45 protein-coding genes and 2 pseudogenes are annotated in these 47,286 nt (G+C 63.7%); 21 read left to right on the top strand and 26 right to left on the bottom strand.

Annotation, left to right across the window (positions count from 1 at the left end; genetic code table 11):
• The 3 genes from V5F48_RS22105 to V5F48_RS22095 form a co-directional block, all read left to right on the top strand.
• A partial coding sequence (locus V5F48_RS22105) for a glycogen/starch/alpha-glucan phosphorylase (RefSeq protein ID WP_394260337.1) occupies positions 1-483 on the top strand: 483 nt, incomplete at its 5' end.
• 140 nt (positions 484-623) lie between these two features.
• A complete protein-coding gene (locus tag V5F48_RS22100; protein ID WP_394015560.1) occupies positions 624-1,298 on the top strand; it encodes a CBS domain-containing protein in 675 nt (224 codons plus the stop codon).
• A 6-nt stretch (positions 1,299-1,304) separates the two neighbouring features.
• On the top strand, positions 1,305-1,982 hold the full coding sequence (locus V5F48_RS22095; RefSeq protein WP_298314247.1) for a DUF6629 family protein: 678 nt from the start codon (positions 1,305-1,307) through the stop codon (positions 1,980-1,982).
• A gap of 221 nt (positions 1,983-2,203) precedes the next feature.
• Here the strand turns inward: V5F48_RS22095 and cueR are convergent, their stop codons facing one another.
• Both cueR and V5F48_RS22085 read right to left on the bottom strand, forming a co-directional pair.
• Entirely contained in the window at positions 2,204-2,695 is a 492-nt protein-coding gene (cueR, locus tag V5F48_RS22090) for a Cu(I)-responsive transcriptional regulator (protein ID WP_298314249.1), read from the bottom strand.
• A 33-nt stretch (positions 2,696-2,728) separates the two neighbouring features.
• A complete protein-coding gene (locus tag V5F48_RS22085) occupies positions 2,729-5,266 on the bottom strand; it encodes a heavy metal translocating P-type ATPase (RefSeq protein WP_298314252.1) in 2,538 nt (845 codons plus the stop codon).
• Between the two features lie 162 nt (positions 5,267-5,428).
• On the opposite strand from V5F48_RS22085, the gene V5F48_RS22080 reads away from it, so the two are divergent.
• Both V5F48_RS22080 and V5F48_RS22075 read left to right on the top strand, forming a co-directional pair.
• Positions 5,429-5,632 (top strand): heavy-metal-associated domain-containing protein, encoded by a 204-nt coding sequence (locus V5F48_RS22080; protein WP_213375400.1) that lies wholly within the window; start codon positions 5,429-5,431, stop codon positions 5,630-5,632.
• Between the two features lie 120 nt (positions 5,633-5,752).
• The gene (locus V5F48_RS22075; protein WP_298314254.1) at positions 5,753-5,959 is read left to right on the top strand and encodes a hypothetical protein; all 207 of its coding nucleotides are present in this window, start codon (positions 5,753-5,755) and stop codon (positions 5,957-5,959) included.
• Here the strand turns inward: V5F48_RS22075 and V5F48_RS22070 are convergent.
• The 6 genes from V5F48_RS22070 to V5F48_RS22045 all read right to left on the bottom strand — a co-directional run bounded on the left by V5F48_RS22070 (position 5,939) and on the right by V5F48_RS22045 (position 15,786).
• On the bottom strand, positions 5,939-7,225 hold the full coding sequence (locus tag V5F48_RS22070) for an MgtC/SapB family protein (protein ID WP_298314255.1): 1,287 nt from the start codon (positions 7,223-7,225) through the stop codon (positions 5,939-5,941). The two genes, V5F48_RS22075 and V5F48_RS22070, sit on opposite strands and share 21 nt — an antisense overlap.
• A gap of 140 nt (positions 7,226-7,365) precedes the next feature.
• Complete coding sequence (locus V5F48_RS22065; RefSeq protein WP_298314256.1) at positions 7,366-8,898, bottom strand: thymidine phosphorylase family protein; 1,533 nt, start codon at positions 8,896-8,898, stop codon at positions 7,366-7,368.
• Positions 8,895-10,253 carry an MBL fold metallo-hydrolase RNA specificity domain-containing protein gene (locus V5F48_RS22060; protein ID WP_394031372.1) on the bottom strand — a complete coding sequence of 453 codons (1,359 nt, stop codon included), beginning with the start codon at positions 10,251-10,253 and terminating at the stop codon, positions 8,895-8,897. The genes V5F48_RS22065 and V5F48_RS22060 overlap by 4 nt, the downstream gene beginning before the upstream one ends.
• 8 nt (positions 10,254-10,261) lie before the next feature.
• On the bottom strand, positions 10,262-12,631 hold the full coding sequence (locus V5F48_RS22055) for a phosphoketolase family protein (RefSeq protein WP_298314259.1): 2,370 nt from the start codon (positions 12,629-12,631) through the stop codon (positions 10,262-10,264).
• Positions 12,628-13,674: a ribose-phosphate pyrophosphokinase gene (locus V5F48_RS22050; RefSeq protein WP_298314261.1), complete on the bottom strand. Its 1,047-nt coding sequence runs from the start codon at positions 13,672-13,674 to the stop codon at positions 12,628-12,630. The genes V5F48_RS22055 and V5F48_RS22050 overlap by 4 nt, the downstream gene beginning before the upstream one ends.
• A 12-nt stretch (positions 13,675-13,686) precedes the next feature.
• Positions 13,687-15,786, bottom strand: coding sequence for a heavy metal translocating P-type ATPase (locus tag V5F48_RS22045; protein ID WP_298314263.1), 2,100 nt, complete (start codon positions 15,784-15,786; stop codon positions 13,687-13,689).
• Between the two features lie 625 nt (positions 15,787-16,411).
• Here V5F48_RS22045 and V5F48_RS22040 point away from each other — a divergent pair.
• On the top strand, positions 16,412-18,052 hold the full coding sequence (locus tag V5F48_RS22040; protein WP_298314265.1) for a Na+/H+ antiporter: 1,641 nt from the start codon (positions 16,412-16,414) through the stop codon (positions 18,050-18,052).
• 141 nt (positions 18,053-18,193) lie between these two features.
• Here the strand turns inward: V5F48_RS22040 and V5F48_RS22035 are convergent, their stop codons facing one another.
• Positions 18,194-18,439: a hypothetical protein gene (locus V5F48_RS22035; RefSeq protein ID WP_298314267.1), complete on the bottom strand. Its 246-nt coding sequence runs from the start codon at positions 18,437-18,439 to the stop codon at positions 18,194-18,196.
• Positions 18,440-19,551: 1,112 nt separating this feature from the next.
• Between V5F48_RS22035 and V5F48_RS22030 the strand changes: the two genes are divergently transcribed.
• Together V5F48_RS22030 and V5F48_RS22025 are read left to right on the top strand one after the other, a co-directional pair.
• The gene (locus V5F48_RS22030) at positions 19,552-20,229 is read left to right on the top strand and encodes a Crp/Fnr family transcriptional regulator (RefSeq protein ID WP_298314269.1); all 678 of its coding nucleotides are present in this window, start codon (positions 19,552-19,554) and stop codon (positions 20,227-20,229) included.
• Positions 20,230-20,352: 123 nt separating this feature from the next.
• Positions 20,353-21,110 (top strand): IS5 family transposase gene (locus tag V5F48_RS22025; protein WP_394031370.1). Its coding sequence is split into 2 segments (ribosomal slippage): positions 20,353-20,692 and positions 20,692-21,110, totalling 759 coding nucleotides; the frame shifts between segments, so codons are not numbered across the junction.
• Between the two features lie 27 nt (positions 21,111-21,137).
• On the opposite strand, the gene V5F48_RS22020 is transcribed toward V5F48_RS22025, so the two are convergent.
• The 10 genes from V5F48_RS22020 to V5F48_RS21975 form a co-directional block, all read right to left on the bottom strand.
• Positions 21,138-21,386, bottom strand: coding sequence for a hypothetical protein (locus V5F48_RS22020; protein WP_394015557.1), 249 nt, complete (start codon positions 21,384-21,386; stop codon positions 21,138-21,140).
• Between the two features lie 107 nt (positions 21,387-21,493).
• A complete protein-coding gene (locus V5F48_RS22015) occupies positions 21,494-21,991 on the bottom strand; it encodes a hypothetical protein (RefSeq protein WP_394031368.1) in 498 nt (165 codons plus the stop codon).
• A gap of 85 nt (positions 21,992-22,076) precedes the next feature.
• Positions 22,077-22,640, bottom strand: coding sequence for a cytochrome b (locus V5F48_RS22010; protein ID WP_394031366.1), 564 nt, complete (start codon positions 22,638-22,640; stop codon positions 22,077-22,079).
• Between the two features lie 10 nt (positions 22,641-22,650).
• Entirely contained in the window at positions 22,651-23,124 is a 474-nt protein-coding gene (locus tag V5F48_RS22005) for a DUF411 domain-containing protein (RefSeq protein ID WP_394015554.1), read from the bottom strand.
• 56 nt (positions 23,125-23,180) lie between these two features.
• Entirely contained in the window at positions 23,181-23,465 is a 285-nt protein-coding gene (locus V5F48_RS22000; RefSeq protein ID WP_213375418.1) for a copper-binding protein, read from the bottom strand.
• Positions 23,466-23,490: 25 nt separating this feature from the next.
• A complete protein-coding gene (locus V5F48_RS21995) occupies positions 23,491-23,988 on the bottom strand; it encodes a cupredoxin domain-containing protein (RefSeq protein ID WP_394015553.1) in 498 nt (165 codons plus the stop codon).
• Positions 23,975-25,372 carry a multicopper oxidase family protein gene (locus tag V5F48_RS21990; protein WP_394015552.1) on the bottom strand — a complete coding sequence of 466 codons (1,398 nt, stop codon included), beginning with the start codon at positions 25,370-25,372 and terminating at the stop codon, positions 23,975-23,977. Before V5F48_RS21990 ends, V5F48_RS21995 begins: the two co-directional genes overlap by 14 nt.
• Positions 25,373-25,391: 19 nt before the next feature.
• A complete protein-coding gene (locus V5F48_RS21985) occupies positions 25,392-26,858 on the bottom strand; it encodes a TolC family protein (protein WP_213375421.1) in 1,467 nt (488 codons plus the stop codon).
• Positions 26,858-27,061: a hypothetical protein gene (locus tag V5F48_RS21980; RefSeq protein WP_378235269.1), complete on the bottom strand. Its 204-nt coding sequence runs from the start codon at positions 27,059-27,061 to the stop codon at positions 26,858-26,860. Before V5F48_RS21980 ends, V5F48_RS21985 begins: the two co-directional genes overlap by 1 nt.
• A gap of 193 nt (positions 27,062-27,254) precedes the next feature.
• The gene (locus V5F48_RS21975) at positions 27,255-27,713 is read right to left on the bottom strand and encodes a hypothetical protein (RefSeq protein ID WP_394260336.1); all 459 of its coding nucleotides are present in this window, start codon (positions 27,711-27,713) and stop codon (positions 27,255-27,257) included.
• A gap of 237 nt (positions 27,714-27,950) precedes the next feature.
• Here V5F48_RS21975 and V5F48_RS21970 point away from each other — a divergent pair, with 237 nt between their 5' ends.
• The 9 genes and pseudogenes from V5F48_RS21970 (at position 27,951) to V5F48_RS21930 (ending at position 38,643) form a co-directional block, all read left to right on the top strand.
• Positions 27,951-28,346, top strand: a complete 396-nt coding sequence (locus tag V5F48_RS21970; protein ID WP_298317534.1) for a hypothetical protein — start codon at positions 27,951-27,953, stop codon at positions 28,344-28,346.
• 140 nt (positions 28,347-28,486) lie between these two features.
• A complete protein-coding gene (locus tag V5F48_RS21965; protein WP_298317531.1) occupies positions 28,487-28,891 on the top strand; it encodes a FixH family protein in 405 nt (134 codons plus the stop codon).
• Positions 28,888-30,300, top strand: a complete 1,413-nt coding sequence (locus V5F48_RS21960; protein WP_298317529.1) for an efflux RND transporter periplasmic adaptor subunit — start codon at positions 28,888-28,890, stop codon at positions 30,298-30,300. The genes V5F48_RS21965 and V5F48_RS21960 overlap by 4 nt, the downstream gene beginning before the upstream one ends.
• On the top strand, positions 30,297-33,470 hold the full coding sequence (locus tag V5F48_RS21955) for an efflux RND transporter permease subunit (RefSeq protein WP_394015550.1): 3,174 nt from the start codon (positions 30,297-30,299) through the stop codon (positions 33,468-33,470). Before V5F48_RS21960 ends, V5F48_RS21955 begins: the two co-directional genes overlap by 4 nt.
• Positions 33,471-34,103: 633 nt before the next feature.
• Complete coding sequence (locus V5F48_RS21950) at positions 34,104-35,597, top strand: multicopper oxidase family protein (RefSeq protein ID WP_394260335.1); 1,494 nt, start codon at positions 34,104-34,106, stop codon at positions 35,595-35,597.
• Positions 35,598-35,611: 14 nt separating this feature from the next.
• Positions 35,612-36,019 (top strand): hypothetical protein, encoded by a 408-nt coding sequence (locus tag V5F48_RS21945; protein ID WP_298310049.1) that lies wholly within the window; start codon positions 35,612-35,614, stop codon positions 36,017-36,019.
• A gap of 87 nt (positions 36,020-36,106) precedes the next feature.
• Entirely contained in the window at positions 36,107-36,577 is a 471-nt protein-coding gene (locus V5F48_RS21940; protein WP_298310047.1) for a hypothetical protein, read from the top strand.
• Between the two features lie 272 nt (positions 36,578-36,849).
• Positions 36,850-37,275 (top strand): annotated as a pseudogene (locus V5F48_RS21935) (acetone carboxylase subunit gamma); the annotation flags it as partial.
• 639 nt (positions 37,276-37,914) lie between these two features.
• Positions 37,915-38,643 carry a helix-turn-helix transcriptional regulator gene (locus V5F48_RS21930; protein WP_298310043.1) on the top strand — a complete coding sequence of 243 codons (729 nt, stop codon included), beginning with the start codon at positions 37,915-37,917 and terminating at the stop codon, positions 38,641-38,643.
• Between the two features lie 22 nt (positions 38,644-38,665).
• Here the strand turns inward: V5F48_RS21930 and V5F48_RS21925 are convergent, their stop codons facing one another.
• Together V5F48_RS21925 and V5F48_RS21920 are read right to left on the bottom strand one after the other, a co-directional pair.
• Complete coding sequence (locus tag V5F48_RS21925) at positions 38,666-41,002, bottom strand: relaxase/mobilization nuclease domain-containing protein (RefSeq protein WP_298310042.1); 2,337 nt, start codon at positions 41,000-41,002, stop codon at positions 38,666-38,668.
• Positions 40,999-41,505, bottom strand: coding sequence for a hypothetical protein (locus tag V5F48_RS21920; protein ID WP_298310040.1), 507 nt, complete (start codon positions 41,503-41,505; stop codon positions 40,999-41,001). The genes V5F48_RS21925 and V5F48_RS21920 overlap by 4 nt, the downstream gene beginning before the upstream one ends.
• A 496-nt stretch (positions 41,506-42,001) precedes the next feature.
• Here V5F48_RS21920 and V5F48_RS21915 point away from each other — a divergent pair, with 496 nt between their 5' ends.
• Positions 42,002-42,703: a ParA family protein gene (locus V5F48_RS21915; protein ID WP_126280900.1), complete on the top strand. Its 702-nt coding sequence runs from the start codon at positions 42,002-42,004 to the stop codon at positions 42,701-42,703.
• Entirely contained in the window at positions 42,700-43,134 is a 435-nt protein-coding gene (locus tag V5F48_RS21910; RefSeq protein WP_298310035.1) for a hypothetical protein, read from the top strand. Before V5F48_RS21915 ends, V5F48_RS21910 begins: the two co-directional genes overlap by 4 nt.
• A 105-nt stretch (positions 43,135-43,239) precedes the next feature.
• On the opposite strand, the gene V5F48_RS21905 is transcribed toward V5F48_RS21910, so the two are convergent.
• The 5 genes and pseudogenes from V5F48_RS21905 to repC form a co-directional block, all read right to left on the bottom strand.
• Entirely contained in the window at positions 43,240-43,398 is a 159-nt protein-coding gene (locus V5F48_RS21905; RefSeq protein ID WP_298310033.1) for a hypothetical protein, read from the bottom strand.
• Positions 43,399-43,665: 267 nt separating this feature from the next.
• The gene (locus V5F48_RS21900) at positions 43,666-43,959 is read right to left on the bottom strand and encodes a type II toxin-antitoxin system RelE/ParE family toxin (RefSeq protein ID WP_298310031.1); all 294 of its coding nucleotides are present in this window, start codon (positions 43,957-43,959) and stop codon (positions 43,666-43,668) included.
• Positions 43,959-44,264 (bottom strand): type II toxin-antitoxin system RelB/DinJ family antitoxin, encoded by a 306-nt coding sequence (locus V5F48_RS21895; protein WP_298310029.1) that lies wholly within the window; start codon positions 44,262-44,264, stop codon positions 43,959-43,961. The genes V5F48_RS21900 and V5F48_RS21895 overlap by 1 nt, the downstream gene beginning before the upstream one ends.
• A 59-nt stretch (positions 44,265-44,323) precedes the next feature.
• Positions 44,324-44,503: pseudogene (locus V5F48_RS21890) on the bottom strand (hypothetical protein); the annotation flags it as partial.
• A 430-nt stretch (positions 44,504-44,933) separates the two neighbouring features.
• Positions 44,934-46,133: a plasmid replication protein RepC gene (gene repC / locus V5F48_RS21885; RefSeq protein ID WP_394260338.1), complete on the bottom strand. Its 1,200-nt coding sequence runs from the start codon at positions 46,131-46,133 to the stop codon at positions 44,934-44,936.
• 327 nt (positions 46,134-46,460) lie between these two features.
• Here repC and V5F48_RS21880 point away from each other — a divergent pair, with 327 nt between their 5' ends.
• Positions 46,461-46,784: a helix-turn-helix domain-containing protein gene (locus V5F48_RS21880; RefSeq protein WP_394085313.1), complete on the top strand. Its 324-nt coding sequence runs from the start codon at positions 46,461-46,463 to the stop codon at positions 46,782-46,784.
• A 93-nt stretch (positions 46,785-46,877) separates the two neighbouring features.
• On the top strand, positions 46,878-47,249 hold the full coding sequence (locus V5F48_RS21875) for an XRE family transcriptional regulator (RefSeq protein WP_394085312.1): 372 nt from the start codon (positions 46,878-46,880) through the stop codon (positions 47,247-47,249).
• Positions 47,250-47,286: the final 37 nt, after the last annotated feature.

The following is a 47,286-nucleotide window of genomic DNA, read 5'->3' as shown; positions in this document are numbered from 1 at the left end:
GGTCTTGCTCACCCGCGCGATGAACCCGGGCACCGGTTGATCGAGAGCTTTCACCGGCACATCGAGCGGCTTGCCGGTGTCGTGCCCGTGGTATTCCTGCCCGGCTACGACATGAAACTTGGCGCTGCGATGGTTTCGGGCAGCGACATATGGCTGAATACGCCACTTCCACCTCTGGAGGCTTCTGGCACCAGCGGCATGAAGGCGGCGTTGAACGGCGTGTTGAACTTCAGCGTCCTTGACGGCTGGTGGATCGAGGGTTGGGTCGAGGGAGTTACCGGATGGGCGATCGAAGGACATCCGCCGGGAGCAGGAGACGCCTCGGCGCTTTTCGACAAGCTGCAGTCCGTCGTTCTTCCGCTCTATTACAATGACAGGGCGCGCTGGATCTGGATGATGAAGCAGTCGATCAGCAAGATCGGCGCGACCTTCAACAGCCAGCGCATGATGCGCCGCTATGCGACGGAAGCCTATATGCGCTGACCACAGCGGCCGACGCTGGTTCGACTCGAGCGGTGAAAAGGCCCCGATTGCTTGTACCGATTCCGGGTAGAGAACGCGGGGCCAGGTGCCGAGATCGATCAACGCAGGGTTCTGCAATGCAGAGGGACGTGGGCTGAACGATGAACGCAAAGGATCTGATGACAGAGGTGCCGACGACCGTGAGTCCAGAGCACAGTGTATGGCACGCGACTCAGATCATGCTGTCTGAACATGTGAGCGGGGTCCCCGTACTTGCCGATGATGGCCTGCTTGCCGGCATTGTGACCGAGGGCGACCTCCTGCGGCGCACGGAGCTCGGAACCGCAGAGGCGTTCCCCAATCCCTTGCAAGACGCCGATGCGGTTGCGAGGGCCTATGTGAAGAGTCGGAGCTGGAAGGTCGGCGATGTCATGACGAAGAATGTCATCACGATCGACGAGAACGCCGCTGTGCACGAGATCGCCAAGCTGATCGACCAGCATGACATCAAGCGCCTGCCGGTCATGCGCAAGGAGCGACTGGTTGGCATCGTCAGCCGGGCTGATCTCTTGAAGGTCATTGCGACCGGCAAGCCGGATGCCGAGATCCGAGGCGACGAGGCTGTGCGGCGCGCCATTGTCGCACGCCTCGCCGAAGCCGCTTCGGTTCTATCAGCCCAGCCGGTCGTCGCCGTCGAGGGCGGGATCGTGCATGTCGCAGGTGATATTCGGTCCCAAGACGAGCATGATGCGATTCGCATGATCGTTGAAGGTGTTGCCGGACCAGGGTTCAAGGATGATCTCAGTATCTCGAAAAAAGGTCCTGTAAGGCTATGATCTGAGATGTGCCTGTCCGCAGAAGCGAGCTTCACGGCCGCCGCGATTCTGATGCCTGCCGGAGTATTGAGCACCTATCGCGCCTGGCAGACCGATCGGCGATACCTCGCGATCGCTGCCCTGCCATTCCTGTTCGGTCTCCAGCAAGCGACGGAAGGGCTCGTATGGACTGCCGGACAGTGGGGCGATCAGGACCTCGTGACGCGCTATTCGCTGGCCTACATGTTCTTCACTTGGCTCGCCTGGCCGGTCGGCGCGCCGGTCTCGACCTACTTCATCGAGCACGGGCGGCGCCGGAGCCTCTATTTGTTCTTCGCTATCGCCGGGGGCATGCTAGGCGCACTGCAATATGTGCCGTATTTCGCGCATGAAGGCTGGCTGACGACAACGTTCCTCGAAAGGGCAGTCCGCTATCAGGATGTCAATCTTCTCGACTTCGTGGTGACGCGCGAAACAACCTATGGCATCTACGCTGCGCTCGTCACCGTTCCATTCCTGTTGTCGCGTGACCGTGCCGTAAAGGTCTTTGGCTTGCTGGTCCTGGGTGTTCTTGTGGTGACATACACATTCTTTGCCTATGCCTATATCTCCGTCTTCTGCTTCGGCGGAGCGCTCATGTCGCTTTATCTTGTCGCGATGACATTGCGTAAGCCGCGAACCGGTTCGGCTATGGGGACTGTCTGACAAGCCCCCAGACCGGCACTGCCAAGTCGCTTGCGGAGACCTAGCGCCATCGCTCGATTGGGAAGACTCCACGAGGCGCAGGGCGGCTGCGGAAATGCTGATGAAGCAGCGAGCTGGAAGGAGCTGGCGAAGAGACCGGCATCGCCCACAGGCGCAATTCGATCTATTTCCATCGATGATGACACTGCAGGACGGGAAGCTTGTTCTTCGCTTTTCCAAGGTCAGGCCTTACGAGTGGACGTCCGTCCGAGGTGGCCCCTTTCGAGGGGAGCGATGGGAGCTTTGCTCGGACGGCTCTCGGCCTGTGGCTCACGCAGTTCGACGTCCGCATCGGCGAGATTGGCGATGATCGGGCAGTCTGGTCGTCCGTCGCCATGGCAATGCTGAGCGAGGTTGCTGAGCGTCGCGATCATGTCCTCTATGGCCTGCCTTTTGTCCTGCAGGTCCCGCACGTGCTGGAGGGAGATTGCCTTCACATCGGCGCTGCTGCGATCCCGGTCGCGCCAAAGCGCGAGAAGATCGCCGATCTGTTTGACAGAGAAGCCGAGGTCCCGAGCCCGACGGATAAAGCGGAGCGCATGAACGTCATTGTCCGAATAGTCACGATACCCCGATTCCTGTCGGGTTGCCGTTTCCGTAAGTCCGATGGATTCATAGTATCGGATCATCTTGGAGTTGACGCCCGAACGCTTCGCTGCCTCACCGATGTTCATGTTCCAAACTCTCCTACTGCGGCTCGGCTGGGGTCACTCGGCCGGAACAAGCGCCGGCCGATGCGCCCGCCTCGCGGGAGTGGAGTCCACGGTCATCGGCGGTCGGAAGCGCTTCAGACGGAGCGCATTGCCGAGCACGAAGACGCTCGATGCCGCCATGGCGCCTGCCGCGAAGATCGGCGAGAGCAGCGTTCCGTTAAACGGATAGAGGATGCCGGCCGCCACCGGGATCAGGCTGGCGTTGTAGGCGAATGCCCAGAACAGGTTCTGCTTGATGTTGCGGATCGTCGCCTTGCTGAGCGCGATGGCGTTGACCACGCCGCGCAGATCGCCTGACATCAGCACAACATCGGCCGCTTCGATCGCCACATCCGTGCCGGTCCCGATCGCGACGCCCACATCGGCCTCGGCGAGCGCCGGAGCGTCGTTGATGCCGTCGCCGACAAAGGCCACGGTTCCGAAGCGCTGGCGCAGCGCCTTGATCGCCTTGACCTTGCCGTCCGGCAGAACCTCCGCCATCACCTCGTCGATACCGAGTTGCCTGGCGATGGCGGTGGCGGTTCTGGCGTTGTCGCCGGTGATCATCGCTACCTTGATCCCCAGCCGATGCAGCGCTGCGATGGAATCGCGTGTCGTCGGCTTGATCGGATCGGCGACGGCAATCGCTGCCGCGAGCCGGCCGTCGATCGCGGCATAGAGCGGGCTCTTGCCCTGGCTCGCCAGACTCTGGCCGACCGGCTCGACCTCCGCGAGGTCGTAACCGAGCTTCTTCATGTAGCGATCCGCGCCAATCTCGACTTGACGGCCATCGACGGTCGCAGCGACGCCGAAACCCGGAACCGCCTCGAAGTTCTGGACGGTCCCAAAGGTGAGAGCGCGCAGCTTCGCGGCGGCGACGATGGCCTCGGCAATCGGATGCTCGGAGCGTTCCTCGACGGCGGCGACGAGAGACAGGACGTCGGACTCCCCGAACCCGTTGATCAGCGAAAGGTCGGTCAGCTCCGGCCGCCCCTTCGTCAGCGTGCCCGTCTTGTCGAGCGCGATGGCCTTCGCGCTCCTCAGCGTCTGGAGCGCTTCGCCCTTGCGGAACAGGATGCCCATCCTCGCGGCGCGTCCCGTGCCAACCATGATCGACGTCGGCGTAGCGAGACCCATGGCGCAGGGGCAGGCGATGATCAGGACAGCGACGCCGTTGACCAGCGCGAAGGCGAGCGCCGGATCGGGACCGAACACCAGCCAGATTGCGAAGGTCAGTGCCGCGATTCCTATGACGATTGGCACGAAGACGCCGGTCACGCGGTCGACCAGCGCCTGGATAGGTAGCTTGGAGCCCTGCGCGGCTTCGACCATGCGGATGATCTGCGCCAGCACGGTGTCGCCGCCGACCTTGGTGGCGCGGAAGGTGATGCTGCCCGTCTTGTTGATCGTGCCGCCGACGACTGCCGCGCCCGCGCCCTTCTGAACCGGGATCGGCTCGCCCGTGATCATGGACTCGTCCACGAAGGAAGAACCATCGAGCACGTCGCCATCGACCGGCACCCGCTCGCCGGGACGCACCTGCACAATGTCGCCGGCAACGACCTCGGACAGGGCAACCTGTACCGCTTTCCCGTCGCGAAGGACCTGCGCCGTTTTTGCCTGCAGGTCCATCAGCTGTCTGATCGCTTCGCTCGTGCGCCCTTTTGCACGCGCCTCGAGCCAACGGCCGAGCAGGATCAGCGCGACGATCACAGCCGCCGCTTCGTAATAGACGTTGTGGGTGCCTTCCGGCAGCAGGTGAGGCGCGAAGGTCGCGACCACGGAATAGGCCCAGGCCGCTCCGGTGCCGAGGCTGACCAGCGTGTTCATGTCAGGGCGGCCGCGCAGCAGCGCCGGGACGCCCTTGATGAAGAAACGCAGACCGGGGACGAACAATACCAGCGTCGTCAGAGCGAACTGCAGATACCAGTTCCCCTGCTGCCCGATGGTCTCCATCACCCAAATATGGATTGCCGGAACCAAGTGGCTGCCCATTTCGAGAACCACGACCGGCACGGTAAGGACCGCCGCGAGCAGCAGCGCATTGCGCAGCGACCGCATGTCCCGCTCGCGCCGAGCGGCCTCCCGATCCTCGGCAACCGCCCCATTCGTCACCAGACGCGAGCCGTAGCCGGCGCTTACTACCGCAGCAATCATATCCGAGGCGGAAACAGAATTGTCGAGATACCGGATCCGCGCCTTCTCCGTGGCGAGGTTGACCGATGCATCAAGAACGCCGGGAAGCGCCTTCAAGACCTTCTCAACGCGTCCGACACAGGACGCACAGCTCATTCCTTCGACGACGAGTTCCGCCGTCTCGCTACCGACCTCGTAGCCGGCGGTCTCGACCGCGCCGACCACGGCAACCGGGTCGGGTTGTGCGGAAAAATCGACCTCGGCGCGCTCCGTCGCGAGATTGACCGACACGCGCGTCACCCCTGGCAGTGCCTTCAAGGCCTTCTCGACCCTCCCCACGCACGAAGCGCAGGTCATGCCTTCGATGCGTAGCCGCAACGTTGCGGATGGAGAGGCGAATGCGGTTGAGGTCGGCATGTCGTCAGCTCCTTGAATCACAGCTGACCGCGAACATGGTGCTTCCAACAATGGGAAGGTCAACGCCGACTTGTGCATTTTTTCGGCGGGCAGACCTATTGACCTTCCCATTGTTGGAAGCACCACCTTCACTCACGGAGTGCCAAATTGAGGAAAAAAGCCATGGTCTATCTGAAAATCCCCAACATGAACTGCGGCGGTTGTGCTGCGACCGTCACCAAAGCTCTCAAGAGCATCGACGTCGACGCCAGGATTGACGTCGACACGGCGCTGAAGACCGTAAAGCTGGAGAGCAAGGCAGACGTCGAACAAATCAGCGCGGTGCTCAAGTCGGCAGGCTATCCCGCAGAGGTTCAGCCCGGCTGACGCGCCTTTCTCTCGGGGCAAGGACAGGCGCTGGTCCGCTGGCCTGGAGCGGACCGGCGCTGTAGTGCGTTGTTCGGTGCGGAAACGCTGGGAGCCGTCCACCATTCCGGAGCCATCCCGATGCGCCGTGAAGCCGAGATCAACGACGCCGAGATCACCGAACTGTGCTCTCAGATCATGCCGTCCGAACAACATGAGATCGAGCAGACGGTGGGAGTTCTGACGCGACTTCAGGCACGGAGCTCCGTCCTCGGCAAATCTGCGGTCCGGGTGCGGGACGACGGTATATGCCCGCGCCTCGTCCATTCAAGAGCCTATCACGGCTGACGGTCCCGGCCACTCGAAATGCGGCAGCGTCGCAAAGGCAGCGTAGCCGAGCGCAATGGCCACCACCGTAGCGGCCGCCAGCGGGAGCCAGAAGCGAACCGGTCCCGCAACGGCGGCGACGGCCAGGCGGCCAATGGCATTCGTAGCGAGCGCCAGAAGCACGGCGTGTCCGACCGCCTCCATGGTTGCCGGCTGTCCGAGCAGCCGCAACGCGCTGAGCACTGCCACGTCGACATCGAATATTCCCGAGATGGCGGAGGTCGCCACCATCCCGCTGCTGCTTCCGACCGAAAGAGCGGCGCTCACGGTGGAGACGACCGCGAAGAGCGCCGCGAACAACATCAGCGGCCCCACCTCGAAGGGGTTGCGCGGCGGTTGCGTACCTTCGCCCGAAATGGTGTGGCGCGACAGCAGGAGGAGAATGCCGCAGGTCGCAAAGCCGCCGATTGCGGCCAGGATGGCCAGACCCGCGACGCCCAGCACCGACGGCGCGACGATGGCGACGATTGCCGTGACCCGTATCACGGATACGCCCGCCGCGAGGATCGCGGCACCTGCCAGCGGCCAGGGATTCGTTCCGGTCTTGGCGATCCGCGCCAGCGACAGAGTTACGGCGGTGGACGAGATGACGGCTCCGGCAAGACCGCTGACCAGAATACCCCGGGTCGTGCCGAGAGCCGGGACCGCGATGTAGCCGAGGAAGGAGATCGCCGCCGTCAGCACGGTGAAGAGCCACACCTGCCGGGGATTGAAGCCGCCCCAGGGATCGACGGCTCGATCGGGCAGCAGCGGCAGGATGATCGCCGTCATCACCGCGAGCACCAGAGCCGAACGAAGCTCGATCCAGGAAATTCGCCTGAGAAGCCCGTGCAGAAGCTCGCGACTGGCGAGAACCGCGGCGAGCGCGGCCCCACCGGCGGCGGCGGCGCGCTGATCCCCGACGACGGCAAGCGCCCCCAAGGCGAACACGCCCAGCGCGGCGATGATGCCGGTCACGCTGTAATCCTCATCGTGGAGGGACTCGCGTGCCTTGTACCAGGCGAAGACCGCGGTGAAGGCGAGGAAGCCGGCGATCAGAATGGAGGGAGCATCAAGGCTGGCGCTGAGAGCCGCCACCACGCCGCCGAGCAGTCCGGAGATGCCGTATGTTCGGATGCCCGCCGCGCGGCCGCCATCCGGCGTGTCGCGCTCGCGCCACCCACGCTCCAGGCCGACGAGCAAGCCAATGGCAAGTGCCAGACCGAGCTGCAGGATCAAGAAGTCCATGGCGTGGCCCGTGATGGATAAGTCACGTCATCAGCGCAGCTGATCATGACGGTCGCCTGTTCGTCTGAGCAGCACCTTGTCGCACCGATAGAATTGATCCCAAAGCGCTGCCACGACGCCGGCGAGAACCAATTGCCGCCTCATGCCTCGACCTTGACGATATCGCCGGACCGGGCGGCGTATTCCAGGGCATAGGCGAGTTCGGCACGCGTCTCGGCATGGACATGAAGCATTGGCTGGCCCTTGTCGATCTCGTTGCCCAGCCGCACGTCCATGCGAACGCCGGCGGCCTTGGCCTCGGGCGCTCCAGCGAGTTTTGCAAGCCGGGCGAGCTTTCGATTGTCGATATGGACGATGCGTCCTGCATGCGGGGCCACAAGCGGATGGACGTTGGACGCAGTCGGAGGTGTCCGCATCCCGCCCTGCGCCTCACAGATGGCTTCGAACTTCGCCCAGGCGCGCCCGTCGGAGAGCGTTTCGAGCGCCAGCCGAGTCCCTTCACCCGTTGCCACTTTTCCGCCGATTTCGAGCGCTGCACCCGCAAGCGTCGCGGCGCGCCTCCTGAGATCGTCCGGCGCATCGCCGGCATTTTGAAGGACAGCCAGGACATCGAGAGCCTCGAGCGCCGGCCCGATCCCCCGGCCGACCGGCTGTGAACCATCGGTCTGGAGACATATCGCGGTCAGGCCGAAACGCGCGGCGACCGCCCCCATGCGTTCGGCGAGGTGACCGGCGAGTTCCTCGCTGCGGACCTTGGCGGTCGGGCCGACAGGAATATCGATCACCACATGGGTCGAGCCCGCGGAAATTTTCTTCGACAGCACGGACGCGATGAGCTGGCCTTCGGTATCGACATCGAGCTCACGCTCGACGCGCACGAAGATGTCGTCGGCGGGACTGAGATGCACCGCGCCACCCCAGGCGATGCAGCCGCCTTCAGCCTCCACCACGCGCCGGAGCGTCGCAATGTCGAGGTCGACTGGAGCGAGCGTCTCCATCGTATCGGCCGTGCCTGCCGGCGAGGTTATCGCGCGTGAAGAGGTTTTGGGCATGATGAGGCCCTGCGCTGCGACGATCGCGACAATGATCGGCGTGGTGCGATTGCCCGGCAGGCCGCCGATGCAGTGCTTGTCGACGACGATCGGGGCATCCCAGCGCATACGCTCGCCAACCTCGACCATCGCGCCGGTCAGATCGGCGGTCTCCTGCTCGTCCAGAGGCAAGGCGGCGCCCGCCGTCAGGAATGCGGCAAGATGCACGTCGGTGTATCGTCCGGCGACAATGTCTTTGACAATCGCCGCGAAGGCGGATGCGTCGAGGCGGTTGCCGTAGATGCGCCGGCGCACGCTTGCCAACGATTCGATCGCCGGCGCATGTGTGACTTTAACGGCTTCGCCGTCCGCAATGCCGAGGATCGTCCAGGCGGTCTCAGAAAGAGCGACCTCGTCGAGCGCGATCAATTCGCCGCCCTCTATCTGAAAGAGCGTTGCCTGCACCTCCCGATTGCCTGTCGAAACAAGAACCTGCGAGCGTGCGGCAAGGCCCTCCGAACGGCAGACATGGCAGTCTGTGCGCATGATGACCACGGCCTGATGCTGGGTGTGCAGGCCAAGACGCTTGGCGCGGAGCATCGGCTGTGCAAGGGCGTCGGTCCGTTCGAGGGCTGCGGTCATAGATCGAACACCTGATCCTGACGGGGAACGCTCGCGCTCCATCCGAGATCCCTGTCGATGCGTACGCGCAGCGCCTCAGCGGCTTCGGGCTCGCCATGCACGATGAAGACACGCGAGGGGCTGTGACGGAAACCCGAGAGCCAGTGCATCAGGTCGTTGGCGTCGGCGTGAGCCGAGAGCATCGTCAGATCGTCGACCTCTGCGCGAACGGGAATCCATTGGCCGTGGATCTCGATCTCGCTTGCACCCTGCAACATGGCACGTCCGCGCGTTCCGGCGGCCTGGAAGCCGGAGAACAGGATGGTGTTCTTCTGTTCGGGCGCGAAAGCCTTCAGATGATGGAGCACGCGACCGCCGGTCGCGATGCCGCTCGCCGAGATCACCACCTTGGGATAGGGGCTCGCCGTGATCGCCTTGGACCCTTCGACATCTCTCGTATACGTCGCAATTCCGCAGATCGCGCCGCAGACCTCCGGTGTGAGGCGATGATCAGCACGGTGCGCATGAAGCAAATCGGTCGCGTCGATCGCCATAGGGCTGTCAAGATAGATCGGAATGTTCGACAGCCTGCTGGCGGTCTTCAGCTTCCACAGATGATAGAGCAGCGACTGTGCGCGGCCGACCGCGAAGGCCGGGATCACGACGGTGCCGCCGCGTTGGACTGTGCGCTCGATCACCGCGCCGAGAACCTCGGTGATGTCGCCCGGTTTATGAATGCGATCGCCGTAGGTGGATTCGATGACAATGAAGTCGGCTTCCGAGACTGGCTCGGGATCCGGCATGACCGGATCGCCGTAGCGTCCGAGATCGCCGGAGAAGGCAACGCGACGGCCGGCCCAGCCGATGTCCGCGGTTGCGGCGCCCAGGATGTGCCCCGCATGACGGAATGTCAGCGTCGCGTCGCCCGGAAGCTGAACGGTCTCACCGAAGGGGACGGGCGAGAAGAACTCAAGCGCACGTTCCGCATCGCGAATGCCGTAGAGCGGCAAGGCGGGCTTGTGCTTCGAGAATCCCTTGCGGTTGGCGTATTCGGCATCCTTCTCCTGCAGATAGCCGCTGTCTTTAAGGATCAGCTCGGCCACATCGCGCGTGGCCTCGGTTGCGAAGATGCGGCCGCGAAAGCCGTCGCGCACCAGCTTCGGCAGATAGCCGGAATGGTCGAGATGGGCATGGGTCAACACGACGGCGTCGATGCTGGAGGGCTCGACCGGCAAGGGCTCCCAATTCAGCTCGCGCAAGTTCTTGAGGCCCTGGAACAAGCCACAGTCGATCAGGATGCGCTTTCCATCATGAGTCAGGAGATGTTTCGAGCCAGTGACGGTGCCGGCACCGCCCAGCGAGGTCAGCGTAAGCATGGCGGCCTTCAGATCGCGGGTTGGAAAAGATCGGCGGGGTTACCCCTACTGTCGACGGCGGCGCGTTCGGCGGGCGTGAGCAAATCGTCGCGTGACCAACCGGCAAGCGGGGTCGCCGCATCGATCAGGTGAGCCCAGGAGCAGCGATTGGCGAACAGCATGCCGTCGACATCGAGCGTGCCGCCCCGGCTGATATAGCCGCGCGCGGCGGTTCTCAGCGGTCCCCCGTCCAGCCGCCTCAACAGACCAAGCATCGGCTCGGGCCGCGTATGAGTGACGATGACGCGGGGAAGCTGCGGGGGAAATAGTGCGGCGAGATCCTCGTCGCTCGCGGTGAAGGCGGCCTCGATCGGGTCGCGCGGCGCACGGAAGCGACCCGGTTCCGCCAATGCCGTCACGACGGCTTTGAGGCCACGGGCCGAGAGGCGTCGTGACGCCTTGAGCGCCTCCTCGAGCTGATAGGCCCCGATCGCCACCAGTTGCAGGTCGGCTTCGCCGGGATTGCCATCGATATGGGCCGCGCCCTCGGACACGAACCGGCCAGCCGCCTCGCCGTCGAGCCGGTGCGGCATGTCGCGCTTCGATACGATCAGGCAGGCTACCTGGCCGCGTCCGTCATAGACCGATCGCAGCGCGGCCATTGCGCTGTTCGCGTCGACTGGAAAGAGCACCCGGGCTGTGTCCGACATCTCGCCGAGCAGTGCCTCGCCAATCGTCGGGTCCTGGTGCGATTGCTCATTCTTGGAGTTCTCCCAGGTGTGGGAGGTGACGACGAGGGGCACCGAGATCCAGCCGGACTCCTGACCGACCTCGCGACGACGCCGGGCGAAGACGATCTCCTGACGGAGGCCGCCCAGCATCTTCATGGCGAAGGCCTCATAGCTGACGATCAGGTTGAGCCCGCCTTTGTTGGCGAGCGCCGCACCTGCAACTGCTTCCTCGTTGAGCGCGGTGATGACGGCGCCATCAACGGCTTCGGCTACCCCGGGCTCGGCGACGTTGACGCGATGCCGCAGACGATCGAGCGCGGCGCCCATATGGTTGGAGCGCAACTCGTCGGGATTGCCGAGCCGCGGCCGTAAATCCGGATTGGCATCGACGGCGCGCACGAACCAGCGGTCTAGCGCATGCATGGCGCAGTCCGGAGCATCGCCCACGCGGATCCATTCGGGTTCGGGGAGCTGGGGTGACGGCGGGCTTCGCAGTGCGAGGGGATGGCGGCTTTCGAGCGGCCGGTTCTGCGGGTCGTGGATGGCAAGCGCGCCGACCGCGCGGTCAATCTCTTGCAGCGGAACGAAGAGCGCTGCTGCAGCTTCGTTGAAGGCGTTTCGTGCCGCGTCATCGCGCGACGGGTTGCCGTCGATCGGAAGGTTGTGCGCCGCATTGGTGCCGGCGCCCGGAAAGCCGAACCCCTTGATCGTCTTGGCGATCACATAGGGGATGGGCGCGGGATAGACGTGATCGGCATCGGCGGCGAAACGTCCGAGCCGCTCCTCGGCCGTGAGGATCGCCCAGGCGAACGCGGCCGGGTCGCGGCCGTCGATCGCGAAGGGATCGAAGCCGTTATGGCGAAGATGGGCCGCGAGCCAGTCGGCCCCGCCCTGCTGGTCAATCTGAGCGCGCTCCTCGATGCGGCGTCCGTTGAGGATCATGATGGGGATCGCGAGGCCGGAATCCTCGGCGCGCCACCAGCGGGGTGTCCAGTCGGAGCCGCGCTGCTCCTCGAAGGCGCCGTCACTCAGGAAGGCGATGAGACTCTCTCCGGGAAGCGGCATGTGCACATATTGCACCTCCGCGAAACCAAGATAGCCTCCCTCCGAGATCGCCCCGGCGGTGTTGGGACCAGCATGGCTGCCCAGCGGGACCGCGGCGCGACCCTCCGCATCGATCGCATAGGAATAGAAGTCGGCCGCGAGCTGAGAGAGCCCCTTCTCGGTCCGGTCGTAGCGGCCTTTCTGCGTCGGCGAGACGTCGCCAGTCAGCGCATTGACGGCCTCGATCGCTGCGACGCAATGGCCTTGCCCCATCAGCCATGAGCGGGTCTTGGCGGTGATCGTGTTGGCGGTGAGATAGCCGACAAAAGCAGGAACCATGTTGAGCGAGCCACCGGTATGGCCTTCAGGCGTCGGCTTGAACGCATCGGCCGGCAGCGGCGCGCCGGAGAGATTGACCCGGCTGGCATAGGTCATGTGGACGACGGTCCACATCGCCGCGCAGGCCAGACGGTCGGCAGCGGCGAGCAGCCGGTAGAGCCTGTCGGGCGCCATGTGTCCCGAGGCTGCGAGTGCTGCAACACGCTCGACCGTCTCGGCGCTGTGCTCGATGGGCCCGTAGCCCTTATGCCAGATCGCGAATGCGTCCGATGTCATTTCACTCATGTTGCGCTATCACCTTTTCCTTGTCGTGGGACCGGCGTCCGCGTTCGACTGACGCCGCTTGTCCATGGCGGAGGATCGCTGGCCGGAAAGGAGTCGATGCCGGCGCGTTCGACTTCATCGAGCGGTTCGGCCGGCCGCCTGTGGCGGACAATATCCCGCGGGACATTCCGGGCGGCCGAGATGGCGGCGGCTATCAGGGGTGCGAGACGGATGGCGTTGCTCGCATGCAGGACAGAATCGCTCGAAACGATTCTGTCGGCGACGGCCAATAAGCGCTGGTAGGAATCCTCGGCGAAGAGGCCATGGATGACGGCGCAGACGGGCCGCGCGAACCCCTGGAGCGGAAGCTTGCATGCGGCTTCAAAGAGCGTGTCGCCGGACGACGCGATGTCGTCGACGAGGACCGGCCGGAGGCCGCTCCATTGCGAGAGGTCGGGGAGCTCGACGTCGACGCTGCGGTCGCCGTGCCTGGTTTTGCTTAGAACGGCATGGGGTGCGCCGATGCGCGCGGCAATGGCCGAGACCCACTGCTCGCTTTCCTCGTCCGGCCCGATGATGAGAGGCTTCTGCACCTCAGCCGCGATCCAGTCGGCGAGAAGCGGCGCGGCATGAAGCGTCTCTGTCGGGATCGTGTAGAGTGCGGAAAGAGCGGCATAGCGATGAAGGTGCGGGTCGACGGTCACCAACCGGTCGAAGGTCGAGGACACGAGGCGGGCAAAGGTCTTCGAGGTCACCGCTTCGCCGGGCAGAAAGCGACGGTCTTGCCGCATATAGGCGAGATAGGGCGCAACGAGCGTGACCTCGCGCGCACCGAGCGACCGGGCCGCATCGGCCGCGAAAACGAGACGCAGGAACCCGTCATCCGGCGGCGCCAGGGTGCAGACGAGATCGACGGGACGGTTCGCAATATTGGAGAGAATCCGAACGTAGGTCTCGCCGTCGGGAAAGCGGCGCGTCTCGATCGCACCCAGTTCCCATCCCCCGGACTCGGCAAGATGTCGGGCGAAGATTTCGTTTCCGGGCAAGGGAAGGATCAGGCGCATGGATCATGTTCCTCATTTCTTCCGGTAGAACCGCAGAAACTGCGCGTTGATGGCGACGATGACGGTGCTGGCCGACATGAAAACGGCGGCGACGGCTGGGGTCATCAGGAAACCCGTTCCGAAGGTGATGCCGGCCGCCATCGGGATGGCAATTGCGTTGTATCCGGTCGCCCAGATCAGGTTCTGTACCATCTTGCGGTAGGTGGCGCGTGACAGGCCGAGGATCGCGGCCACATCGCGCGGATCGCTTCTGACCAGGACGACGTCGGCCGATTCCACGGCAACGTCAGTGCCAGCGCCGATGGCGATCCCGAGATCGGCCACGACCAGCGCCGGCGCGTCATTCACGCCGTCGCCAACCATGGCAACCTGCAGTCCGCGCGCCTGCAATTCCTTGATCTTCTCGGACTTCTGATCCGGCAGCACCTCGGCGAAATATTCAGCTATGCCCAGTTCGTCCGACACCGCTTGCGCGACCCCCTTGGCATCGCCAGTGAGCATCACGGAGTTGATCCCGAGCGCCTTCAGTTCGGCGATGGCCTCCTTCGATTCCTGCCGGACGATATCGGCCAGCGCGAACAGCGCGCGCGGCTCGCCGTCGCGGACGAGCACGACCACTGTCTTGCCCTGGGCCTCCAATTGCTTGAGCCGCTCGTGGCCGATCGCCTTGCCCTGCCTTGCGAGGTGGCCGGGGCTGACGATACGGATGTCGGCGCCGTCAACCTTTGCGACGATGCCCTCTCCGGTGATGTTGCTGACCTCGCTTGCCTTCGGGACGGTCAAGTTGCGATCCCTGGCCTCGGCGACGATGCCGTGGGCGATCGGATGCTCGGACTGGCTCTCGGCCGCTGCCGCCAAGGCGAGTTCTTCGTTCTCGTCACCGCCGGCGAGCAGCACGATGTCGCTCACGCCAAACCGGCCCTCGGTCAGCGTTCCGGTCTTGTCAAAGACCACCGCATTTAGATTGCGCGCGCGTTCAAAGGCCGCGCGGTCACGGATCAGAAGTCCGTTTCCGGCGCTGAGCGAGGTGCTGACGGCGACGACGAGCGGAACGGCAAGCCCGAGCGCATGCGGGCAGGCGACGACCATCACCGTCACCATGCGCTCGAGCGCGAATTCAAGCGACGCGCCGAGAACGAGCCACCAGACGAAGAGCGTCCCGAAGCCTACGGTAAGGGCGATGTAAGTGAGCCACGAGGCAGCACGGTTGGCGATGTCCTGCGTCCTGGAGCGCGTCGCCTGCGCCTTCTTCACGAGATCGATGACCTGTGCGAGATAGGTGGCATCGCCCGTGGCGGTCACCTCGATGGTCACGGCGTTGGCGCCGTTGATCGCGCCGCCGATGGCGGTGGCACCGACGGTCTTGGAAACCGGGCGGGATTCGCCGGTCAGCATCGCCTCGTTGAAGCCGGACGACCCCTCGATGATCTTCCCGTCGACGGGCACCTTGGCGCCCGGGCGGACGAGAACCCGATCGCCCGGCTGCAATGCGGAGATGGGGACCTCTTGCATCGAGCCGTCGGCGCCGATCTTCGTAGCGCTGTCAGGCAGCAGCCGGACCAGTTCCTCGAGCGCGCGCGATGCACCCATCACGGAGCGCATCTCGACCCAGTGGCCGAGAAGCATGATCGCGACCAAAGTCACGAGCTCCCAATAGAATGGCTCTCCCGGAAAGCCAAAGGTGGTGGCGGCCGAGAAGAAGTAGGCGGCCGAGATCGCCAGCGCGATCAGAGTCATCATTCCGGGCTGCCCCTTGCGCAGCTCGGACAGGAAGCCGGTGAGAAACGGCCAACCCCCATAAACATAGACGATCGTTGAAAGAGCGAAGAGAACCAGTCCATCTCCCGCAAAGGCCAGCGTCTCGGCAACGCCAAGCCAGTGCTGGATCATCGGCGACAGAAGCAGGACCGGCGGCGTGAGAAGGAGTGTGACCCAGAACCTTCGGCGGAAGTCGGCGACCATCGCACCATGATCGTGCCCGGCATGCTCGGAATGACTGGAACCGGCCGCTGCCACGATCTTGGGATCGGTGTGACGATCGTCTTGGCGCCTGCCGCCAGCGTGATCGGCATGACCATTGTGATCGTGGGCATGTGGCCGGTCAGAGGTCATTCTACGAGATCCTGCTGTTTGCTACGGCCTTTGGGAGACCATGGTGCTTATGGAATGCTCGACGAGGTTCGGCCCGCGCGCCAGCGACGTGAGCGCCATTTCGTGCCGAGCCTGCTTGGTCGCCGGTTCCCCACGGCACGTCTTTGATCGAGGTTAAGTTCGCCGATGGGCCAAAAGGTCATAGGTGAAGCTCAATCTCGGTGCCGTACTCCGACGGTCGAGCGGTAGCGGCCTGCCGTGTCGGATCGTGCGAGGCTCGGGCGGCAGACGATTGTCGAGACGGTAACCCCGACCCACGGACGGAGAGTCGCCGAGCTACCCGGCGTGCGCCAGCTTGAGCATGCCGGACCTCAGAACCGCTTGCATTTGCCGCCGTTCCAAAACTCCAGTGCCGGAAAAAATGTCGCCGACACGCTACCATCATTTGTGCGACAAACCTGCGCTTCATCCTCCCCTGGCTGAGTTCGCTCGACCGGAATCCGCACTACGGCCGCCATGAACCTTCACCATAGGGCTCCTGCATACGCGGCCGATCGACGTGGGAGGCGAGATGGGTCCGGTCCCGAGCGCGGGATGAAGCCGGCTATCGACAGGCCGCGCCCATGCAACCGGGACTGGAGCAGACGTGGAGACGATCTCAGTTGCCTTGATCCTTCTGCTAGCCGTTGTGATCAGCGGTGCGCTCGCGCGCATGTCGCCGATCGCCCTACCGCTTCCCCTTTTTCAGATCGCGCTCGGCGTGGTCATCGCGTCGGTGGCCAATCTCGGCGTCGAACTGGAACCGGAGATTTTCTTCCTGCTGTTCCTGCCGCCGCTCCTGTTCCTGGACGGCTGGCGCATCCCCAAGGAGGGTGTGTTCCGGGACAAGGGCACGATCCTGGAGCTTGCCTTCGGCCTGGTCGTGTTCACCGTGGTCGGCGTCGGCTTCCTGGTGAACTGGATGATCCCGGCCATGCCGCTGGCGGTTGCTTTCGCGCTGGCGGCCATCGTCTCGCCCACCGATCCGATCGCGGTGTCGGCCATTGCTGCCAGAGTGCCCATTCCCAAGCGGCTGATGCACATCCTCGAAGGCGAGTCGCTGCTCAACGATGCGTCGGGCCTGGTCTGCATGCGCTTCGCGGTTGCCGCGACCCTGACCGGTACATTCTCCCTCGCCGAGGCCGCCGGCACATTCCTCTGGGTTGCGATCGGCGGCATCGCGATCGGCACGGGAGTGACCTGGTCGGCGACCAAGGCGAAGAACTGGATCTCGCGCAAATTCGGGGAAGAAACCGGCTCGCAGATCCTGATCAGTCTGCTGATCCCCTTCGCCGCCTATCTTCTGGCCGAGCGTCTTCATTGTTCGGGGATTCTCGCCGCGGTCGCGGCCGGCATCACCATGAGTTATGTGGAGCAGACCGGACAAGCGCTCGCCGTCACCCGTGTCCGTCGCAGCGCCGTCTGGGACACGGTCCAGTTCACCGCCAACGGAATCATTTTCGTTCTGCTGGGCGAGCAGCTCCCTCAGATCCTGGCCGGGGCGGCGCAGGTCGTGCACGAGACCGGGCATCACGAGCCGGCCTGGCTCCTCGTCTACGTCGTCTCCATCAACCTGGCGCTTGCGGCATTGCGGCTTCTTTGGGTTTGGACCTCGCTGCGTTTCACCTTGTTCCGGGCTGCGCGCCGGGGTGAAGCCCTTGTCACGCCGAGTTGGCGTCTGATCGCCGCCATGTCGCTTGCAGGCGTGCGCGGAACGATCACGCTCGCCGGCGTTCTGACCTTGCCGCTGGTGATGGCCGACGGGACAGCGTTTCCGGCGCGTGACCTCGCCATCTTCCTGGCCGCCGGCGTGATCATCCTGTCGCTCGTCGCCGCCAGCATCGGCCTACCGCATCTTCTCAAGGGGCTGGAACTGCCGCCGGAGCCTTCGCATCAGGAAGACGAAGACCGCGCCCGGATCGCCGCGTCGGAGGCGGCGATCCGGGCCGTCGAGCGGGTCCAGCATGATATGGGCGAGGGACGCAGCGACGCCGATCTTTACGTGGATGCCGGAGCGCGGATCATGGAGCTTTACCGCCAGCGCATCGATGGCCGTTCCAAGACTGGCGAGGAGCGCGAACTCGCCCGGAAGATCGACGAGATCGAACGCAGGCTGCGCCTGGCGGGCTTGCGTGCCGAACGCGACGAGATCTATCGCATTGTTCGCAGCCGGCGCCTCACAGACGAGGCGGCGCGCAAGCTGGTCAGGGAAGTCGATCTGCTGGAAGCAAGATTCAGAGTGACGTGAGGATCCTTTGATAAGCGCACGAAGGTGCCGCAACACGACCGCGGCGTCGCTCCAGGACGACACTCATAGGTTTTGCGGGAGTGCTGAGCCGCGCCAACAAAGGGCGCGGCTCGATTTCCGAGTGGTGCGATGCGGGGCCTGCTAGAGCCTCGGCTTGGAGGGGATCGTGGCCTCACCCGTCATCGTCGGCATTTGCGGATCGCCGGGCGGCATGGATGACATATACGCGGGCGCCTGTCCGCTCGGGAAATCCTCCTTCTGGACGTCGAGAAACTCGTGACGTTCACGCTCCTTTTGGGAAAGCGTAGACGGATAATAGTCAGCGAAAGCAGGTGCTGCAGACAGTAGCGCCACCATGCCACCGAACAGGATCTTCCTCAGGGCCATATCAACTTCCTTTTTTCAAAGCACTGTCGCGATGCCCGGAAACTGCGGGAAGAGACGCAGATGCGATGTGAAGGATTTCACATTCGGCTTCACAAAATGGTGTAAGTGAAAATATAATTGATGGTTAAATCTTCGTATATTGTAGAATATGTTCGCGGAACATGCAAGCATACGAGATCATCAGTAAATATACTCGCGCCCTATGCACATACGTATACTTACTTCCCGAGAAATGCGTTTGTCACTCTGCGGGACGCGCCGGCAGATTCTATCGATCTGGGTTCATCTTCGGGAGGAGGGGGGCACCCGCGTCGTCTCGCGCGATGCGGTCCATCCGCGTTGATAGTTCCGACCTGTTTGGTCCAGGGATTCCGACGCGGAAGGAGAAACCTGGACAAGTAGCGGCGGTTCGGCCGCTTCGAGTCGTTGCCACGTTCACGCTCGATTGGTCTGCCAGACAAGAGACACACGGTCGCCTCGATTAGCGGCTTCTATGCCTTTCGTCGAATCGATCGGCTTTTTCTGCCTTGGGCGGCCTTGATGATGTCGTTACCAGTGCGTCGATACCTTGCTTTGTTGCTTACCGCCGTCCTTGTAATGTCTGCGGGGATGTTTCATGGCGCCTTTGATAGTGGCGTTGGAGCCGGCGTTTTCGCGAGCCCCACACAGGAACTGTCCCGCGAATACGCGCTGTCGTGCCCAGATGAGAATGGAGCGTGCGGCTCCGCGATGAATCCTGGGCTGATGCCTTCGGATTGTTCCGCCACGAGCTGTGCTGTGCTGTGGCCTAGCAGGGATCTGATCTCCGCAGTGCGGAACGTGCGTCGGCTGACGTTCCGTCTCGGGCACAGCTCTGTTCACGGTTCCCAGCTTAGCCCGCTGGATCGGCCGCCTCGGCTGACCTGATAGCCGGCACTGAGGGCCGTTGGCGTGGCGGATGCATCCGCAGCGTCGATTCGTCTTTCGGTGCGACGGACGCGGTCCGTGCGACAAGCACTGGCCGCTCCAAATCTCCTCCTGTCGAACTCTCTGGGCGAACGCGTCCGCGCCTCCTGGCATTCGCTTGCATGGAGCGAAACGCTGTCGACGCGCGCGCCTGCAAGGCCAGTGTCATGAATGTCTTTTCTCTTGCAGCCCCCACTTGTTCGGAATCACCGGGTCACACCACCCTCCTCGACTTTCTGGACGACGCCCGCCTTCAGCTCGGTGCGCACAGGCGGACCATTCCGAAGGCACAACGCTTCGAGATCTCGGCCAATACCGCGTCAGTGATATACGTCGTCGCGGATGGACGCTTGCGGGTTTCGATACCAACGCTGCAGGGTATCGACGTCTTTGTGACTGACGTTGAGCGCGGTGAACTGATCGGAGAATCAGCCGCTTTTGCGGATAATATTGTGCCCCTTGTTGTCGAGGCATCCGAGACCTCGAACACGTTCGTCATCGATCGGGCGAGCTTTTTTCGGGCAATTGTGGAGCACGGGGCTTTTTCAACGGCGGTTATGCGCGTCATGTGCCGGCGGCTGTGCCGTGTGAACCGGCGCCTCGCCGATACCGTCACGCTGCCGATGCACAGCCGCTTGAAGATTGAGTTGGTGCGGTTGGCGAAATCGGGAGCGGACGGCACCTTGATGATAGACTGCCTGCCAACGCATGAGGAACTGGCTTTGCGTATTTCCTCTCAGCGCGAGGCAGTCACAAAAGAACTCACCAAGCTCATGCGGTCTGGCTTCATTGTCCGAAGTGGCCGTGGCCTCGTAATTAGAGGCGATCAGCTTTCCGGCGATTGATCGGGAGCAGTTAAGCCGCGCCCTGGAAATGGGTGCGGCTTAACATCGTTCTAGGGTCCAGACCCATAAATTGATTGGCATGGCTGTCGGTTTGTGATTCAGGGTTTCCAGGAGGAAACCGTGATGGATCGAGATCACTTCTGGCTGAGCGAGGCGCAGTTTCTTCGGATTTCGCCTTATCTCCCGACAAACACGCGCGGCAAGCCTCGTGTCGATGATCGGCGAGTGATCAGTGGCATCATCCATGTCTTGAAATCAGGTGGCCGCTGGATCGATGCGCCACCCGCCTACGGTCCAAAGAAGACGCTCTATAATCGTTACGTCCGCTGGGCGGCGAAAGGCGTCTGGTTCAACCTCTTCCATGCGCTCGCACAAGCTGGAGGGCCGCCTGTCCAGGTGCTGATCGACTCCTCGGCCGTCAAGGCGCATCGCTCGGCGTCTGGTGGCAAAGGGGGGAGAAAAATCAGGCCATCGGCCGCTCTCGTGGCGGGCGAACGACCAAAATCCATGCGTTGACTGATGAGGAATGCCGCCCGCTTGCTTTCATGCTGACCGGTGGACAAGTCGCTGATTGCACAGCGGGAATGGAGCTTCTGGATCGATTGCCACCTTGTGAGATCCTGCATGGCGACAAGGGCTATGACAGCAACGCCATCCGCCGCCAGGTCGAAGAAGCCGGCACAATGCCGAACATTCCACCCAAAACCAATCGCACCTGGAAAAACTGCTTCTCACCTGTACTTTACCGCCATCGCAACGCCATCGAGCGCATGTTCTGTCGATTGAAGGACTTCAGACGGGTCGCGACACGCTACGATCGAAACGCCGTCAACTTCCTCGCGGCCGTCTGTATCGCAGCCACCGTCAGCTACTGGTTGTGAGTCTGGACCCTAAGGGAGATCGGCCTTTCACATATTGGACTTGCCTTCGGCCGGTGAACTGAGCAACCTCTTCAGCGGCGCCGGCACGACGTTTCGCTGGGCCGGTGCGGTCAGCTGTGGCGCAGGACCCCTCGGATAAGCCCCACGCTGGACATCCCGGAACTCGTGGCGCGCGCGTTCCCTTCCTGCCAACGTCGGCGAATAGGAATCCGCCATGACAGGTGTTGTGGCAACGATTGCGAAAGCGCCAAAGGCGAAGAGTTTGTAGATTCTCACGATGATCTCCTTTGAGGCACTCACCCAGAAAGCTAAACGTTAGTGAGGAGTCGCGGCCGCCGATGTGAGAAATTTCACGTCTGGCGTTTCGGCTACATTCATTTGGCTCACTTGAAGGAAGGATGTTTGTTAGGGAGCTGCAGGTCCTCCTTTGCCCTCGCAATTTCCGCATCAAACGCATCATGATGATCGTCGTGACTACTGACGAATTCTTTTACCGAAGGCGCTGCTGATCTTTTACACCAGTTAGCAAGTCGCGCGCTTTCTTCGCTTTGCGTCGGTCCGTAGCGCTCTCTGATAGCGAGCAACACACCGATGCGCGCTGCATTCGCCGAACGGACCACAACTTCCAACGCCTCAGCTTGAGGCAAGCCAGAGATCACGTCACTTCGAACGTGCAGCATGAGCTGTTGCGCATCGCCGACACTGCCTCTTGTCCTTTCAATGATCGATGGATCATATTGAGCGCAATACACCACAAAATTGTGAGCAATATCCGCTTTCGCAAGAATTCGCACGAGACTGTCATCATCGGCGGCGAACGCTGGTGTCAAACAAGCGGAAAGTAGAATTGCGCCTGTTCCGATTTTCCACTCGCGTGTCATTGTCGACTCGATGGGGGCTGGCCTGTGTATTGAGCGGTCCTGATTTAGAAGACGCCAGTCAGGACCGCGTCTGACCCATTCGTGGTCATTTCGCGGTTCGAACCCCGGTGATCATTCGACGAAGAACCTCGTCGCGTCGGATGAGATGGTGCCAGAGTGCCGCGACGGCGTGAACGACCGCGACGGCGAGCAGCGACCATGTGAGAACCCGATGGATTGGGGCAAAGGCAGCGCTGTTCACATACATGGCGCCGGTGCCGGTAATGGGCAGCGCGAAGAGCAGGCCGTACAGTAGCGCGTGACTAACCGCTGTCCCCCAACGCGTGATCTGCGAGGAGGCCGCTGGCAGCGGCGGGACACCATGAAGATATCTGAGGCCGATACGGACTACTGCGAAGGCCAGAATAAGCCAGCCGCCCCAGGCGTGGACGCGGTGCAGGAAGAGGTCGAATGGAGCCGGCTGCATGAAGGCATGCGTCATGTGGGTGCGGGCAATGGCCCATGACGTGGGAATCTGGGTCAGGCACAGCAGGACCACGCCCCAATGCAAGAGCCGCTGGACCACGGAATAGCCTGCTGCAGGGCGTGCGACCAGGAGCGTTCTGGTTAGCCGGCTTGCCTTCCGAATGCTCACCGATCGTTCGTCCATGGTTGTGCTCTCAGCTCGGAATCGGGCTGGCGCCACGGAAGCGCATGAACAGGTTTGGCGTTTCGGAACCGAAAGCCATCACGTCGTAGGTCTCCGGTTCCATCCCCGCGACGTCCATGCCTGGCGATCCCACCGGCATGCCGGCAACGGCGATGCCGCGTACGGACGGACGCGCAGCCAGGAGCCGGATCAAAGCCGTGGCTGGAACATGGCCTTCGAGAAGGTAGTTTTCGACCTCGGCCGTGTGGCAGGACCAGAGCGCCGAGGGAATCCCAAAGCGAACTTTGATTGCGTTAATCCTTGGCTCCTCGACGATCTTCGTGGAAAAGCCGGCCTTCGCAATGTGCTCGGCCCAGGCGCCGCAGCAATTGCAGGACGGGTCCTTGTAGACCGTGACCAAAGGTTGGCTGGCGGCACTGGCAGCCGCTGGCGCGAGCAGCGTCGCGCCTGCGAGCAGGAGCACGCGTCTGCGGTCCATGTTCATCGGGTGGTCCTCCAGTGGACGGGGAGCGCCGCAGCGCTCCCCGGGATAGCGAGATGTTAGTTCGCCTTGGCGATCTTGGTGACCGTCAGACGGCCGCTCACCCGATCCGCCTCGAACTTCACCTTGTCGCCGACCTTGACCGCTTTCAGCATGGCCGGGTCGGCGACGGCGAACACCATCGTCATGCCGTCCATGTCGAGGTTCTTGATCGGCCCATGCTTGAGCGTGACCTTGCCCTGGGCCTGGTCGATCTTGGTGATCTGTCCATCGACCGGAGCCGCCTGCGCCAAGGCAGCGGTCGAAAACGCGGAGATCGCCGCTGCCATTATAAGCTTACGCATAATTATGCTCCTTTGTTGAGTGCAACTACTTGACGATGATGGTGCCGGTCATGCCGGATTCCCGGTGACCGGGGATGAGGCAGGAGAAGTCGAACTCCCCGGCCTTGGTGAACTTCCAGACAATTTCGCCGGTCTTCTTCGGTGCTAGGCGCTTGGCGTTGGGATCGTCATGCTCCATGTCCGGGTTCTTCATCATCTCGGCCATGTGCTTGAGGTTTTCGTCGAGCGTGCCGACGACGATCTCGTGATCGAGCTCACCATTGTTACGGATGGCGAACTTGACCTGCTCTCCCTTGCGGATGTCGATCTTGTTCGGGATGAACACCATCTTCCCGTCCGATTCACGCATGGTGATCTGGATGGTGCGCGCCGCTTTCTTGGGATCTCCAGGCTCGCCATACGCGCGGTCATCCCCATGGGAATGGCCAGCGTCGGCCAGCGCTGCGGTCGACAGGGTAAGGGCCGCAAGCGCGGCGATCAGGAATCGTGGTTGCACGTAGGAATCCTTCTCAATGATTGCCATGGGGGGATTTTTTGCCGGGTTTCACGACGTTGAACTCGGCGGTCCTCGACTTGTCGAACGCGGCAGGAGGCTCGCGTTCGGCTCTTTTCGGTTCGCCCTTCCACTCAAAGGCGACCGTACCTTCCGGGTGCTTGAACCATCCCGGATCTTTGTAATCGCCGGATGCGAGCCCCTCGCGCACCTTGACGACCGAGAACATGCCGCCCATCTCGACCGCCCCGAACTGGGCGAAGCCCGTCATCATCGGCAGGGTGTTGTCGGGCAGCGGCATCTCCATCTCGCCCATGTCCGCCATGCCGGCCGTGCCCATCGGCATGTAGTCGGGGACGAGCTTGCGGACCTTCTTGGCGAACTCCTTCTTGTCGACGCCGATGAAGTTGCGCACGTCGTGGCCCATGGCGTTCATGGTGTGATGCGACTTGTGGCAGTGGATCGCCCAATCGCCGGGCTTGTCGGCGACGAAATCGAAGGCCCGCATCTGCCCGACCGCGCAGTCGATGGTGACCTCGGGCCAAGCAGCGCCCTCGGGAACCCAGCCGCCATCAGTGCACGACACCTTGAAGTCGTAGCCGTGCATGTGGATGGGGTGGTTCGTCATGGTGAGATTGCCGAACCGGATGCGGACCTTATCGCCCTTGCCGGCAACGATGTGGTCGATGCCGGGGAAGACCCGGCTGTTCCAGGTCCACATATTGAAGTTGGTCATCTCGGCGACCTTCGGCACATAGGTGCCGGGATCGATGTCGTAGGCCGCCATCAGGAACACGAAGTCCCGGTCAACGCGGCGAAATGCGGGATCCTTCGGATGCACCACGAAGAAGCCCATCATGCCCATGGCCATCTGGACCATCTCGTCGGCATGAGGGTGGTACATGAAGGTCCCGCTCTTCTGGAGCTGAAACTCGTAGACGAAGGTCTTGCCCGGCTTGATATGCGGTTGGGTCAGCCCACCGACCCCATCCATGCCGCTCGGCAGTAACTGGCCATGCCAGTGGATGGTGGTGTGTTCCGGCAGCTTGTTGGTGACGAAGATGCGGACCTTGTCGCCCTCGACCGCCTCGATCGTCGGTCCGGGCGACTGGCCGTTATAGCCCCACAGATGGCCGACCATGCCCGGCGAGAACTCGCGCACGACCGGTTCGGCGACGAGATGGAATTCCTTCCAGTCGCCGTTCATCCGCCAGGGCAGGGTCCAGCCATTGAGCGTGACGACGGGCTGGTAGTCCGGACCGCTCGTCGGAACGAGCGGTGGCTGCATGACCGCCTCTTTCATGGTGGCGGCTTCGGGGATCGCGGCCGCCTGGGCGCGGCCTGAGACGGCGCTTGCGCTGATCAGTGCCATGCCACCGGAGGCGCCGAGGAAATTTCGACGTGAGATCGTCATGATGGTCTCCTTTCTCGGGTCAGTTCACGCCGCCTTCGGCGGCCGCTGCCATGACGGAGCCTTCGCCAGCCGAGCCGGCTGAACTGCCTCCGCCGATGATCGCGGTCTCGAAGTCCACGGTGGCGATGAAGAAGTCGCGCTTGGCGGAGATCGCCGCGACGTTGGTGGCGATGCTTTCCCGCGCCGTCGTCAGAAGCTCGAAGACGTCGATCAGCATGCCGTTGTATTCGAGCAGGGCCTGCTCGTTGATCGTCCGGCGTAGCGGCAGAATGCTGTTCTGATACTGGCGGGCGATGTCGTAGCTGCCGCGATAGGTGAGATAGGCCGCGCGCGCTTCCGAGCGCACGTTCACGGCTTTTTCCATCAGGCGGTTGACCGCCTGCATGTAAGTCTCCCGCGATCGGCGCACGTTGACTTCGCCGCCGTCGAAGATCGGGATCTGGATTTCGAGCTCGAAGCCGCGCGGCGACGAGCTCTCCCGTACGCCGTCCACGGTCGATCGCTCGTAGTTGCCGCGCCAGCCACCATCGAGCATGGAGATGAACCGCGTCGCCTCGGTCAGCCCGAGGGTCTTGGCCATGGCATCGAGCTCGAGGCGCGCCGCGATGAGATCGACGCGCTTTCGAATGGCATCGACTTCGACCTGCTGTGCGGTCTGGATGCGGGGCATGCCCGGGAGCTGACCCGGCAATCTGTAGTCGACGTCGGGCCCCCACAGGCCCAGGATGCGGGTCAGGGCCTCGCGGTCCGTCCCGACCTTCAATCGAGCCTGGGCAAGCTCGTTGGACACCTCTGCGTAGAAGGAACTCGCTCGCGCCTGGTCGAGCTTCTTCGCGGCGCCTGTCTCTCCGAGCTTGCGCGTGAGGTCGGCGGCTGCATCAGCCGAGACCCGTGCCTGCTCGAGGAAGGACGCGGTCTGCCGCGACGCCACAGCGCGGTAGTAGGCGCGGCGGGTCTCCGCCGCAGTGCGGAAGGTTGCCTCGATTGCCTTCTGCCGGGCGGCTTCGAACTGCGTCCTGGCGATGTCGCTGCGGGCCGGAAGTGTCAGGAGCGCCAGGATGTTGGCGACCACGCGACGTTCGATATCCAGCGAAGCACCGGTGGAAAGCCGCTCGACCCCGATGACCGGATTTGGCGGCAGGCTGGCCTCGACGAAGGCGGCCTCGGAAATGCCGAGCGCATTGTACTCGGCCTGAAGACCGCGATTGTTGATGAGCGCAAGCTGGACAGCGCCGTCTGCGGTCAGGGGTTTGGCCAGGAGCGCCTTGACGCGGCTCTGGACCGCGGACGCCTCGGCGGAGGACGCGATCTTCACGGTGTCCTTGCCGATCGCGGCCGAGACCTCCGCCGACACCGGGCTCATGCCGCCGTCCGGCGTGAAGGTTACGCAGCCACCCAGTGTCGTGGCGACGGCGCCGATCGCGACAAGCCGCTTCCAAGGCGGCGCAGGAAGAGGCTTCGCCTGGCTATCGATTGTGAGCGCCATCATTCGCCCCCCGTCTTGGGAGCGACGCGCTCATTGCGCTCGATCCAGGGTTTCGGATCGACCGGACGGTAATCAACCGTTCCCGCGGTGACGGGCGCGTAGCGCAAGGGCTTCACGCTCGAACTCGCATCGGATGGGCTCGGCCCCACCTCGATCGCGGGCGGTCCGGAACATGCGGACAGAACGACGGCGAAGGCCGTCATCAAGACAGGTTTCATGGAGATCCTCGGAATCGGCCCAGTCGGCCTGAGCGGCATGGCCGCGCGGCATCGAACAGCGATCTTCAGCGGCTGCGGAGACGCAGCGGCGAAGGCCGTCGGCAGAAACCCGAAGACGGAAACGGAGACGGATCTTGTCCGTCAGCGATCAGAGGTCGTGAAGGGAGTCGGCCGACGATCAGACGTCGGCGAATCTCGGCGGGCGCTCGAGGCGCGTCGCGGACGATCCCTTTACACCCGCCTCAAGCGACGGATGATCGATGGTCCGCACAAAAGCGATGATCGCCATAGCGCATCCGCTGGCGGGAATTGCAGTGTGGCAGGCCATGGCACAGCAGGAGTTGGATTCATCGCCGTGCTGATGCTTGGCAGCGCAGGCCGAGCCGTCTGCTTCCAGACAAGCGGAATTCTGGGCCAAGTCGCTGTCGCCGTGCTCATGCGATCCGCTGGAATGGCTGGCTTCGATCGGCGCGTGGTGCCCTTTCCCGCCGCTCGATACCATCAAGCTGCTCGCAATGCCCCAACCCGTGCTTGTCACCGAAAAGGCGAGCACGGTCAGAAGAATCACGAATGAGCGAAGCGAGTGCATCATATCGCATCGCAAAATACGGGTGACGCCGTGAATGGCAAGGACCATTTTGGCATCATGTGAAAAAGCTCCGACGCTGGTGCTCGGCAGTCACACGAAAATTCCTTGCAAGGCTTCCGCTGTTGAACGCCAAGCCGTGAGTACGACGTGTTAGACGGCTCAGGATGACGAAACAATTATCCACGCGACTTTGACCTGACGATGGCCGTCATTGCTGCGGTATCTGCCGAGAACGTGAACGCAATGCTCTTTCGCCGCTCAAGCCATTGTGAGATTTAGGATGCGATGATCCGGTCCCGGCTCTTTCGACTTCTCTCGATCCTGGCGATCGTGGGTATGGTCGCTGCTCCCGTCGTTGCACCTGCGGGTGCCGGCATGATGGCGGCTGTGTCGATGGTCGAGCCGTCGGATATGGCGATGTCGGACATGGACATGTCGGATGCGGCGATGTCCGACGACATGCCGTGCTGCCCCTCCCAACAGCAGCAACAGACACCCGATTGCGGCAAGGCGACCTGCCCGTCGATGGCGCTCTGCTTTGCCAAGTGCTTCTCAAGCGGACCACTGGCAGCCGTCGTGCGGTCGTTGCCGATGCACGCGGGCAAACTGTTCGGCCTGAAGGCCGACACCCGGCTCGCCAGCCTGGCGCCTCCGCCGCTGATGCGACCTCCGCGAATCTAGGTCTCAGCGCCGGCTTTTTGGGGCCGGCGGATCGTCGGGCAGCCTGGGTGCTGCCGGCGGTCTTGCGCGCAGCCATGTGCTGCCGCGCGCCACTCCGCCTTTCCGGTGGATCTGACATTCTGAGACTCCAGGAACGACACATGACCACGTTCAATTCCGCGCGCGCCCTTGGCGCGGCGCTTCTCGGCCTGTCATTGGCCATGCCTCTGACGTCCGCCTTCGCTGCCGCGAGCGACTACGAATTCCAGCTCGTCCAGACGGATATCAAGAAGGGCGACGCCCTCATTGCGGTCCGCCTGATCAACAAGAAGATCGGCAAGCCCGTGCCGGACGCCGTCATCTTTGCCACTCGGCTCGATATGGCCCCCGAGGGCATGCAGGAGATGGCGACCAAGGTGACGCCGATGCCCGGCGCGGAGCCGGGGACCTACCAGTTCAAGGCCAATCTCAGCATGGCCGGCGGATGGCAGCTTTCGCTCGGCGCCAAGGTGCAGGGCGAGGCCGATACGGTCGAGAGCAAGCTGGTTCTCAAGGCCATCCCATGAGACCCCGGATCGCTTCGGTGGTCCTCACCCTCGCCGCCCTGACGGCGGCGGGGGCCGGGGGATACTACGCCGGCCGCCATGAGCTCCGATTGCCGGAACTCGGGGCGTTTCCGCTTCCATCCGCCCGAGCCGCGCAGGTGGTGTCGGGACCAGTGATCTATTATCGCGACCCCGATGGCAGACCGTTCTACGCCGCCGAGCCCCGCAAGACGGCGGATGGGCGTGCCTTTCGGCCGGTCCATGCCAGCGAGGATGTCAGCTTCGAGGATGCGCTGGAAGACGTGTCCGCAGTCTCGGGAGCGGCAGGAACCAAGCGCGTCCTCTATTACCGCAACCCGATGGGCCTGCCCGACACCTCGCCGGTGCCGAAGAAAGATTCCATGGGGATGGACTACATCCCGGTCTATGCGGGCGAGGACGATGACGGGAGCACCGTCAGGGTCAGTCCAGGTCGTCTGCAACGCACCGGTGTGCGCTCCGAGCCCGCGCAGCAGCGCGTCCTTTCGGTCCCCATCCGCGGCTCCGGAACGATCCAGCTCGATGAACGGCGGATCGTCGTCGTCGCTGTGCGCTCCGACGCCTTCGTGGAGAACGTGTCCGAAGTGACGACGGGCGACCGGGTGAAAAAAGGCCAGGCCCTCCTGCGCCTCTATTCGCCGGAGGTCACCGCCGCCGGTGCGCTCTATCTGACCGATCTCAACGGCGCCGGGCGCGACGCCCTCGCCGGCGGCGCGCGCCTGCGCCTTGAGAACCTCGGTGTTCCGGCGGACGCGATCGCCGAGATAGAACGCCAGCGCAAGGTTCCCCGCTTGGTCACCTGGACTGCTCCGCGCGACGGTGTCGTGCTTGAGCGCAATGCCGTCGAGGGCATGAAGGCCGCTCCCGGAGACGTCCTGTTCCGGCTTGCGGATGTCTCCATCGTCTGGGCGCTGGTCGATGTCGCCGAGCGCGATCTGCCGATGATCGCGCTCGGGCAGCCCGTCTCGGTGCGCGCTCGCGGCTTCGTCGACCGGGTGTTCGCGGGCAAGGTCGCGATGATCTATCCGCAGGTCAACAAGGAGACGCGCACCACCCGCGTGCGCGTCGAACTCGCCAATCCCGACGGGATCCTGCGCCCCGACATGTATGTCGATGCCGACATCGCCACCGGCGCCGCGGCCTCGGTCGTCACCGTGCCAGCGAGCGCCGTGATCGACAGCGGCATGCGCCAAGTCGTGATCATCGACAAGGGCGAGGGCCGCTTCGAGCCTCGCCCGGTCAAGCTCGGCCGCCGGGACGCGGACTACGTCGAGATCCGGGACGGCGTCACGGCGGGCGACAAGGTCGTCGTCGCGGCGAACTTCCTCATCGATGCCGAAAGCAACCTCAAGGCGGCACTGAGTGGCCTCAACGGCGGGGTTCCCAAATGATCGGTCGCCTCATCGCCTGGTCGGCGCGCAATGTGATGCTTGTCCTGATCGGTACGGTCTTCGCCGTCTCGGCCGGCGTCTACGCCATTCGGACCTCGCCGCTCGACGCCATTCCCGACCTCTCCGACGTGCAGGTCATCGTCTATACCGAATATCCTGGCCAGGGGCCGCAGGTCGTCGAGGACCAGGTCACCTATCCGCTGACGACGGCGATGCTGACGGTCCCGAAGTCGAAAGTCGTGCGCGGCTTCTCCTTCTTCGGCGTCTCCTTCGTCTATGTGATCTTCCAGGACGGCACCGATCCCTATTGGGCGCGCAGTCGTGTCCTGGAATTCTTGAATGCCGCGGCGCAACGCCTGCCGCAGGGCGTCACGCCCAGCCTCGGCCCGGATGCGACGGGCGTCGGCTGGGTCTACCAATATGCCGTCATCGCCAAGGAGCGCACGCTGGCCGAACTGCGCTCGCTTCAGGACTGGACCATCCGCTACGGGGTCGCCAAGGCGGAAGGCGTCGCCGAGGTCGCCAGCGTCGGCGGCTTCGTCAAGCAGTACAATATCGTGGTCGACCCGCAGCGCCTGCGCGCCTTCGGCATCCCGCTCCAGAAGATCCGCGAGGCCGTCCGGGCGAGCAATATGGACACCGGCGGCAGATCCGTCGAATTGTCCGAGTTCGAGTTCATGGTCCGCGGCCGCGGCTACCTCAGGGGCGTCGGCGATCTCGAGCAGATCGTCCTCAAGAATGACGGCGGCACGCCTGTCCTCCTGCGCGACGTCGCTTATGTCGAGCTCGGCCCCGACGAGCGGCGCGGCATCACCGAGCTCAACGGCGAAGGCGAGGTCGCGAGCGGCATCGTCCTGCAGCGCTTCGGGGCGAACGCGCTCGACGTCATCGACAACGTCAAGACGCGCCTTGCGGAGATCATGCCGAGCCTGCCCAAGGGCACGGAGATCGTCCCGGTCTATGACCGCTCGCAACTCATCGACGCGGCCATCGAAACACTGAAGGGAACGCTCATTGAGGAGAGCGTCATCGTCGCGCTGGTGTCGATCGTGTTCCTCCTGCATGTCCGAAGCGCGCTGGTTGCCATTCTGATGTTGCCGGTCGGCGTGCTGATGGCCTTCGTGGCGATGAAACTGCTCGGCCTCGGTTCCAACATCATGAGCCTTGGCGGCATCGCCATCGCCGTCGGCGCCATGATCGACGCCGCCATCGTGATGATCGAAAACGCTCACAAGCATCTTGAGCGGGCGCCGCCCGACAAGCCCCGCGTCGAGGTTCTGATAGAAGCGGCCAGGGAAGTCGGCCCGGCGCTGTTTTTCAGCCTTTTGATCATCACCGTCTCGTTCCTGCCGATCTTCACGCTGGAATCGCAGGAGGGCCGCCTGTTCGGGCCGCTCGCCTTCACCAAGACCTTCTCGATGGCGGCGGCCGCGCTGCTCTCGTTGACGCTGGTGCCGGCGCTGATGGTGATCTTCGTCCGGGGGCGGATCGTCCCGGAGCACAAGAATCCGATCAACCGCTTCCTGATCTTTATCTACCGGCCGGTCATTCGCGGCGTGCTCAAGGCCAAGATGCTGACGATCCTCGTCGCGCTCGCGGCACTCGGCGCCTCCTGGTGGCCCGCCACGCAGCTCGGCTCCGAGTTCATGCCGAATCTGAACGAGGGCACGCTAATGTACATGCCCACGACATTGCCGGGCATCTCGGTCACCAAGGCCGCGGAGCTTCTCCAGACCCAGGACCGCATCATCAAGTCCTTCCCCGAGGTCGAAACGGTCTACGGCAAGGCGGGACGCGCACTGACGGCGACCGATCCGGCGCCGACCGAGATGTTCGAGACCATCATCAACCTGAAGCCGAAGGATCAATGGCGGCCGGGCGTCACCATCGACAGCCTGAAGGCCGAGATGGACGCCGCGCTCCAGTTCCCCGGTGTCTCCAATGCCTGGACCATGCCGATCCGGGCCCGTATCGACATGCTCTCGACAGGGATCCGCACGCCCGTCGGCATCAAGGTATTCGGCACGGACCTGACGCAGATGGAGACCGCGGCGCGGCAGATCGAGACCGTGGTCAAGAAGGTTCCCGGCACGTCGAGCGCTTATGCCGAGCGGGTGATCGGCGGCTATTATCTCGATATCATCCCGGATCGGAGTTCACTCGCGCGCTACGGGCTCATGATCGGCGACGTGCAGGATGTGATCGCAACGGCGCTCGGCGGCGATGCGGTCACTACAGCGGTAGAGGGGCGCGAGCGCTACAGCGTCAACATCCGCTATCCGCGCGACTTCCGCAGCGACCCGTCCTCGATCGCCGGCAATGTGCTGGTGCCGTTGCCGAACGGCGGGACCGTGCCGCTCGGCGAGGTCGCCAAGGTGCAGCTCACCCGCGGGGCGACCTCGATCCGCACGGAGAACGGCCAGCTCGCCATCTACATCTATGTCGACATCGCCGGCCGCGATCTCGGCGGATATGTCGCCGAAGCGCAGCGCGCCGTCGCGACGCAGATCGCGTTCCCGGCCGGGACCTATGTCTCGTGGAGCGGTCAGTTCGAATATCTGGAGCGCGCGGAGGCCCGGCTGAAGATCGTCGTCCCGGTCACGCTGCTGATCATCTTCCTGCTGCTCTATCTGAACTTCCGCCGGATTACCGAGACGCTGATCGTGATGCTGTCGCTGCCGTTCGCGCTGGTCGGCGGCCTCTGGCTGATGTGGTGGCTCGGCTTCAACATGTCGGTTGCGGTCGCTGTCGGCTTCATCGCGCTCGCCGGCGTGGCCGCGGAAACGGGTGTGATCATGCTGATCTACCTCGACCACGCTTGGAGCGAACAGCGTGCGGTCGCTGAGGCGGCGCGCCGAAGTCTGACGCGGGCCGATCTCCAGCATGCCATCATGGAAGGGGCCGTCGAGCGCGTGCGGCCCAAGATGATGACCGTGGTCGCCATCATGGCCGGACTGATCCCGATCCTTTGGAGCACGGGAGCGGGTTCGGAAATCATGCAGCGGATCGCCGTCCCGATGATTGGCGGCATGGTCTCCTCGACCCTGCTGACACTGATCGTGATCCCGGCCATCTATGGCCTGGTCAAGGGGTGGGGGCTGTCGTCGACTGCTGCGGCGTCCGACTCCGCGAGCTCGAAGTCCGTCGCCGGCCGGCTCGCCGCCGAATGAGACGTGAGCCAAGGCCGGATCGGCTGTCCCGGCCCAAGGGCCTCGCAAAGGGACAAGTTCTCGTGACGAGAGAACGCCTCAGAGAGGCCATTGATGTGGGTCAAGGTGGAATTGTGCGGAGGGTGCCTTCTTGAGGAGGCAGGGGTCGGGCATGAGCGTCAGGTTGCAAACGATAGGACAGATGAGAGCGTTGCTGGCCTTTCTGGTCGCGATCGCGCTGCTGGTTGCGCCTGTCGTCAGCGCGCAGGCTATGCCGTGTCACGACCTTGTCCGCCACGAGCAAGCAACCATGATGGTAAGCGGCGAGTTTCAGGCTGCCATCAGCGGCGATGGGCTCCAAGGTCATTCTCACGCTGTCGACCATACGCTCTGTTGCAGCAGTGCCTGCGCATCCTGTGTCGTAGCGCTCGCTGCACCGGGTACGACAGTCCCGCAGCGCATCGTGCTCACTGCGCGTTACGCACAGCGTGATGAGATCGTCCGCGGCCTAGCTTTTCCACCCACCCTCGGTCCTCCTCGAACCCGTGCCTGATCAGACCTGACCCGATGCTGCACTGGCATCGGGTCGCTCTATGCGCATTCGCATGATCAGTCAGCCGGCCTGCTACCGGCAAGGGAACAAGGACCCACACCATGAATCGTCGTCACTTTCTGAACCGGATGATGGCCGGAGTGGCCGCATTCGGCACATCAGCCGCCTTCCATCCAATCAACGCCTGGGCGCAGGCCGTGCCCGATGCTCCGCCGCCCGCGTCAAACGCTACGCCGCGCCCGCTTGGCGTGGTCAGTCGGACCATCGAGGTCAATGGCAAGGCCGCGCGCGTGTTCGGGCTTGCCCAACCCGATGGCACGCCGGGCCTGACGCTGGATGCCGGGAGCAGCTTCGACGTCGCCCTCTCCAACCGGATCGGCGAGCCGACGCTGATCCATTGGCACGGCCTGACACCGCCTTGGCCGATGGACGGCGTGCCGGACAATCCCGCCGCGCTCCTGGGACCCTCCGAAACTCGCCGCTACACGTTCCCGGCCGGCGCCGGAGGCACACACTGGATGCACGCCCATACGCTGCAGGAGCAGAACCTGCTGGCGGCGCCGCTGATCGTCCGGACCGCCGCCGACCGGCAGCGGGACGAGCAGGAGGTGGTGATCCTGCTGCACGACTTTTCGTTCACGCCTGCGGAAGAACTGCTCGCGAAGCTCAAAGGAAGCCCTGCCGCCGGCGGCATGTCGATGGATCACGGCGCGATGGGCCGGAGCGATGCGATGAAGGGCATGGCCGGCATGACGGCCTCCGGCGCGACGGGCCAGATGCAAGGCATGCCGGGCATGGCGATGGACCTCAACGACATCGACTATGACGCCTATCTCGCCAATGACCGCACGCTGGGTGACCCTGAGGTCGTGACGGTCGACAAGGGCGGCCGGGTGCGCCTGCGCATCATCAACGGCGCAACGGCGACCGCCTTCACCATCGATACTGGAAGGCTGGATGGGGAACTGATCGCAGTCGACGGTCAAGCGGTCCAGCCGATCGCCGGCCGGTCCTTCCCGATTTCCATGGGCCAGCGACTGGATATCCGGCTGGCCCTGCCGATGGCGGGCGGTTCGTACCCAATCCTCGCCCTTCGCGAGGGCAGCGCAGAACGAGCGGGGATCATCCTCGCATCCGCCGGCGCAGCCATCGCCAAGATTCCCGTGCTCGGACAGGCCAAGGGACCGGTGCTCGGGCTCGACCTCGAGCAGAGGCTGCGCGCAATCGAACCGCTGGCGCAGCGCGCCGCCGACCGCCGCTTCGCGCTCACCCTCACCGGCAACATGGCGGACTATAGCTGGGGTATCGGAGGGGGCGACGCGCTGCAGATCAAGCGGGGAGAGCGCGTTGAGGTCGCATTGGCGAACATGTCCATGATGGCCCACCCGATGCACCTGCACGGGCACGCATTCCAGGTGGTCGGCATCAACGGCAAGACGGTTGGCGGCGCGCTGCGCGACACCGTCCTGCTGCCGCCGATGGCGCGCGTGACCGTGGCATTCGACGCGGACAACCCCGGCCGCTGGCCGCTCCACTGCCACCATCTCTACCACATGGCGACCGGCATGATGTCGTTCGTCAGTTACGACGCGTGAATGGGGAGAGTGTCATGCAGCAACATGCCAATCATCTGCCCTCCACGACGGGTATCCGAGAACAACCGACCTCGGCGACAAACCATCGACTTGCCTCCGCGATCGTGGATGCGCCAAAGGAACGCGGCAACCGGTTCGGCGAAGCGCGGGATTTCGGCAGTTCGGTCGGCAAGGGCGTCGGCGGGTCGGTCGAAGGCAGGAAGCTCGCCCCTGGCAGTCATCGCATCATGGCGGAAGCGGAAGTCGAGCTGTCGGCCTTGGCCGTCGAAGTCGAGCGGCTACGGGTGCAGGGTGCGACGGCGATCTTCGTAGCGATCGACGGAAAAGCGGACGGACCTCTCGCCATCGCCGTTCGGATCAAGGTGGCGGCTCCCCCGGCGGTCCGGGCGTGCGGCAGGCAATCATTCGCATCACGAAGCTGACCGGCCATGGCCATGGCGCTGTCATCTGTCAGCGTCATGGCCAACGCACTCCGGCCGCGCCGCACCTCTCTGGATTAAGGGCAGATCATGGATTACTTCACCGGCAGCACAAGTTTATCAGGTGGCCACTGTCTCAAAGGTGGCAAATCGGGCGATGAACAAGACGATCAGAACCTGCGAACCGCTCGGGAGCATCGTCACGCGCATCGATGGCCGATTCAGGATCACGGAAATTCAAAACCAATCGTTCCTGAGATGATTGAGGTACTGAACTTCCGGCGGCCCCTGGGACAATTCGTTGGAGCTATTATCCTCGCCATTACGGTGTCTATTGGAATCCCGACCGACGGGATCGCGAAAGATGGCGACTTCCAGTCTGTCTTGCTTAAGGCCGGCTGTCCGACCGCGAAGGTCGAAACGCTGTCGGACAGCAACGGTACTGTTGTCTATCGTGCGAACTGCTTCTCAAGCTCACACATGATAATCACAGTCGTCTGCATCAAGGGGACTTGTTCCAGCGCCGAGCGGTCATTTAGCGACGTCGATGACCTTGGGTAGCGGTTCTGATCAACGCAACGCTGCTGAGCCACTCCATCAATTGGCGGATAAGGTTTGAGGCGCACGCTGGAACTGCGCTCCTGCCATACGTGATTGCTCTGGCGGGTGTCGTGATATCTGCACAATTCTCCATTCGGGAGTCTGATCCCACTAAGCAACCGGCAAACATCCTCGCTCGGCCTGGGCGGCGACGTTTCGACCCACGCTCCAACGCCGACGTTGCGGCAAACTCGCGATCGTCGAGACGCGCCACGACTTCACCCTGGTTCCTCAAGGATCCCGAGCGCTTCGTCACCTACATGGAGATCCTGCAGGATCGCGTGCCGTGGGACGACAGGATCGTGCTGCCGCTCGGACCAAAGCTCTTCATCGTGCAGCGCAAGGACAACAAGCAATGGAAAATCCGCTCCGAATGCGGGCATGATTTCTGCGACTGGCGCCAGAACTGGAAGCTCTTCGCGAAGGTCCATGTTCGCGATACGCAGCAGAAGCTCGAGGAAATCTATCCGCGCCTGATGGCGCAGACCTCGACCTGGCAGGTGCTGCGCGAATATTATTGCCCGGAATGCGGCACGCTCCATGACGTCGAGGCGCCGACGCCCTGGTATCCGGTGATCCGCGACTTCGAGCCCGACATCGACACCTTCTACAAGGACTGGCTCGGCCTGGCCGTGCCAGAGAGGGCTGAGGCGGCCTGAGGCCGCAAGCTCCCGCCTGCTCGATACGAGCTTGATGGCCGCATCAGTCTGGCACGGGAATAGCCAGAAGACGCTGAACACCGATTTCCGTCCGGGCTTTTCGGACATCAATGGGACGACGATCGGGCATGGCGTTCTACACGCGCCATGCCCGATCCCGCTTGCGCAGATCGACAGGCGATCTTCGGCCCGTCAGGATCGGGGGCGTTCCAGTGCGCTTCAACTATCGAGAGGCCGGAAGCGCGAAGCGCGCCATCTCGTCAGACAATATGGCGGCGAACCGCTGGCAGTGCGCGGCGCGTGGCGCGCCCCCAAGCCACAGACCTTGTTGCCGGGCGCTTCTTGGACGGCGTTCTTTAACACGGGTCAAAGTCTGAGTCGGGATAGTCGGTTCTTAGTCATGCACGGCTCACCCGTGCGGTCACGCTTCAAACGGCACCGTCCTACGTTCCAGCCTCTTACCGCGAAGGATGCTGCTCGTCTGGACAACGAGAACTGATCGACACCTGCAAGTCTCGGGACACCGTCCAAGCGGACAGACGCCATGACCAGACAGCGGCGCGGCGCGTTGGGCCGAGATGGCATCGATCGAACACCACCAACGCAGATTTCAGTTCTATCTGCAGAGGGCAATGGCAATTGAACGAGGCACGCGACCAGACCTGGCAGTTCATTGAACGTGTCGAACGCTCGACCGAAGCGGGCCAAGTCGAGCAGTGCTTGATGGAGATTGCGTCCGACTATGGGTTCAGCACGCTATTCGGTGGGGTAGTACCCTCTGCCCGCGTGTCACCAGAGGAGATCAAGTCGCGGATCCTGTTCCAGCGGTTTCCCTTGGAATGGGCTGGACGCTACAACGACCGAGGCTACGTCTTTCGCGATCCCATCGTTCATCGGCTGCAGCACGATCGAAACCCTTTTGATTGGCAAGAGGCATACACCTCCTGCGATTTTCCAAAGGATGTCGCGCTGATCCAAGGGGAGGCATCTGAATTTGGCCTCCGGGTCGGATATGTCGTCCCCGTGACGATGCTTGACGGGCGCGTCGCTGCCGTTTCATTCGGCGGGTGCCATGCCGACATTGGTGCAGAAGGCCGCGCCGCCTTGAGCTTCGTCGCAAACTACGCTGTCGGCAATCTCCTGCACTACAAGGAGAGCCGAAAGCGTCTCATTGGCAAGGTTACGCCAAGAGAGTTCGACTGCCTCCTGTGGGCATCCGAGGGCAAGACCGACTGGGAGATTTCCGTCATCCTCGGGATTTCGCGGTCAACCGTGACCAAACACATTGTCTCCGCCCGCGAGAAGCTCGGCGCGGTCAATAAGCCTCACGCAATTGCGATGGCGCTTCGCAGCAAATTACTCCGCTAATCAAAAGCAGAGTGTGTGATGTTCAGGTAGTCCGCTGCCCTTTGATGGATTGGGCCTCGGCACGCTCCGCCTCGATCTCCCGCACGATCTTCTCTTGCTCGGCCCGTAGCTGCGCCAGCGCGTCCGTCTGGATCAGCGTCTGCGGCAAAGGCTGCGCGGGATGCTCGGCGAGAACACGCGCGGCTTCAACGGCAGCGGCGGCCTCGCGCGCCTCGCGGGCTGCGGCTTGTTGTGAGCCTCGGACGATTGCCCTCTCGGCCGTCAGCTCGCGCTGCGACTGCGGGTCGAGCCCGCCCCGGCCTTCCTGGCGCCGCTCGGCTTCGATCGCGCGATCGGCCAGCCTTTCGGCCGAGGCCGCTTCTCGATCTTCTTTTATGCGAACCTGCTGGGCGTGGGCGATCAGCCGATCCGCATTGGGCCCGGCGATCGCCTCGACCTCGGATCGCGAGAGCTGCCGTGCACCACTTTCCTGGGCGCGCTGCAGGTCGACGCGATTGGCCAGCGTCTCGAGATAACGCGCCGACGTCTCCCGGAACTGCTGCTTCGTCTCGCCATCGAGGAGGTCGCCGGTGCGCGACACCGCCTCGTTCATGAGGCGAAGATCCTTCGCCATCTGCTCCGACGTGATCGCCATGTGCTGGTCCTCCTTGGTGAGATGATCCACCCGCTTTCCGATGGTGTGAAGAATAGTGCCGACCGTCTCCGCCATCGTCAGCCGCTCGAGCATGTGCTTCGCCACAGTATTGTCGGGCTGCTCGCGCGCCACCATGCTCCAGGCATTGAGGCTCTCATTGACCACACGCCGCTCGGGCTCGGAGGTGGGCAGCCTGATCGGATTGGTCCGCGCCGCGGCGATCCGCTGCCGGGCGTTGTCGATGAGACGTTGGTTGGCCGGGTCCCCGGCATAGGCGCGATCCCGCGCTTCGCGTGCCGGACGCGGACGCTCGGCGACATCGACAATCGCCTTGTCGCGCGCGCCGTAGCTTTGCGCCGACGCCCGCTCCATCGCCGAGGTCGCGACGATCTTGAGGCCCTCCGCCTGCGCATGCTGCGCGTAGCTCTCGCGCCAGCCGCGGAACTCGCTCGGCCCCGGGTGGATCTTCTGCCCGGATTCGTTCTTCATCGTGATGACGGCATGGATGTGGATGTGCCCGTCGCTCTCCCGGTCGACATGCACGCCGAACAGGAAGCGATGGTCCGCGAACCGATCGTGCAGGAAGGCCCGAGCGGCACGACGCAGCGCCTCCGGGTCGGGGCCCGCCTTCGACGACAGCATCAGGTGCATCGTGTCGCGGGGCGACTGCGAACGCAGCGACCGGCCCCACTCCTTGGCGGCATTGCGGGCGGCGGCGACGTCGCCGATGGCCCTGCCGCTATCGTCGACCAGCGGCCCCCGGCGCTCGACCAACCTGTTCAACTGCCAGGTCACACCCTCGCGTCCATGCTGTGGCTTTCCCGGACCGAGGGAGATGGCATGCTCCGGAATACCCGCGGCGGCATGGATGCGCGCCTTCATCACCGCCTCGGATCGGTAATCGAACCGCTTCTGGTCGAAGCCGTTCTCCGCCGTGCCGATCCGCTCAACGCGAACACGGAAACGCTCCTTCGGTCCTCCCGCCGCGGCGGTGACGATATGGGCATCGAGCTCGCCGGACGGCAGCCGGTCGATACGGGAGGCATGACGATGACCTTCGAATCCGGCGGCGATGGCCTTCGCGTAGCTCTCACGCCCCTCGGCCGTGTCAGGCACACCATGAAGCTTGAGGCGGACGGTGACGACATCATGGCTGGGCTTGCGCTTATCGAAATCCTTCGACCAGTCCTTGATCTCATCGGCGACGGCTTCGTGATCCGACAGGATCCGGCCGTCATGGGTTTCGACCGGGACATCCTCGCGCTGGGCGTACTGGGCAGTCTTCGTCGCCCGGGTGACGCCGGTCGCATAGGACAGCACCTTGACCACGGCGGGCTGATAGCCCGACGCGAGCTGCCGGGCGCGGGCGAGCGATCCGCCGCCGCCCTGCCCGCCACCCCCGCCGGAAAGACCGCCCTCGATGGGTGTAGCGGCCGAGCCGGACCTCGGGGAAGCAGCCTGTCGCCCTGCTCCGCCGCCGGACGGCGCCGGCAGCCTGCGACGCCGCTCCTCGTCCAGTCCGCCCGATAGCGTCGCGCCGCGAATGATCACATGCGCCGGCGTCGCGCCCGGCGCGGGCGCTGCCCGCGCAGCCTTCGGCCGGAGCTCATCGTCGAGTGCGCCCGACCGACGCGGCCGGCGCCGCTCATCGCGCCCTGCATCGAGCGTGCGGCGCGCGGCTTCCACCTGCTCCAGCCACCACTCGATCTGCGCGGTGCGGCTCATGATTTGATCTCCTCCGGCAGTGCGAGCTTCGCCTCGCGCCGCAGCTTTGAGCCATAGGCCACCGTCATCTCGGTGAGCTCGTCATTGATCGCGGCGACCACCTCGTGAAGCCCACGCCAGACTGGCTCGGTGTCCTCGATGCGCACGGCCTGGCCGCGATGGATCGCCTTCAGAACCTGCGACAGGTTGCGGCCGACCATGCGGACCTGGCTGGCGAGCGCGACGACCGCCTTGGTGTTCTCGGCCGAGAGCGCCGGTCCCGCCTGGATCGAAGCCCGGATCAGCCGCCGCACCACCTCGGCCTTCGGCAGCCCGAACAGCGCGACCGCCTCGATGAGGCGCGCCTCATCCGCATCGGACAACTCCGTCCGGAGCCGGGGCTTGCGTCTTGGCATTGCGGCGGAATGGGCCAAGGCCAGCTTCCCCTTCCCTTCACGGCGAACCGGCTCACGGGTGCAACCCGAGAGCCGAACTCCTGCCGATCCGACCAGGATCGGCAGCATGCGCGCGTCAGCGCAATGGCTGCGTTCAGCAGCCTCCCCGGGTTTGGCCCACAAACCGGTATCTTGTCAATCAATATCTAATACACTGAATGTTAGAAGTCTGCGCATAAAGGGCGGCAACGCCCGCAGGAGCAGTCCGTATGAATCCACCGGCCGCATGGCGCGAAGCGCCCCCCTTGTGGATCACTCGACGCCGCAAAGCGCTCTGCAGGGCAGGCCAGGGCATAACGCATTCACCCATTGCCGTTCTATCTATTTGAGACAATGCCGCATTTCGCGAATACGTTATTGTCTGGGTGATGGAATGCGGTAATCCCGCATTGCCCCGCCTCGGCAAGGCCGCATTGCTGTCTCCGGTTATTGCCGCATCACCAGAATGACGGAATCCAACAGAGCGACAAGACATCATTGCAGCGTTGTCGTTTGTCTATTTTATTGTATGTTGTCATTAACGGAGTGAGCCATTGCGGCACTGCCGCATCGACCCGAGGGACGCATGCCCAGCATCTTCGCCATCGCCAACCCCAAAGGCGGCAGCGGCAAGACCACCGTCGCCATCATCCTCGCCGGCGAATTCGCCAGGCATGGCTACTCCACCGCCATCGTCGACGCCGACCCGCAGGGGTCCTCCTATCAATGGCACGCCTCGTCGGTCGCGCGCGGTCTGAGCCCGGAAGGGGTCGATCTGGTGCGTGCGCCCGACGAGAAGGCATTGACGCAGGCGATCGAGCGTCTCGACAGCTATGACGTCGTCGTCGTGGACACCCCCGGCTACTACGGCAGCGTACTGGTTCAATCAGCGCTCCGCGCCGACCTCGTCGTTCTGCCCTGCAAGGTCCACACCTTCGATGCTTCGCAGGTCGTTCGGACCATCCGCAATCTCCAGCAGCACGCCGACGAGGCGAAGCTGCCGATGAGCCAGCACCGCGTCCTCTTCAACGAGTATGACAGCCTCGACCGCAACACCCGCCCGCTGCGCGAGGTCCTCGCCTATCTCAATGCCGAGAACGTCCCCGTCTGCGCCAACGCGCTCTACCGCCGCATCACCTATCGCACCATGACGAGCGGACATGGCACGCTCTACCAGATGAGCGACAAGGACGAGTCGATCCGCAAGGCGCGCTACAATGCCGATCAGGTCGTGCGCGAATTGCTCGCCGCTAGCCAGGGCGTCACGCAGGACGACAGTGCGGCATGAGCGATCCGGTAAAAGACCCGCACCCTGATCGCCCTGCCCTCCCTCGCGACGCGTTTCGCGCGCAGCGCCTCGTCCCCGTGGGAACCGCCGAGCCGGCCTCCAAGCCGGTTATCGTGACGCCGGAATACGAAGACCACGTGCACGCGCCGGCCTCGACAGCCGGCGCCAGCCAGGGAGAGCCGGCGACCGTCGCTGCATCGAGGCCGTTGCCCAGGGCAAAGGTGAAGCCGGAGATCTCGCGCAACCCCTTCGATGCCTATGGCGAGCGCTCGTCGTCACGCCCTTATGCGCTGCGTCTTCCCGACGCCATCGACCTCGTCGTCCGGCAGATCGCAGCTGAAGAGCGGACCCATCCGCTGCGCGTGATCGATCGCATTCTTCACGATCACCTGAAACGGATCGGGCGCCTGCCACCCCCGCGCGGCGCCTGACCACAGGCCCTTCGCCGTATTTGCGAAGACCGCTTCCAGCGCCTTCTCCCGGACGCCATGCGAGGATAAGCAGCCGGGGACGCCGTCGCTGACAAAAAAAGGGGCTTACGCCCCCTCCGCTTCGCGACCCCGACGCTCGGCTTCCGCGAGCAGTTCTTCGAGGCGCCGGAGCCCGTCCCGCCGCTCCTTGCGGGTGAGGATGCAGTGCGCAAGCTCGGCGCGCAGCTCGGTGATTTCGGCGTGAATGTCGAGAAGCTGTGTCATGTGAACCTCCTTTGTCTTGATGACGGAGGCAGCCGGCCGGGCGTTGGAGGGACGGGTCAGGGATCGCGCAGCGACCGGCAGCGCCGGCGCGTGGGGGAGCCGATTTTGTCGTCGCGCAGCGGCGTCAAAATTGGGGGCACCGCGCGTCCTTGACGCGGCCCGACTGCCGGTATGATGGGCGGTCATTGAGAGAAAGACGGCCTGGCTCGACGCTGCGGCCGGGCTCCCTTCACGGCGCGCCGGCGCTGCAAAGACGGGGATCCGGTATCAGCTCCCGGTGAAATCCTCTGGCCAGATTTGCGCGCCGTGAAGGACACGCAGGATGCGGATCGTGCTCTCGGTCACCGCGTAGGCCGCGATATAGGGCGTGCCGGAGATCACGAGTTCGCGCGTGCCCGCGACGCGGCCGGGCCTTCCGCTTTCCGGGAACTCGACGAGCCGGCGCGCTGCAGCGGCGATCCTCTCGTCGACGGCGATGGCGGCCCTCGGGCTGTCTGCCTCGATATGCGTGAAGATGCCGTCGCGGTCGGAGAGCGCGAAGGCGGACCAGACAAGCCTCATCAATCGGCCGAGGCGGCCTTGCGCCGGGCTGCCGCCCGCCGTGCCGCGAAATGATCCTCGACCTCGTCGTCGGAAACGTCGGGTCGGCTATCCGCCAGTGCTTCGAGCACCTTTGCGCGGAACCATGCGTCATGCGCCTCGCTGTTGCTGACCAGCTCGAGCGGCAGCGCGCCTTCATTGGCGGTCCGGGTCAGCAGAATGCGTACCGCGTCGGATACGGTCAGGCCCATGCTTTCGAGCACAGCGGAGGCCCGGTCCCTCACGTCTGCGTCGATGCGGGTCTGAACCAGGGCATTGGCGGCCATGTCGATCTCCCTTCCTCCTGCCGCAATGTAATGCAATTGAATGACGATTGCCAGTGCCGCTACAGACCGCACATCCCCTTGCATTCGTTGGGCCACCGATCGCGTTGCACGTGATCGGTGTCCATCGAGAGATCGGCCTCATCCAGAGGCACGGCGGAGCGATGGAGAAAGACCTCGCCCCGGATTCCACGCAGTCCGCACCGGATCGTGCGATCGACCTCAACTGGATTCGCCCATGATCGATCGCATTCTTCACCACTACCTAACACGGATTGGACGCCTGCCACCCCCGCGCGGCGCCTGACCACAGGCCCTTCGCCGTACCTACGGCGCTCTATGAAAGCGCGGTCCGGCTACGGGCCTGCTCCGCTACGCTCCGGTCGCGTTCCGCGACTGGACAGCCGCCGTTAACAACCTCGACTCAAGGACAAGACGGTCGTTTTCGACATCGTCGAAGCGGCGAACGACACGCCGTCCCGGATCCGCCAGCTTCACTCACCACGTGACATCAGAATTCCCGATGTCTGCGGGGAAAGCGCAACGGCCGCAAAGTTGAGGCACGGAACCAACCAACATGCGCGCGGCCTCCGAGCCTGCTCGACGGAATTCCGGCGGGACCTCGCAAGGGCCTGGTCCCCAAGGCCAAGGTCATCTGATGCGCGGAGCATTTCAGTCTCGATTTCGGGCAGACATGAGCGCCATCAGCATCGGCCCCAGCGAGAACGATCCGGCCTGCGCCCGTCGCGTCAGGGCTCGCAGATAGCCGCCCGGGCTTTTGATCGCGGACGCGCGCTGCAATATGGCAGCGACAACGATGCAGGCCTGCACCTCGCCCAGCACCGCACAGGCATCGGCCCAAGCACTCGGGCTGATCCCAAGCATCGGCCGGATCACAGCGGCGGTCGCGATGAAGCCGCGCCAGTGCGAAATCCCGTGTCGGGCATAGTCGGCGAGGTCCGGACAGGCCTCCAGCACCATGCCCAGCGGAAACGCCATTTCCCCCGACCTCATCGGTTTGGGGTCTGGCTCCGACCTCGCCGCCCGGCTTTCTCGAAAGCCAGGTTCAGGTTCAATCGAGATTTCGGTGTTTGAATTCTGTATGTGGTGCTCGGAACGGGACTCTGTGGCGCCTGATTCCGCTGGTTTTACGTGTTGTTCCAACGCCGTGAGGATGATTGCGGCCAATTCGGCGAGTGTTTCCGCGATTGGCTCCAGCGCCTCGAGATCCACACGGCGCGGGATAGAGCTGAGAATATCGATGAAGCTGCGATGCAGACCGGGCCAATCGGCCGGCACGCGCTCCTCGATCCCCGTCGCGATCATCTTTGCGATGTCGCGTCGGCAGAGCGCGACGGCCTGGCGCGCGAGAGCGAGCGCCCGTCGCTCGGCCCGAATGGTCTCGGCCAGGGCGGCGAACTCGTCGGCCCGGGCGATGAGCGGGCCGAGATCGAAGCCGAACGCCTGTTCGACGTCGCCGGCGGCGCCCCTGCGCGCGAAGCGCTTGCCGTTCGGACTGTCGCGTCGCAGGATCAGCCCGCACTCGACCAGCACAGCGAGATGGCGACGCAGCGTCGAGGGCGCGATGCCGTGAGCCCGCAACATCAGCGTCCTGTTCGATGGGAACACGACGAGGTCGCCGGCACCCGAGACCAGCACGGTGTCGGGATGGAACGTCAGCAGTGCGTTCAACACCGCCAACGCACGATCGGAAATGTCGAGCACCGCCTTCGCCTCGCAGATCAGGCGAAACACCTGCCACTTGTGGACGGGTTTGCCCTCGGGGCACTCCTTCACGAGGCGCTGCGTATTGACGACGGCGCGCGACAGCGCCCGCCGCCCGAAGGGTGTCGTTGGGATTTGGCCAAGCATCTGCATTCGCGTCCTCTCTTTGCGAGAGCGCGGGGCAAACAAAGACCGTGGCGTGAAAACGCAGGCCTCTTGAACTGTCGGATGGCGAGGGCTAATATGCTTGTGTGTTTTCGGGCACCGCTGACGACGGCAATCGTCGGCCCGTCCATCGTCTGAGAGACCCGGCTCTGCCGGGTTTTTCTTTGTCCGAGCGCACCTCTTCCGTTGAAACCGAATCCGTACATTATATTGAATGTCGAACGTCAGTCCAACGTGCTGGCGTGCGCCTTGTCGGGCTGCGCGGAGGGTCGCAGCCCGTCTTGGGATTCTATGTTCGAGGACGCGCCGATGAGAACCAAAGACTGTCGCCGGAAGGCCGCGCACGCGGCCGAGGGTCGTACGCTGCTTCGGACCTTTCAGGCGTCGATCGAGGCGATCCGATGCGCGAGCGGCCTCAGCCGCAAGGCCTTTGCCGCGCAGCTCGGTCTGGCGAGCTCAAGTTACTTCCACCTGATGACGCCGAATGCGAATCCGAGCCTGGATTACATCGAACTGATCGCCGAACGCGCCGGCGTCGAACCAGCGGGGCTGCTGGCGCGACCGGCGGCGACGGCAGAGCTCGAATCGGAGCAGACGCCAGGTCTCTTAAGACGACTCGATTCAAGGGGTTAGGCAGGATTTCGATAACATTCAATATACCAGATGATGGAGTTGCTGTATCATGCCGCTCGGCTCAATCTTGAGCCTTGGAGCCCCTGCCCTCCCATGCCCCCCGCCCGCAAGCCGCTGCCCGTCGATCACTCCATCCTCAACGAGATGCTGGCGATCCGGCTCCAGCAGCTCGAGAGCGAGAATGGCGGAATGGAGGCGTTCCTGCCGAAGACAGGATTGGCGCGCGGGACCTATTACACGATCCTTCGGGGGATCGGGAATCCGACGTTGAAGACAATGGAGCGCATCGCCTCGAGCCTCAATATGAGCGTCCTCGAGTTGCTCGGCTTCGAGATCGACGATGCGCGGCGTGCTCTCAGGAAGAACGGCGTCGATTATGACGAGGTCGTCTCTGCCATCGATAAGAAGAACCAGGCCGACCGACGCCTCGCCCGGCAATCGCGCTCGAGCAAGCTGCCGGGATAACCGCGTTGGCCGGGCGGCGCTCGCGGGAACAGAAGGT

The sequence above is a fragment of the Xanthobacter autotrophicus ATCC 700552 genome, assembly GCF_043194565.1.
Lineage (GTDB): Bacteria > Pseudomonadota > Alphaproteobacteria > Rhizobiales > Xanthobacteraceae > Xanthobacter > Xanthobacter autotrophicus_F.
The sequence above is the reverse complement of the archived record's forward strand: the minus strand, read 5'-3'. Positions and strand labels throughout refer to the sequence as shown.

Coding starts and splice junctions, on each gene's coding strand:
- V5F48_RS22100 (WP_394015560.1), top strand. CDS start 624: ATGAACGCAAAGGATCTGATGACAGAGGTGCCGACGACCGTGAGTCCA.
- V5F48_RS22095 (WP_298314247.1), top strand. CDS start 1,305: ATGTGCCTGTCCGCAGAAGCGAGCTTCACGGCCGCCGCGATTCTGATG.
- cueR (WP_298314249.1), bottom strand. CDS start 2,695: ATGAACATCGGTGAGGCAGCGAAGCGTTCGGGCGTCAACTCCAAGATG.
- V5F48_RS22085 (WP_298314252.1), bottom strand. CDS start 5,266: ATGCCGACCTCAACCGCATTCGCCTCTCCATCCGCAACGTTGCGGCTA.
- V5F48_RS22080 (WP_213375400.1), top strand. CDS start 5,429: ATGGTCTATCTGAAAATCCCCAACATGAACTGCGGCGGTTGTGCTGCG.
- V5F48_RS22075 (WP_298314254.1), top strand. CDS start 5,753: ATGCGCCGTGAAGCCGAGATCAACGACGCCGAGATCACCGAACTGTGC.
- V5F48_RS22070 (WP_298314255.1), bottom strand. CDS start 7,225: ATGGACTTCTTGATCCTGCAGCTCGGTCTGGCACTTGCCATTGGCTTG.
- V5F48_RS22065 (WP_298314256.1), bottom strand. CDS start 8,898: ATGACCGCAGCCCTCGAACGGACCGACGCCCTTGCACAGCCGATGCTC.
- V5F48_RS22060 (WP_394031372.1), bottom strand. CDS start 10,253: ATGCTTACGCTGACCTCGCTGGGCGGTGCCGGCACCGTCACTGGCTCG.
- V5F48_RS22055 (WP_298314259.1), bottom strand. CDS start 12,631: ATGAGTGAAATGACATCGGACGCATTCGCGATCTGGCATAAGGGCTAC.
- V5F48_RS22050 (WP_298314261.1), bottom strand. CDS start 13,674: ATGCGCCTGATCCTTCCCTTGCCCGGAAACGAAATCTTCGCCCGACAT.
- V5F48_RS22045 (WP_298314263.1), bottom strand. CDS start 15,786: ATGACCTCTGACCGGCCACATGCCCACGATCACAATGGTCATGCCGAT.
- V5F48_RS22035 (WP_298314267.1), bottom strand. CDS start 18,439: ATGGCCCTGAGGAAGATCCTGTTCGGTGGCATGGTGGCGCTACTGTCT.
- V5F48_RS22030 (WP_298314269.1), top strand. CDS start 19,552: ATGAATGTCTTTTCTCTTGCAGCCCCCACTTGTTCGGAATCACCGGGT.
- V5F48_RS22015 (WP_394031368.1), bottom strand. CDS start 21,991: ATGACACGCGAGTGGAAAATCGGAACAGGCGCAATTCTACTTTCCGCT.
- V5F48_RS22010 (WP_394031366.1), bottom strand. CDS start 22,640: ATGGACGAACGATCGGTGAGCATTCGGAAGGCAAGCCGGCTAACCAGA.
- V5F48_RS22005 (WP_394015554.1), bottom strand. CDS start 23,124: ATGAACATGGACCGCAGACGCGTGCTCCTGCTCGCAGGCGCGACGCTG.
- V5F48_RS22000 (WP_213375418.1), bottom strand. CDS start 23,465: ATGCGTAAGCTTATAATGGCAGCGGCGATCTCCGCGTTTTCGACCGCT.
- V5F48_RS21995 (WP_394015553.1), bottom strand. CDS start 23,988: ATGGCAATCATTGAGAAGGATTCCTACGTGCAACCACGATTCCTGATC.
- V5F48_RS21990 (WP_394015552.1), bottom strand. CDS start 25,372: ATGACGATCTCACGTCGAAATTTCCTCGGCGCCTCCGGTGGCATGGCA.
- V5F48_RS21985 (WP_213375421.1), bottom strand. CDS start 26,858: ATGGCGCTCACAATCGATAGCCAGGCGAAGCCTCTTCCTGCGCCGCCT.
- V5F48_RS21980 (WP_378235269.1), bottom strand. CDS start 27,061: ATGACGGCCTTCGCCGTCGTTCTGTCCGCATGTTCCGGACCGCCCGCG.
- V5F48_RS21975 (WP_394260336.1), bottom strand. CDS start 27,713: ATGGTCCTTGCCATTCACGGCGTCACCCGTATTTTGCGATGCGATATG.
- V5F48_RS21970 (WP_298317534.1), top strand. CDS start 27,951: ATGATCCGGTCCCGGCTCTTTCGACTTCTCTCGATCCTGGCGATCGTG.
- V5F48_RS21965 (WP_298317531.1), top strand. CDS start 28,487: ATGACCACGTTCAATTCCGCGCGCGCCCTTGGCGCGGCGCTTCTCGGC.
- V5F48_RS21960 (WP_298317529.1), top strand. CDS start 28,888: ATGAGACCCCGGATCGCTTCGGTGGTCCTCACCCTCGCCGCCCTGACG.
- V5F48_RS21955 (WP_394015550.1), top strand. CDS start 30,297: ATGATCGGTCGCCTCATCGCCTGGTCGGCGCGCAATGTGATGCTTGTC.
- V5F48_RS21950 (WP_394260335.1), top strand. CDS start 34,104: ATGAATCGTCGTCACTTTCTGAACCGGATGATGGCCGGAGTGGCCGCA.
- V5F48_RS21945 (WP_298310049.1), top strand. CDS start 35,612: ATGCAGCAACATGCCAATCATCTGCCCTCCACGACGGGTATCCGAGAA.
- V5F48_RS21940 (WP_298310047.1), top strand. CDS start 36,107: ATGGATTACTTCACCGGCAGCACAAGTTTATCAGGTGGCCACTGTCTC.
- V5F48_RS21925 (WP_298310042.1), bottom strand. CDS start 41,002: ATGAGCCGCACCGCGCAGATCGAGTGGTGGCTGGAGCAGGTGGAAGCC.
- V5F48_RS21920 (WP_298310040.1), bottom strand. CDS start 41,505: ATGCTGCCGATCCTGGTCGGATCGGCAGGAGTTCGGCTCTCGGGTTGC.
- V5F48_RS21915 (WP_126280900.1), top strand. CDS start 42,002: ATGCCCAGCATCTTCGCCATCGCCAACCCCAAAGGCGGCAGCGGCAAG.
- V5F48_RS21910 (WP_298310035.1), top strand. CDS start 42,700: ATGAGCGATCCGGTAAAAGACCCGCACCCTGATCGCCCTGCCCTCCCT.
- V5F48_RS21905 (WP_298310033.1), bottom strand. CDS start 43,398: ATGACACAGCTTCTCGACATTCACGCCGAAATCACCGAGCTGCGCGCC.
- V5F48_RS21900 (WP_298310031.1), bottom strand. CDS start 43,959: ATGAGGCTTGTCTGGTCCGCCTTCGCGCTCTCCGACCGCGACGGCATC.
- V5F48_RS21895 (WP_298310029.1), bottom strand. CDS start 44,264: ATGGCCGCCAATGCCCTGGTTCAGACCCGCATCGACGCAGACGTGAGG.
- repC (WP_394260338.1), bottom strand. CDS start 46,133: ATGCTTGGCCAAATCCCAACGACACCCTTCGGGCGGCGGGCGCTGTCG.
- V5F48_RS21880 (WP_394085313.1), top strand. CDS start 46,461: ATGAGAACCAAAGACTGTCGCCGGAAGGCCGCGCACGCGGCCGAGGGT.
- V5F48_RS21875 (WP_394085312.1), top strand. CDS start 46,878: ATGCCCCCCGCCCGCAAGCCGCTGCCCGTCGATCACTCCATCCTCAAC.